The sequence below is a fragment of the Candidatus Chryseobacterium colombiense genome, assembly GCA_029203185.1.
In the GTDB taxonomy this organism is placed as follows: Bacteria; Bacteroidota; Bacteroidia; order Flavobacteriales; family Weeksellaceae; genus Chryseobacterium; species Chryseobacterium colombiense.
Window position 1 is genome coordinate 807,402 of record CP119310.1, and the last position, 57,671, is coordinate 865,072.

The 57,671-nt window shown below is 34.6% G+C and carries 54 protein-coding genes (2 of these 54 cut by a window edge); 34 read left to right on the forward strand and 20 right to left on the reverse strand.

Annotated features, from left to right (window positions below; translation table 11 throughout):
- From P0Y62_03375 to P0Y62_03385, 3 genes are all read left to right on the forward strand, one after another.
- On the forward strand, positions 1–530 hold the 3' portion of the coding sequence (locus P0Y62_03375; GenBank protein ID WEK70598.1) for an outer membrane beta-barrel protein. The gene continues 70 nt to the left of window position 1, outside the view; only the last 530 of its 600 coding nucleotides appear in the window; its start codon lies beyond the left edge, outside the window; the stop codon is at positions 528–530.
- A gap of 72 nt (positions 531–602) precedes the next feature.
- Positions 603–1,271 carry an outer membrane beta-barrel protein gene (locus tag P0Y62_03380; protein WEK70599.1) on the forward strand — a complete coding sequence of 223 codons (669 nt, stop codon included), beginning with the start codon at positions 603–605 and terminating at the stop codon, positions 1,269–1,271.
- Positions 1,272–1,308: 37 nt separating this feature from the next.
- On the forward strand, positions 1,309–1,944 hold the full coding sequence (locus P0Y62_03385) for an outer membrane beta-barrel protein (GenBank protein ID WEK70600.1): 636 nt from the start codon (positions 1,309–1,311) through the stop codon (positions 1,942–1,944).
- A gap of 80 nt (positions 1,945–2,024) precedes the next feature.
- Here P0Y62_03385 and ffh read toward each other — a convergent pair whose 3' ends face one another.
- Positions 2,025–3,386, reverse strand: coding sequence for a signal recognition particle protein (ffh, locus tag P0Y62_03390; GenBank protein WEK70601.1), 1,362 nt, complete (start codon positions 3,384–3,386; stop codon positions 2,025–2,027).
- Between the two features lie 219 nt (positions 3,387–3,605).
- Here ffh and P0Y62_03395 point away from each other — a divergent pair, with 219 nt between their 5' ends.
- From P0Y62_03395 to P0Y62_03450, 12 genes are all read left to right on the forward strand, one after another.
- Positions 3,606–3,983: a hypothetical protein gene (locus tag P0Y62_03395; protein ID WEK70602.1), complete on the forward strand. Its 378-nt coding sequence runs from the start codon at positions 3,606–3,608 to the stop codon at positions 3,981–3,983.
- 53 nt (positions 3,984–4,036) lie between these two features.
- Positions 4,037–5,140, forward strand: a complete 1,104-nt coding sequence (gene atpB, locus P0Y62_03400; protein WEK70603.1) for a F0F1 ATP synthase subunit A — start codon at positions 4,037–4,039, stop codon at positions 5,138–5,140.
- 43 nt (positions 5,141–5,183) lie between these two features.
- Positions 5,184–5,378 carry an ATP synthase F0 subunit C gene (gene atpE, locus P0Y62_03405; GenBank protein WEK70604.1) on the forward strand — a complete coding sequence of 65 codons (195 nt, stop codon included), beginning with the start codon at positions 5,184–5,186 and terminating at the stop codon, positions 5,376–5,378.
- 87 nt (positions 5,379–5,465) lie between these two features.
- Positions 5,466–5,963, forward strand: a complete 498-nt coding sequence (locus P0Y62_03410; protein ID WEK70605.1) for a F0F1 ATP synthase subunit B — start codon at positions 5,466–5,468, stop codon at positions 5,961–5,963.
- 2 nt (positions 5,964–5,965) lie between these two features.
- Positions 5,966–6,505, forward strand: a complete 540-nt coding sequence (gene atpH, locus P0Y62_03415) for an ATP synthase F1 subunit delta (protein ID WEK70606.1) — start codon at positions 5,966–5,968, stop codon at positions 6,503–6,505.
- Positions 6,506–6,515: 10 nt separating this feature from the next.
- A complete protein-coding gene (locus P0Y62_03420; GenBank protein WEK70607.1) occupies positions 6,516–7,058 on the forward strand; it encodes a hypothetical protein in 543 nt (180 codons plus the stop codon).
- Between the two features lie 32 nt (positions 7,059–7,090).
- Complete coding sequence (gene atpA, locus P0Y62_03425; GenBank protein ID WEK70608.1) at positions 7,091–8,668, forward strand: F0F1 ATP synthase subunit alpha; 1,578 nt, start codon at positions 7,091–7,093, stop codon at positions 8,666–8,668.
- Positions 8,669–8,754: 86 nt separating this feature from the next.
- Positions 8,755–9,615, forward strand: a complete 861-nt coding sequence (gene atpG, locus P0Y62_03430; GenBank protein ID WEK70609.1) for an ATP synthase F1 subunit gamma — start codon at positions 8,755–8,757, stop codon at positions 9,613–9,615.
- Between the two features lie 168 nt (positions 9,616–9,783).
- Positions 9,784–10,260, forward strand: coding sequence for a T9SS type A sorting domain-containing protein (locus P0Y62_03435; GenBank protein WEK70610.1), 477 nt, complete (start codon positions 9,784–9,786; stop codon positions 10,258–10,260).
- Positions 10,261–10,421: 161 nt separating this feature from the next.
- Positions 10,422–12,353, forward strand: coding sequence for a hypothetical protein (locus tag P0Y62_03440; protein ID WEK70611.1), 1,932 nt, complete (start codon positions 10,422–10,424; stop codon positions 12,351–12,353).
- Positions 12,354–12,586: 233 nt separating this feature from the next.
- Entirely contained in the window at positions 12,587–13,945 is a 1,359-nt protein-coding gene (locus tag P0Y62_03445; protein WEK70612.1) for a hemolysin family protein, read from the forward strand.
- An 11-nt stretch (positions 13,946–13,956) separates the two neighbouring features.
- Entirely contained in the window at positions 13,957–14,262 is a 306-nt protein-coding gene (locus tag P0Y62_03450; protein ID WEK70613.1) for an ATP-dependent Clp protease adaptor ClpS, read from the forward strand.
- Between the two features lie 63 nt (positions 14,263–14,325).
- Here the strand turns inward: P0Y62_03450 and P0Y62_03455 are convergent, their stop codons facing one another.
- From P0Y62_03455 to P0Y62_03485, 7 genes are all read right to left on the reverse strand, one after another.
- Positions 14,326–14,823 (reverse strand): hypothetical protein, encoded by a 498-nt coding sequence (locus P0Y62_03455; protein WEK70614.1) that lies wholly within the window; start codon positions 14,821–14,823, stop codon positions 14,326–14,328.
- Between the two features lie 2 nt (positions 14,824–14,825).
- Positions 14,826–16,181 (reverse strand): M20/M25/M40 family metallo-hydrolase, encoded by a 1,356-nt coding sequence (locus P0Y62_03460; protein WEK70615.1) that lies wholly within the window; start codon positions 16,179–16,181, stop codon positions 14,826–14,828.
- 1 nt (position 16,182) lies between these two features.
- The gene (locus P0Y62_03465; protein ID WEK70616.1) at positions 16,183–17,580 is read right to left on the reverse strand and encodes a M28 family peptidase; all 1,398 of its coding nucleotides are present in this window, start codon (positions 17,578–17,580) and stop codon (positions 16,183–16,185) included.
- Positions 17,581–17,634: 54 nt separating this feature from the next.
- On the reverse strand, positions 17,635–18,879 hold the full coding sequence (locus P0Y62_03470; protein WEK70617.1) for a DUF1015 domain-containing protein: 1,245 nt from the start codon (positions 18,877–18,879) through the stop codon (positions 17,635–17,637).
- Positions 18,880–18,887: 8 nt separating this feature from the next.
- Positions 18,888–19,847, reverse strand: coding sequence for a D-2-hydroxyacid dehydrogenase (locus P0Y62_03475; GenBank protein ID WEK70618.1), 960 nt, complete (start codon positions 19,845–19,847; stop codon positions 18,888–18,890).
- Positions 19,848–19,965: 118 nt separating this feature from the next.
- Positions 19,966–21,033 (reverse strand): 3-phosphoserine/phosphohydroxythreonine transaminase, encoded by a 1,068-nt coding sequence (gene serC, locus P0Y62_03480; GenBank protein ID WEK70619.1) that lies wholly within the window; start codon positions 21,031–21,033, stop codon positions 19,966–19,968.
- 117 nt (positions 21,034–21,150) lie between these two features.
- Complete coding sequence (locus P0Y62_03485) at positions 21,151–21,501, reverse strand: 4Fe-4S dicluster domain-containing protein (GenBank protein WEK70620.1); 351 nt, start codon at positions 21,499–21,501, stop codon at positions 21,151–21,153.
- 59 nt (positions 21,502–21,560) lie between these two features.
- Here P0Y62_03485 and P0Y62_03490 point away from each other — a divergent pair, with 59 nt between their 5' ends.
- From P0Y62_03490 to P0Y62_03500, 3 genes are read left to right on the forward strand one after another with little or no spacing between them, the layout of a single operon-like run.
- The gene (locus P0Y62_03490; GenBank protein WEK70621.1) at positions 21,561–22,589 is read left to right on the forward strand and encodes an acyl-CoA reductase; all 1,029 of its coding nucleotides are present in this window, start codon (positions 21,561–21,563) and stop codon (positions 22,587–22,589) included.
- Between the two features lie 37 nt (positions 22,590–22,626).
- Complete coding sequence (locus P0Y62_03495; protein WEK70622.1) at positions 22,627–23,073, forward strand: peptidylprolyl isomerase; 447 nt, start codon at positions 22,627–22,629, stop codon at positions 23,071–23,073.
- A 32-nt stretch (positions 23,074–23,105) separates the two neighbouring features.
- Positions 23,106–23,795 carry a Bax inhibitor-1 family protein gene (locus P0Y62_03500; protein ID WEK70623.1) on the forward strand — a complete coding sequence of 230 codons (690 nt, stop codon included), beginning with the start codon at positions 23,106–23,108 and terminating at the stop codon, positions 23,793–23,795.
- Positions 23,796–23,965: 170 nt separating this feature from the next.
- Here P0Y62_03500 and P0Y62_03505 read toward each other — a convergent pair whose 3' ends face one another.
- The 5 genes from P0Y62_03505 to P0Y62_03525 form a co-directional block, all read right to left on the reverse strand.
- Positions 23,966–24,214 (reverse strand): hypothetical protein, encoded by a 249-nt coding sequence (locus P0Y62_03505; GenBank protein ID WEK70624.1) that lies wholly within the window; start codon positions 24,212–24,214, stop codon positions 23,966–23,968.
- A 2-nt stretch (positions 24,215–24,216) separates the two neighbouring features.
- Positions 24,217–24,522 carry a thioredoxin family protein gene (locus P0Y62_03510; protein ID WEK70625.1) on the reverse strand — a complete coding sequence of 102 codons (306 nt, stop codon included), beginning with the start codon at positions 24,520–24,522 and terminating at the stop codon, positions 24,217–24,219.
- A gap of 126 nt (positions 24,523–24,648) precedes the next feature.
- Positions 24,649–25,281 carry a peroxiredoxin gene (locus tag P0Y62_03515; protein WEK70626.1) on the reverse strand — a complete coding sequence of 211 codons (633 nt, stop codon included), beginning with the start codon at positions 25,279–25,281 and terminating at the stop codon, positions 24,649–24,651.
- Between the two features lie 148 nt (positions 25,282–25,429).
- Entirely contained in the window at positions 25,430–28,369 is a 2,940-nt protein-coding gene (locus P0Y62_03520) for an insulinase family protein (GenBank protein WEK70627.1), read from the reverse strand.
- A 20-nt stretch (positions 28,370–28,389) separates the two neighbouring features.
- Complete coding sequence (locus P0Y62_03525) at positions 28,390–29,583, reverse strand: pyridoxal phosphate-dependent aminotransferase (GenBank protein ID WEK70628.1); 1,194 nt, start codon at positions 29,581–29,583, stop codon at positions 28,390–28,392.
- Positions 29,584–29,720: 137 nt separating this feature from the next.
- Between P0Y62_03525 and P0Y62_03530 the strand changes: the two genes are divergently transcribed.
- The 5 genes from P0Y62_03530 to P0Y62_03550 all read left to right on the forward strand — a co-directional run bounded on the left by P0Y62_03530 (position 29,721) and on the right by P0Y62_03550 (position 34,969).
- Positions 29,721–30,539, forward strand: a complete 819-nt coding sequence (locus P0Y62_03530) for a GLPGLI family protein (protein ID WEK70629.1) — start codon at positions 29,721–29,723, stop codon at positions 30,537–30,539.
- A gap of 116 nt (positions 30,540–30,655) precedes the next feature.
- Entirely contained in the window at positions 30,656–31,291 is a 636-nt protein-coding gene (rsmG, locus tag P0Y62_03535; protein ID WEK70630.1) for a 16S rRNA (guanine(527)-N(7))-methyltransferase RsmG, read from the forward strand.
- Positions 31,292–31,326: 35 nt separating this feature from the next.
- Positions 31,327–31,734 (forward strand): hypothetical protein, encoded by a 408-nt coding sequence (locus tag P0Y62_03540; GenBank protein ID WEK70631.1) that lies wholly within the window; start codon positions 31,327–31,329, stop codon positions 31,732–31,734.
- Between the two features lie 5 nt (positions 31,735–31,739).
- The gene (locus tag P0Y62_03545) at positions 31,740–32,279 is read left to right on the forward strand and encodes a DUF922 domain-containing protein (GenBank protein WEK70632.1); all 540 of its coding nucleotides are present in this window, start codon (positions 31,740–31,742) and stop codon (positions 32,277–32,279) included.
- Entirely contained in the window at positions 32,276–34,969 is a 2,694-nt protein-coding gene (locus tag P0Y62_03550; protein ID WEK70633.1) for a PD-(D/E)XK nuclease family protein, read from the forward strand. Before P0Y62_03545 ends, P0Y62_03550 begins: the two co-directional genes overlap by 4 nt.
- A gap of 209 nt (positions 34,970–35,178) precedes the next feature.
- Here the strand turns inward: P0Y62_03550 and P0Y62_03555 are convergent, their stop codons facing one another.
- The 3 genes from P0Y62_03555 to P0Y62_03565 form a co-directional block, all read right to left on the reverse strand.
- Complete coding sequence (locus P0Y62_03555) at positions 35,179–36,357, reverse strand: acyl-CoA dehydrogenase family protein (GenBank protein WEK70634.1); 1,179 nt, start codon at positions 36,355–36,357, stop codon at positions 35,179–35,181.
- Between the two features lie 110 nt (positions 36,358–36,467).
- Complete coding sequence (locus P0Y62_03560) at positions 36,468–37,262, reverse strand: NUDIX domain-containing protein (GenBank protein WEK70635.1); 795 nt, start codon at positions 37,260–37,262, stop codon at positions 36,468–36,470.
- A 16-nt stretch (positions 37,263–37,278) separates the two neighbouring features.
- Entirely contained in the window at positions 37,279–38,472 is a 1,194-nt protein-coding gene (locus P0Y62_03565; GenBank protein ID WEK70636.1) for an MFS transporter, read from the reverse strand.
- 177 nt (positions 38,473–38,649) lie between these two features.
- On the opposite strand from P0Y62_03565, the gene P0Y62_03570 reads away from it, so the two are divergent.
- The 7 genes from P0Y62_03570 (at position 38,650) to P0Y62_03600 (ending at position 50,211) form a co-directional block, all read left to right on the forward strand.
- Positions 38,650–41,559 (forward strand): TonB-dependent receptor, encoded by a 2,910-nt coding sequence (locus P0Y62_03570; protein WEK70637.1) that lies wholly within the window; start codon positions 38,650–38,652, stop codon positions 41,557–41,559.
- Between the two features lie 11 nt (positions 41,560–41,570).
- Complete coding sequence (locus P0Y62_03575; GenBank protein WEK70638.1) at positions 41,571–43,118, forward strand: RagB/SusD family nutrient uptake outer membrane protein; 1,548 nt, start codon at positions 41,571–41,573, stop codon at positions 43,116–43,118.
- An 11-nt stretch (positions 43,119–43,129) separates the two neighbouring features.
- Positions 43,130–43,984 carry a hypothetical protein gene (locus P0Y62_03580; GenBank protein ID WEK70639.1) on the forward strand — a complete coding sequence of 285 codons (855 nt, stop codon included), beginning with the start codon at positions 43,130–43,132 and terminating at the stop codon, positions 43,982–43,984.
- Between the two features lie 22 nt (positions 43,985–44,006).
- Positions 44,007–45,464, forward strand: a complete 1,458-nt coding sequence (locus tag P0Y62_03585; protein ID WEK70640.1) for a glycoside hydrolase family 30 beta sandwich domain-containing protein — start codon at positions 44,007–44,009, stop codon at positions 45,462–45,464.
- Positions 45,465–45,473: 9 nt separating this feature from the next.
- Positions 45,474–47,696 (forward strand): beta-glucosidase BglX, encoded by a 2,223-nt coding sequence (gene bglX, locus P0Y62_03590; protein ID WEK70641.1) that lies wholly within the window; start codon positions 45,474–45,476, stop codon positions 47,694–47,696.
- A gap of 178 nt (positions 47,697–47,874) precedes the next feature.
- Positions 47,875–48,678 carry a glycoside hydrolase family 16 protein gene (locus tag P0Y62_03595; GenBank protein WEK70642.1) on the forward strand — a complete coding sequence of 268 codons (804 nt, stop codon included), beginning with the start codon at positions 47,875–47,877 and terminating at the stop codon, positions 48,676–48,678.
- Between the two features lie 93 nt (positions 48,679–48,771).
- Complete coding sequence (locus tag P0Y62_03600) at positions 48,772–50,211, forward strand: glycoside hydrolase family 30 protein (protein ID WEK70643.1); 1,440 nt, start codon at positions 48,772–48,774, stop codon at positions 50,209–50,211.
- A 164-nt stretch (positions 50,212–50,375) separates the two neighbouring features.
- Here P0Y62_03600 and P0Y62_03605 read toward each other — a convergent pair whose 3' ends face one another.
- Positions 50,376–51,188, reverse strand: a complete 813-nt coding sequence (locus P0Y62_03605) for an SDR family oxidoreductase (protein WEK70644.1) — start codon at positions 51,186–51,188, stop codon at positions 50,376–50,378.
- Between the two features lie 120 nt (positions 51,189–51,308).
- Positions 51,309–51,608: a hypothetical protein gene (locus P0Y62_03610; GenBank protein WEK70645.1), complete on the reverse strand. Its 300-nt coding sequence runs from the start codon at positions 51,606–51,608 to the stop codon at positions 51,309–51,311.
- 141 nt (positions 51,609–51,749) lie between these two features.
- Between P0Y62_03610 and P0Y62_03615 the strand changes: the two genes are divergently transcribed.
- Together P0Y62_03615 and P0Y62_03620 are read left to right on the forward strand one after the other, a co-directional pair.
- Entirely contained in the window at positions 51,750–52,307 is a 558-nt protein-coding gene (locus tag P0Y62_03615; GenBank protein WEK70646.1) for a DNA-3-methyladenine glycosylase I, read from the forward strand.
- Between the two features lie 36 nt (positions 52,308–52,343).
- A complete protein-coding gene (locus tag P0Y62_03620) occupies positions 52,344–53,198 on the forward strand; it encodes a hypothetical protein (GenBank protein ID WEK70647.1) in 855 nt (284 codons plus the stop codon).
- Between the two features lie 40 nt (positions 53,199–53,238).
- On the opposite strand, the gene P0Y62_03625 is transcribed toward P0Y62_03620, so the two are convergent.
- Both P0Y62_03625 and P0Y62_03630 read right to left on the reverse strand, forming a co-directional pair.
- On the reverse strand, positions 53,239–53,739 hold the full coding sequence (locus P0Y62_03625) for a hypothetical protein (protein ID WEK70648.1): 501 nt from the start codon (positions 53,737–53,739) through the stop codon (positions 53,239–53,241).
- 83 nt (positions 53,740–53,822) lie between these two features.
- A complete protein-coding gene (locus P0Y62_03630; GenBank protein ID WEK70649.1) occupies positions 53,823–54,677 on the reverse strand; it encodes a nucleoside phosphorylase in 855 nt (284 codons plus the stop codon).
- A 258-nt stretch (positions 54,678–54,935) separates the two neighbouring features.
- Between P0Y62_03630 and P0Y62_03635 the strand changes: the two genes are divergently transcribed.
- Together P0Y62_03635 and P0Y62_03640 are read left to right on the forward strand one after the other, a co-directional pair.
- Positions 54,936–56,762: a cytochrome c peroxidase gene (locus tag P0Y62_03635; GenBank protein ID WEK70650.1), complete on the forward strand. Its 1,827-nt coding sequence runs from the start codon at positions 54,936–54,938 to the stop codon at positions 56,760–56,762.
- Between the two features lie 230 nt (positions 56,763–56,992).
- On the forward strand, positions 56,993–57,671 hold the 5' portion of the coding sequence (locus P0Y62_03640) for a DUF839 domain-containing protein (protein ID WEK70651.1). The gene runs 1,466 nt beyond the window's last position; the window shows 679 of its 2,145 coding nt (coding positions 1–679); its start codon is at positions 56,993–56,995; the stop codon falls past the right edge of the window.

A 57,671-nucleotide genomic window follows, 5' to 3' on the forward strand; every position in this document is an offset into this window, starting at 1 on the left:
CTACATATTTGTCAGGAACTTTAAACTTTGCTGCAAGCGAAGATAACAATACTAATGTTAAAACAAGTGATTTAAAATTAGTACCTACAGTAGGATATTTCGTTGGAACAAACTTAGCTGTTGGGGTTGGAGTAGGTTATGCTTCAAATGTTAGAAAAAATGAGGGTGCTACGCCAGAAACTAAATCTACAGTTTCAGCTGTTGTAGTAGAGCCTTTCGTAAGAAAATACTGGACTTTAGGTGATAAATTCTATTTCTTTGGTCAACTTTCTGTACCAATGGCTTTTGGTACTGATAAAAACGAAGTTTCAGGATTTGGTTCTACTAAAGAAAACTTCAATTCTTTTGGAGTGTCTGTTAAACCAGGTTTAGATTATTTCTTAAACAAAAACTGGACTCTTGAAGCTACTATTGGAGATTTTGGATACAGTAATTTCAAGTACAAAAACGCTAAAAGTGTAGATAACTATAATTTCGGTCTTGATTTAGCATCAGTTGGAATCGGAGTTAAATATGTTTTCGCTAAATAATTTAAGCCAAAAGCATTAAAAAATAAAAGTCCTAAGTTTTCTTAGGGCTTTTTCTCATTATAAACTTATAACATGAAAAAACTCATATTAGCGGGCGCTATTACGTTTTTTGGGCTTTCTAATGCCCAGATTAAAACAGGATCAGTATATGTTTCAGGACAGGTAAATTATTCTAAAGAAGAGAATAAACATACTAATACTACAATCCAAGACTTCAAAATAATACCTACAGTAGGAGTATTTGTAGCTAAAAACTTAGCTGTTGGAACAGGCTTAGGGTTTACTAACAAAAAGGAAGAAAATAACGAAATTTATAGCGGCGGCTCCTTTGCTACTATTGTTGACTATACGGGAAAGAAAAATGCTGTTGTAGTAGCTCCTTTCATAAGAAAATACTGGACTTTATCAGATAATTTATATATTTTTGGCCAGCTTGAAATTCCAATGGAATTTGGAAAAATGAGTCAGGATGCACTAGTAACTTATATGGATGGAATGTATGGATACACAGATTATCAAACATTCTCTATTGAAAAAAAATATACTTCAATCGGAGTGAATGTAAAACCAGGCTTAGATTATTTTTTTAATAAAAACTGGTCTATTGAAGCAACGATAGGAGAGTTTGGATACAAAAACTTCAAGTATAAAGAGGAAGGTGCTAAAGCTCTTAACAATTATAATTTTGGTTTAAACTTATCTTCAATCTCTTTTGGAGTGAAATATATTTTTGCAAAATAATAAAGAATAATAAACTATATTTTTTAAATTAAATACTATGAAAAAATTATTACTTGCGTGTGCAGTTGCACTTTTTGGTTTGTCAAATGCTCAGATGACTAAAGGAGACTGGGTAATCAGCGGAGCTACAGGATTGGGTTTTAATAATGTAACAACCACTATTAAAGCAGATGGAAATTCAGTAGACGGTCCAAAAGTCAACACTTTCTCAATTACTCCTTCTGCAGGATATTTTGTAATCGATAAATTAGCGGTAGGTGTTGACTTAGGTTTTGTAAGTGCTACAACAAAATATGACGGAACAAAAACAACTATGACTAGTTTTTCGGCTATGCCTACTGCAACTTATTACTTTGCAAATGATAGCAAACTTGTTCCTTTCTTAGGAGCTGGAATTGGTTATGCTTCTGTAAAAAACAAAGGAGAGATGGATATTTTAGGCGTTTCTACTGCTGATGAAACCACAACAGATGGTCTTGCATGGAAAGTGAAAGGAGGGGTGACTTATATGGCTACTCAGTCTTTAGGGATCAACCTGGGAGTTTCTTATGATCAGTTTTCAAATAAACAAACTTACAGCAATGTAGATGTAAAAACAAATACCAAAACTTTTGGTGTAAATGTAGGTTTCTCTTATTTCATCAAAGCTAAAGCTCAAAAAGGAGATAAATAATCAAACTTTTTTAGTTGAAGAAACAAAAAATCCGGCTCAATGTTGAGTCGGATTTTATATTTATTAGATGTTCTTAAGTTTTACTTTCCAAACATTCCACCCATTCCAGGCATATTTGGCATTTTGCTCATCATCTGCATCATTTGCTTTCCTTGAGGTCCCTGCATCATCTTCATCATTTTACCCATTTGATCGAATTGTTTCATCAACTGATTTACGTCTTCGATTTTTCTTCCTGCACCTTTTGCAATTCTGTTTTTTCTCTGAGTATTGATGATAGAAGGTTTTCTTCTTTCTTCAGGAGTCATCGAGTAGATGATTGCTTCGATATGTTTGAAAGCATCGTCACTGATTTCAACATCCTTAATTGCTTTTCCAACTCCTGGAATCATTCCCATCAAATCTTTCATGTTACCCATTTTCTTGATCTGATTGATCTGTTTTAAGAAATCATCAAAACCAAACTCGTTTTTAGCGATTTTCTTGTGGAGTTTTTTTGCTTCTTCTTCATCAAATTGTTCCTGAGCTCTTTCTACTAAGGAAACAACGTCTCCCATTCCCAGGATTCTGTCTGCCATCCTTTCCGGATAGAAAAGGTCTAAAGCTTCCATTTTCTCTCCTGTAGAGATGAATTTGATTGGTTTTTCAACTACCGAACGAATCGTTAAAGCGGCTCCACCACGGGTATCACCATCCAACTTCGTCAAAACAACCCCGTCAAAATTCAAAGCGTCATTGAATGCTTTTGCTGTATTTACAGCATCCTGACCCGTCATTGAGTCAACAACGAATAATGTCTCGTTTGGTTTTATAGTGGAATGAACTGTTTTGATTTCATTCATCATCTGCTCGTCAATTGCCAAACGCCCTGCTGTATCCACAATTACGATATCGTGGCCATTGGATTTCGCAAAATTAATGGCATTCTGAGAGATGCTTGAAGGATCCATAGAGCCTTCTTCTGTGAAAACAGGAACTCCGATTTGTCCTCCTAAAACTTTTAGCTGGTCAATCGCAGCCGGACGGTACACGTCACAAGCAACCAAAAGAGGTTTTTTATTTCTTTTTGTCTTTAAATAATTAGCTAATTTTCCCGAGAAAGTTGTCTTACCGGAACCCTGAAGACCTGCGATCAAAATTACGGATGGTTTTCCGGAAAGGTTGATCCCCTCCTGAGAACCTCCCATAAGATCTACCAATTCGTCATGAACGATCTTTGTCATCAATTGTCCCGGAGTAAGCGAAGTAAGAACATCTTGTCCTAAAGCTTTATCCTGAACTCTTTTTGTAAGATCTTTTGCAACTTTATAATTAACATCGGCATCTACCAATGCTCTACGAATTTCTTTTACGGTCTCCGCAACATTGATTTCCGTGATTTTTCCACGTCCTGAAATATTATGAAGCGCTTTGTCTAATTTATCCTGTAAACTATTAAACATATTGATTGTAAATTATAAGTGTGCAAAAATAAGGAATTTTTTAGTATATCAACCTGTATAACACGTAATATTATAGTAGGATATAAAATATTTTAGATGTTAAACATGTAATGATGAGATGATAAAAATCAAATCATGAAAAAATACAATAGAAAAAGTCTATTTTTGCGATAAACTAAAATTAGCCTAACTCATGTTAGGTGAAAATAATTTTTTATAATGAAAGCTAATCCAAATATTCTGGTTGCAGTATTATTCTTTTTAACGTTTCTCATCCATTTCTTTTTATGGAAATTTGTTTTTCATCTGGATGAAATTGTTATTGTGAAATTTTATTTATTCTTGAGCGTGATGTTCATGATGATGATTACATTGATTATTTTAATCAATAAAGTAGTACCTGAATTTTTAGGGTTGTCTGTTATTGGTTTGATTCTTTTAAAATTTGTTTTAATGTATTTAATTAGAAAGAAATTGAACTTTGAGACTATTCCGGGGTATAAATTTCATTTTATCATCCCCTATTTTGTCCTGACAACACTGCTTACCTACTACGCGATTAAGCTGATTAATCATGACAAAAAACAGGAAAATTAATTATTGAAACTAAAAAAAATATCATATTTTTGCACAACGAAAAAAACCTATCAATGTTTAAGAAATTCGCAGTTTTATTCTACAGTATTTTTGTATTAAACTTAGTGTCTGCACAGCACGGTGAAGCCACTGCTGAAGCAGGGTCTGCTACTACAGAGCTTTCAGAGAAAGACAAAGTAAGTAAAGAAAACAAAGAGTACATCGATCATCACTTGTTAGATGCACACGACTTTACATTGATGGTGGATAAAGATGGTCATCATATTGGTTTTCCACTTCCAGTTATTTTTTATGATAACGGATTCCACTCTTTTATGAGTAATAGTAAAGAAGGATTCATGCACGGAGAGGTGACTGAAGTTGATGGTTCTTATTATAAATTACACCATGAGAAAATTTTCAAAACTGATGCTTCTGGAACGTTGACACTTGGTGAAGATGGTTTTCCTACTAATGAGAGGCCTTTAGATCTTTCAATTACTAAGAGTGTACTTATTATCTTATTAACATCGATCTTTATGTTGCTGTTGTTCGCTGGGATTGCTAAATCATATAAAAAATCTGTTGTTCCTACAGGTGCTGCAAGATTTTTGGAGCCATTAATTATATTCGTAAGAGATGAAGTCGCTATTCCAAATATTGGACATAAATATAAAAGATTTATGGGTTACCTTTTAACCGTATTTTTCTTTATTTTATTCTTAAACGTGTTAGGATTAATGCCTTTCGGAATTAATGTTACAGGTAATATTACAATGACATTCTTCTTGGCTATCCTTACTTACTTGATTACAACATTCTCAGCTAATAAAGATTATTGGAAGCATATCTTCTGGATGCCTGGAGTTCCGGTTCCAATGAAGTTAATTATGTTGCCAATCGAATTGTTAGGAACAATTACTAAGCCTTTTGCATTGATGATTCGTCTTTTTGCGAACATGACTGCAGGTCACATCGTAGTAATGAGTTTGATCGGATTGATTTATGTATTTAAGAATTTTATTGCTGGTGTTGCGTTCCCATTCTTAACATTAGTAATATACTTATTGGAAGTATTAGTTGCTTTCTTACAAGCATATATCTTTACAATGTTATCGGCTTTATTCATTGGAATGGCAGTACAAGAGCACGAGCATGAACATCATGCAGCTCACTAATTAAAATTAAATATTAGAAACAAATTTTTTAAAATTATATATTATGGAAATCCCTAAAATTGTAGGTGCTGGTATCGTAGTACTAGGTGTAGGTATCGGTCTTGGTAAAATCGGAGCTGCTGCTCTTGAAGCTATCGCTAGACAACCTGAACAATCTGGAAAAATCCAAACAGCTATGCTTATCGCAGCTGCACTTGTTGAAGGTGTTGCGTTTGCTGCTCTATTCGCAGTAAACTAATCAAAACAAAAACCACTATCCGTAACGGTTGGTTACAGATAGTGGTTATTTAAGAAAAAAAGTAATAATTATTTATACATTTATATAATGGAATTAATTCATCAGTTTTCGTCGGGATTATTTATCATCCAGTCTGTTATTTTTCTAGCATTATTATTTTTGTTAGGTAAATTCGCTTGGAAACCTATCTTAAAATCTATCAATGATAGAGAGACTTCTATTGTTGACGCTCTTAATCAAGCTAAATTAGCTAGAAAAGAGATGGAAACTTTAAAAGAGGATAACGAAAGAATCATTCGTGAAGCTAAAATCGAAAGAGATGCGATCCTTAAAGAAGCTAGAGATATTAAAGATAGAATCGTAGCAGAAGCTAAAGATGCTGCTAAAGCTGAAGGAGATAAACTAATTGAATCTGCTAAACAGACTATCAATGCTGAGAAAAATGCTGCTATGGCAGATATTAAAACTCAAATTGGTACCATCTCTGTAAATATTGCAGAATCTATCCTTAAGCAAAAATTAGACAACAACGAAGCTCAGAATGAGTTGGTTCAAAATTATTTAAACAAATCAAATCTTAACTAAGAATGCTTACATCTAAAGTAGCTAAAAGATACGCACAGGGTTTGCTTGATTTTACAAACGAGACAAACCAGACAGCTGCTGTATTTTCAGAAATGAAAGATGTAGTAAAAGTAATGGCAGAGTCTAAAGATTTGAATAAATTCTTCCTTACTCCTTACATCGATTCTAAAAAGAAAATTGAAGTAGCATCAGAAATCTTTAAAGGTTTATCACAATCTTCTCAAAACCTGATTAAACTGGTTATTAAGCAAGGCCGTGAATCCCAATTAAAAAATATTGCTCAGGAGTTCATCAACAAAGTTGAAGATATCAACGGAGTACAGAGACTTACTCTTACTACGGCTACAGAAATTTCCAATGCTAATATTGAAGAAATCCTAAAATCAAGTAACCTTGTAAACACAAGTGCCAACTTCGATTTAAAAAGAATTATCAAGCCTGAAATTTTAGGTGGATATATTCTAAGAGTAGGAGATCAACAGATCGATGCATCAGTGAAGACTAAACTTAACCAAGTTAAAAAAGATTTTCAATTAAACTAACAACACAAAGATGAAAAAAGTTTTATTTGGTTTTGCATTGATAATAGCATCTTTAAGTTTTGGACAAAAAATTAAGATTAAAAAAGATATAGTATCAGTAGACGGAAAAGAATATGTGAAAGTTTCTAAAGACCCGGTAGCTGATGATTGTTACAACATCATGTCTTTAGACGGTAAAGATTTATTTTATTTAAAGTTCAATACTTATAAAGATCCTAAAGAGGTTGATTATAAGTATAATAAAATGGGTATTGTTAGTTACTTTGAAGTAATGTCTGCGGATCTTAATACGGTATATTTTGAAACTGATCTTACGCATTGTTTGATGGGATGTGAAAATACCGATAATTTTGTAAAGATGATTTATGGTGGTAGAGTTATAAAAGAAGACGGCTCTATAGATATGAACAGACTTGAGATTTTATCTAAAAAAGCAGGATTCGAGTACTCTAAAAAGAGAGACGAGATGGCAAACACTTCAAACGGAACTAATACGGTTATCATTCAAGAGTCAAAACCAAGAAACGGTTTCAATATCAGCGTAGGAAGATAAAAATTATTTAAAAAAAGAAAAACAACCATACAATGGCAGAAATAAATCCGGCAGAAGTATCTGCGATCTTAAAACAGCAATTGGCCAACTTCGATACTCAATCTAATGTTGAGGAAGTAGGTACAGTTTTAACCATCGGTGATGGTATCGCTCGTGTATACGGGTTAGAAAACGTACAATATGGAGAGTTGGTGAAATTTTCTAGTGATGTAGAAGGTATTGTACTAAACCTTGAAGAAGACAACGTAGGTGTTGCTCTACTAGGTGAAAGTAAATTAGTAAAAGAAGGAGATACAGTAACAAGAACAAACAGAATTTCTTCTATCAAAGTAGGAGAAGGGATGTTAGGAAGAGTAGTGGATACTCTTGGTAACCCTATCGATGGTAAAGGTCCTATTACTGGGGAATTATACGAAATGCCATTGGAAAGAAAAGCTCCTGGAGTTATCTACAGACAACCGGTAACTGAACCTTTACAGTCTGGTATCGTTGCTATTGATGCGATGATTCCTGTAGGAAGAGGTCAAAGAGAGCTTATCATTGGTGACAGACAGACTGGTAAAACCACTGTTGCGATCGATACCATCATCAACCAAAGAGAATTCTTTGACGCTGGTAAGCCTGTATATTGTATATATGTTGCGATCGGTCAGAAAGCTTCTACTGTAGCACAAATCGTTAAAACTCTTTCTGATAAAGGAGCTTTAGCATATACGGTAATCGTTGCAGCTAATGCATCAGATCCGGTTCCAATGCAGGTATATTCTGCAATGGCAGGTGCATCTATTGGTGAATTCTTCAGAGACACTGGTAGACCAGCTTTGATCGTTTATGATGATTTATCTAAACAAGCGGTTGCTTACCGTGAGCTTTCTCTACTATTGAGAAGACCGCCGGGACGTGAGGCTTATCCTGGAGACGTTTTCTATCTTCACTCAAGATTATTGGAAAGAGCTGCTAAAGTTATCGCTGATGATACAATTGCTAGCCAGATGAATGATTTACCTGAGTCTTTAAGACCAATCGTAAAAGGTGGTGGTTCATTAACTGCACTTCCAATCATTGAAACTCAGGCGGGTGACGTTTCTGCATATATCCCAACCAACGTAATCTCTATTACAGATGGACAGATCTTCTTGGAGTCTGATCTATTCAACTCAGGGGTTCGTCCAGCGATCAACGTAGGGATCTCTGTATCTAGAGTAGGAGGTAATGCTCAGATCAAATCAATGAAAAAAGTTTCTGGTACACTTAAGTTAGACCAGGCTCAATATAAAGAATTAGAAGCGTTTGCTAAATTCGGTTCAGACCTTGATGCTTCTACTTTAGCGGTAATTTCTAAAGGAGAAAGAAACGTAGAGATCCTTAAGCAGCCGGTAAATGCACCACTTCCTGTAGATAGTCAGGTAGCGATCGTATACGCTGGAACTGAAAACTTAATGAGAAACGTTCCATTGAACAAAATTAAAGAATTCCAACACGAGTATATCGAATTCCTAAGATCTAAGCACCCTGATACAATGGCTGCTATCAAAGCTGGAAAAATCGATAACGATATTACAGGAGTTCTTAAGCAGGCGGCTAATGATTTAGCTTCTAAATATAACTAAAAATTAGTTGATGGTTTTTGGTTGATAGTTGACAGAATTTTCTAAAACTAGCAACCAACAACCGACAACCAACAACTAACCCAAATATGGCAAACTTAAAAGAAATACGAGGTAGAATCAGTTCAATTTCATCTACGATGCAAATTACACGTGCAATGAAAATGGTTTCGGCAGCGAAGCTAAAGAAAGCGCAGGATGCTATCGTAATGTTGAGACCCTATTCTGAAAAACTTCAGGAGATCATCCAGAATGTAAATTCAAGTTCAGATCCTGATCAGGTTTCTATTTATGCTCAAAAAAGAGAGGTAAAAAGAGTTCTTTTCATTGCAGTAACTTCTAACAGAGGTTTGGCAGGTGCTTTTAACTCATCCATCGTAAAAGAGCTTAATAACCAATTTCAGAAAAATTCTCAGTATGAAATTGAGGTTCTTACCATTGGTAAAAAAGCTTTTGATGCGGTAAGAAGAAACAGAACCGTATTTTCTAACGAAAGTGCAGTATTTGACAATCTTACATTCGACAGAGTTGCTAACGTTACTGAAGGAGTGATGAAAAGCTTCAGAGATGGTAAGTTTGATGAAGTTTATTTGATTTACAATAAATTTGTAAATGCTGCAACACAAGAAGTAACTGCAGAACAGCTTCTTCCTATCTCAATGCCTGAAACAGAAAAATCAGAAGTGGAAACTGATTATATCTTTGAACCTAATAAAAATGAGATTTTAGATAATTTAATTCCAAAATCAATTAAAACTCAGGTGTTCAAAGCGGTTTTGGATTCTGTAGCCTCTGAGCACGGAGCGAGAATGACAGCAATGCATAAAGCAACAGATAATGCACAATCATTGAAAAATGATCTTGTTATTTTCTACAATAAGGCGAGACAAGCTGCTATTACAAACGAAATCCTTGAGATCGTTTCAGGAGCTGAAGCTTTAAAGAATTAATCAATGAAATAGAATTTATAATTTCTATAATACAGGAAGCATCGAATTTATTCGATGCTTTTTTTGTTTTCGGGAATCCACGACTGCAAAAATGGGTTTTTCACGATTGTTATTTTTTCACTTATAACGTAAATTTGCTGAATTAAAAACTGAAAAACTAACTTACCTATGAAAACAAAATTATACTTTTCGTTTTTATTGCTATTATTTTTCTGCTTAGGTTTCGCCCAGGAATCAGTAAATGCTTCTGGAGGGAGTATTACAAATGCTAGCAATACAGTTTCATATTCGATAGGTCAGCCTTTTTATCATCAGATAAATGGCGGAGGCATAATACTCATTGAAGGAGTTCAACAGCCTTATGAAATCATCACTTTGGGAACAAGCGAATATCCAGGTATAGAATTGGGCATGAAAGTTTATCCTAATCCAACTTCTTCCTTACTTTTTCTTAAAATAGAGGGAATGGATCTAAGGAATCTAAATTTCCAACTGTTTGATTCTTCAGGAAGAAATATTTTTCAAGATAAAATAAAACAGGTTGAAACCTCTATTGACCTTACTTCAAAGCCTTCTGGAGTTTATATTTTGAATGTACTTGATACTAAAAGAAGTATTAAAGTTTTTAAAATCATTAAAAACTAATTATCCATCCGTTAGAATACAATTTACAAGTCTTTCATTTCGAGATAAGGAGAAATCTATATCAATAGATTCTTCATTTCACATCGTTATTTCAGAATTATAAATTCACAAGTATTATAAAAAACGGAAAATCATTAAAAACTAATGCAAAAATAACAATCATGAAAAAGATCTCTCACTTAATGAAATCAGCCATATTGGTTTATTTCTTTTTATTATTTCAAAATTTTGAAGCACAATCACCTGAAAAAATGAGTTATCAGGCGGTAGTAAGAAACGCAAGCAATGCTTTAATAACTAATCAGGCTATTGGAGTAAGAATTAGTATTTTAAAAACGTCTCCGGCAGGTACAGAAATATATAAGGAAACTTTCTCTCCCAATCCACTTACCAGTTCTAGTGGTCTCTTAAGTTTAGAAATAGGTTCAGGAACACCTGTTACAGGTACTTTTTCTTCTATAGACTGGGCTTCAGGTCCTTATTTTGCTAAAATAGAAATTGACCCTGCAGGTGGAACCAATTATACCCTTATATCCAATTCTCAACTTTTAAGTGTTCCTTATGCGTTATTTGCTAAATCTACGTCAGGAATAAGTGGTACAGCCAATACACTATCAAAATTTACTTCTGCCAATGCCCTTGGTAATTCACAATTAACAGACGATGGAACAAGTGTTGGGGTGAATACGGGTACATTAAGTCCTAATATAAAATTTCAGGTGACAGCCGGATCAATTGGCAATACCATTAGAGGAACTTTAGTGGGGACTCCTTCTACTTCTATTGCTACTGCAGGTTCTGTATATGGAGAATCTACAACAGGAATTGGTGTGATCGGAGTGAGTGGATCTCAGAATGGAGTATATGGTTTGTCTACGGGAACTTTAGGAGGAACAGTTGGGGTAAGTACAGGAACAGGAAACGGAATCTGGGGGGTTGCCACAGGCGCAGGAGTCGCAGGCTTTTTTGACGGAGGAGCAACAGGGCGTGGAATTATCGTTTCCAATGGAGCTTCCGGAATCGGAACAAGTACTCCTACCGCAAGATTAGAAGTGAAACAGCCTGCAACACCTGTTACAGGGCTGGATGATAATGCAGCTATTGTGGCGTATTCTTACACCGCTGCGGCAGCATTAAAAGGAGGTATTAATGGTTCATACAACACATCCAACTATGGAACAGGGGTGCATGGTGTAGGGTATCAGGGAGTGAATTTAAGTGATGCCAATACTAATTTCAGTACAGGAAATCAGGATATCGGGGTTTATGGTTCTGCAAATACTGCCGGAATTGAAGGGGCTTCCATTAATGGAATCGGAGTTGTAGGGTATAATAAAAATTCATCTTTTGCTGCAACTACGGGTGGTGGTAATACATATGGTGTCTATGGATATGCTAATACAATTGGTGGGGCAACAGTACCAGCAACGCGTTACGGAGTCTATGGATATGCTACAGGAGCAACGACCAATTACGCAGGGTATTTCTCTGGAAATGTACAAATTACAGGATCTATTTCAAAAGGTAGTGGAACCTTTAAAATCGATCACCCTGTAGACCCTGAAAATAAATATCTATACCATAGTTTTGTTGAAAGTCCGGATATGATGAATATCTATAACGGAAATATTACCACGGATGACAATGGATATGCTACTGTAAAATTACCAGGGTATTTTGATGCCTTAAACAAAGACTTCCGTTACCAACTGACTGTTATCGGAACTTTTGCCAGTGCTATTGTTTCTCAGGAAATAAAAGATAATGCTTTTATGATAAGAACAGATAAACCTTCAGTAAAAGTAAGCTGGCAGGTAACAGGAATTAGAAAAGATAATTATGCCAATGCCCATCGGGTAATTCCTGAAGTTGATAAAGAGCCTGAAATGAGAGGAAAATATCTTCATCCTGTAGAAATGGGTAAATCTCCTCGTCTAGGAATTGATGAATATACCCGCCCTAAAGATGCATCTGAAATTAAAAAAGATAAAGATGTAAAAACAAATGAAAATAAAGAAAAAACAGCTTCAACACAGCAAAATAAAGAAGAAATAGCAGGGGCAACCCTTAAAAATCAAACAATAGAAAAATAACATAATTTCTTCATATTTAAAAAAGGATCGGCTATTCAAAATTTTATAGCCGGTCCTTTTATCAATTTAGAGTATTTCAGTTTCACAAAATAAAAATGAACGAATTATATAATTGGATTTCAGTGAGTAAGAAAATCATTTTAACCACTGTTTTTAAGGTTTATAGGAAAGACAGGGTTTTTAATAATATTATTTTGTATATCTTTGTATAATAAATTTATATTAATTTCTAAATGGATTCGGACATAGTCAGGCTTTTGTTGGCCTTATTACTTGTTTTACTTAATGGCTTTTTCGTAGCCGCAGAATTTTCAATTGTTAAAGTTCGTTATTCACAAATACAGCTAAAAGCCGCAGAAGGTAACTCTATGGCAAAGCAGGCAGAGCATATTATCAAGCATCTTGATGAGTATTTGTCTGCAACACAATTAGGAATCACATTGGCTTCCCTGGCTTTAGGTTGGGTAGGAGAAAGTGCATTACACCATATTGTAGAAAATATTTTTCATTCTTTTAATATCAATCTTAGTCAGTCATCCATTACTTCGGTTTCATTGATTATTAGTTTTGTATTGATTACCATTATGCATATTGTTTTTGGTGAGCTTATTCCTAAATCAATTGCCATCAGAAAATCTGAAGCTACTACAATGGCAACGGCTGTTCCTTTGAGAGTTTTTTATACGATTTTCAAACCGTTTATCTGGTTGATGAACTCCATGTCTAATGGTTTCTTAAGACTGATTAAAATTCATCCGGCTTCTGAGCAGGAAATCCATTCTACAGAAGAATTGCAGCTTTTGGTAAAACAAAGTGCAGACAGCGGTGAAATTGAGGAGGAAAACTATGAGATCATTAAAAATGCGTTCGATTTTACAGATCATTCTGCAAAACAGATCATGGTTCCGAGGCAGAATATTACGTCTATTGATTTTGAAGAAGATATCAATGAGATTATCAACAAAATTATGGATAGCGGATATTCCCGTATTCCGGTTTATGAGGATTCGATAGATAATGTTATTGGTATTTTATATACTAAAGAAATCATCAGGGAATTTGTAAAAAGAAAGGGAGAACTTAATCATGAAGATCTAAAGGAACTGATGCGTGATGCTTTCTTTGTGGTTGGAAGTAAAAAGATTTCGGATCTACTGAAAATTTTTCAACAGAAAAAGCAGCATTTGGCTATTGTAATTGATGAGTTTGGTGGAACCGAAGGAATTATTACGCTTGAAGATATTTTGGAAGAGCTCGTAGGTGAAATTCAGGATGAAGAGGATGATGAAGATAAGGTTGTTGATAAAATAGGAGAGAATATTTACTGGGTTAAGGCTACTCAGCCATTGGATGAAATCAACGAGTTTATACCTAAAAAATTACCTCTTTCAGAAGAAAGCGAATACAATACGTTGGCTGGATTTATTCTTCATGCATTAGAAGATATTCCGGAAGAAAATCAGGAATTTGACCTGGATTATTATCATTTCAAAATTCTGAAAATGAATAATAAGAGTGTGGAGCTTGTAGAATTGGTCTATGAACAACCCAATAACATCAATGAACTGGCAGATAAAATAGGTGAAGTTTAAAATTTATAAGTATGTTTTTTCATAACCATATAGAAGATTACGAAAATCCGAAGCGGCAGTACGAAGAAGAAGTTCTCGTATTGGATGATACGGATGAAGTATACAAACTTGTTTTACATAATGATGATGTACATACTTTTGATTATGTGATAGATTCACTGATCGAAATATGCAAACACACGTTGGAACAAGCTGAACAATGTACAATATTAGTTCATTTCAAGGGCAAATGTACGGTAAAAACAGGCTCAATGGATCTTTTGAAGCCTATGCATGAAAAATTACTTTCAAGAGAATTAACAAGCGAAATTGTGTAAGGATTTTTAATCTTTAATCGGTATAAAAACAAAATAGTTCAGAATTTCTGAACTATTTTATTTTTAATATTCATTTTCCGGTACTTTTTCAAACCAAGGTTTTGAGAAAATATTCCTATCCATCAGAGATTGTAATCTCTTACTTTGAATTTCCCCGGATTTTGAGTAAGGAAAAAGTTTTTGATTTTTAATTAAAAGCTTTTTGGGAGGTAAATTTCTACTTTGTCCACCTCCAGAAATTGAATTCATTGCTTGTTCTTCATTAGTTATCTTGTTTGATTTTCGGTCATTAGATAAAACCAACTCAATCTTATTTTGATTTTTTAGAGTATCTTTAATTTCATTTGTTGTTAAATGAATGTATTTTCCTTTTTCTACCCTCCATGTTCCAATATTCCAACTTGATGCAAGATCAAACCTCCATGAATATTCAAAAGTTTTATCTGAATTTAAAGTTAAAACTTCTCCAAATTCATTTTTATATTTTCCAAAAATTTTCTTTTGGGCATTAATTACTGTAAAATTGAATAGTAATATAACTAATACGGAGAATTTTTTCATTTTTACCAGTTCTTATCAATCATATAAATAAGCTGTGTCATTACCGTTGCACCAAGAAGCAGCTCTCTTCTGTTGACTTTTTCAAAAGTATCTTCTTCGGTATGATGAATGTCAAAATACCTTTGAGAATCCGGGACAAGTTCTGCGGCAGGGACTCCCATGTCCTTAAGAGGATAAATATCTGTTCCTGAATATTTATTTTCAAAATCATAGGCTCCGTAAGGCAGAAACAGGGTTTTCCAGCTTTGGATCAGCTTTCTTTTTGTTTCATCCATTTCCAGGGCAATCCCTCTCGGAGTAAATCCTCCAGCATCCGATTCTATGGCAAACAGATGTTTTTCATTGTTTTCTTTGGCTGCTTTTCCATATTGTATTCCTCCCTTTACGCCATTCTCTTCATTAGCGAAACAAACCACCCGTATCGTATGATTATTTGGAATTCCCAGCTTTTTGAATGTTCTCAACACTTCAATACTCTGAACGATTCCGGTTCCGTCATCATGGGCGCCTTCTCCGACGTCCCAGGAATCAAGGTGTCCGCCGACAACGATGACACTTTTGTCTTTTTTACCGGTAATTTCTCCAATAACGGAGTGGGAGAGCTTTTCGCCTTTCATTCCGCAGTTAGAGTTTAGTTTTGCGGTAACCTTTTGAGATTTTAAAAGATTTTCAAGTTCATCAGCTGTAGTATTTCCAATGGCAACTGCAGGAATTTTTTTATCGTCCTGATAACGCATTGCTCCGGTATGCGGAACATTATCAAAAGCCGAAGAAAGTGATCTGATAATGGCAAATTTTCCACCTTTTTTCGCGGTTAATGAAGCCGCTGTTGTTCTGTATTTTGATGCGTCACTATATCCTTTGAACGTTTCGATATAAGACTGACTAAATGGATAGTTGAAGAAAACAATTTTATCTTTTACCTTTTCCGGGGATAATTTTTCATACTCATCCATAGATTTTACCATGATAATTTCTCCGGATATGTCTTTTCCGCCCGTTCCTTCAGAATTTCCTAAAGAAAGCATTTTTAAGCTTTTCCATTTGCCTGCATCGGTTTTGATCTGCAAAGATTCTTTTCCTCTTTCCCAAACAGGAATCATAACTTCCTGTAACCAAACCTTATCAGCTCCTGAGTCTCTGAGTTGTTGCGCTGCCCATTGAACAGCCTTTTCATAAGCGGCAGAACCACTCAGACGGTGTCCTATATTTTTGGTTAAATTTCTAAGCTCGTTATAAGCTTTTCCGTTATTTAAAATTTCGGTTGAAATCTTGCTGAATTGTATTGAGTCTTCTTTGCTTTGTGCAATTAAGCATAAGTTTAGCAAGAGAGCAGTTGTTGTTATAATTTTTTTCATTTTACCAATTTTGATCGATCATAAGTACCATTTGTGTCATTACTATTGAGCCTAAAAGAAGCTCCCTTTTATTTACTTTATCATAAGTATCCTGAACAGAGTGGTGATAGTCGAAATATCTTTGCGTATCTACAATAAGTTCAGCAAGGGGAACATCCAGCTTTTTCAGGGGAGAAATATCCTGAATAGCATCCGTCTGGTCAAAGTCATATACTCCATAAGGAAGGAAATAATTTTTCCACTCAAAGATCTGTCTTCTTCTTTGCGGTGACATATCCAATGAGAACCCTCTGGGAGAATATCCACCTGCATCGGTTCCTAAAGCGAAGATGTGTTTCTCCTCTTTCTTTTTTACGTAAGAAGCATACATTTCCCTTCCTTGTCCGCCATTTTCACTGTTCGCGTATAAAACAACTCTTATCGTGTGGTTATTTTCGTAGCCAAGAGCTTTCAATGTCCTTAAAACTTCAATACATTGTACGACACCGGTACCGTCATCAATAGCACCTTCTCCAAAATCCCACGAATCCAGCTGAGCGCCTAAAAGAATAATTTTAGAATCTTTTTTACCGGGAATTTCTGCAATAACATTCGGATTAACAGTTTCGCCTTTCGATTCCGCAGTCATATTGATCTTTGCTGTAACTTTTTCCTTTTTCAACAGTTGTTCAAGCTCATCCGCGGTTTTTGTGCCGATGGACATCGCCGGAATTCTGATTTTATCATCTGGTTCGTAGTAAACCATTTTAGCATGGGGAATATCGTTATAAGCTGTAGTCAATGATCTTATGATTAAGGCTTTTGCTCCCGTTTTTGCAATCACAGAAGCCGAAATCAATTTTGATTTTGCCGTAATTAAATAAGAATCGCTGGTATTAACAATGGTTGGATCCAAAGGGAGGTTAACAAAAACAATTTTATCCTTTAACTGTCCTATAGATAAAGAATTAAGTTGGCCGGTTGTATTGATTAAAACAATATCTCCGGTGAGATCTTTTCCGCCTGTTCCCTCAGAATTTCCGAAAGAAAGCATCTTAATGCTTTTCCACTCTCCATTTGATGCTTTTATTTGCAGAGATTCTCTTCCTCTTATCCATATGGGAGCTTTTGCTTCCTGTTTCCAGATGGTTTCAACTCCGATTTCCTTAAACTGTTTTTCAGCCCAGTCTACAGCTTTTGTATATCCAGACGTCGCACTGAAACGAGGACCAATTCCTTTAGTAAGTTCACCAAGATTGTCATAGGCAGTTCCATTGATCATAACCTCGTCTGAGATTCTTTTGAATTCAGTATGATAGTTATATTTAGCCGGAGAAGCTGTTTTTTTGACCAGCTTCTTCTGAGAAAATAAAAATCCACTCAAAAAGAGTGGAAATATGATAAGTAATGATTTCTTCATTTTTATACTGACCTATTTCTTTTCAAAGTATAAAAATAAATAAAAATTTATGAATTAAGGCTTCATGTCATACATTAATAAAGCTGTTACCAATTTGGGTTCTATAAAGGTACATTTTGGCGGCATGCTCAACTTAAGATCTGAAATTTTGATCATGTCATTAAAGCTTACCGGATAGATTCCGAATCCGACTTTTCCTTCTCCATTGTCAATACTTTCTTTCAGTAATTTGATTCCTTCAAGATTGGATGTTCCTTTGATATATGAAATTTTATCTGAGCTGTCAGAATCTTCTATATGAAGGATATCTTTAATAATATATTTATCCAAAAGATGATGATCCAGGTTATCCAGAGACATTTCCTGGGAACGAAGATCATGCTTTACATGCAGAGAGTAGAATTTTCCATCCAGATACATAGAGATATGAAACTTCTGAGAAGGGTAGTATGGAGTCTCTTCTTTTTCGTGAATTAAAAAATATTTTTCAAGTTTTGACAGAAATTCTTCAGAACTCAAGCCATTCAGATCACTGATAATTCTATTATAATCGTGAATCTTTATGGATTGGTTGGAAACAATGAAACTGTATACAAAATTATAAGGTTCAGTCCCGTTATGTTTCTTATTTTTATCCTTTAGGCGTTTTGCATTTAGTGCGGTAGATCCTATTCTGTGGTGTCCGTCTGCAATGTAAAAAGAATCGATCTGATCAATAACTTCTTTAAATTGCTGTAATTTTAAACGGTTATCAATTCTCCAGATTTTATGACGGATTCCAATACTGTCTACATGGTTGAAGATAGGAACATTTTTCTCTTCGTGATTCATCAATAATTCTATTTTTGAATTGGAAGGATAGGTCAACAATACCGGCTCTGCCTGTAAGTTTACTTTTTCAAGATAATGAGCCAGTTTTTCTTTTTTCTGTGGAATTGTACTTTCGTGTCTTTTGATTTTTCCGCTCCAGAAATCTTCAATACTACTCAGACCTAAAAGTCCTCTGAATACCTGTTTATTCGGATATATTTGCTCATAAAGATAGTAAGCCGAGCTATCCTGTACAAGGACTTTCTCGTTAAGAAGCTCTTCAAAAGTAGTTCTTATTTTCCTTAAGTTCCTGTCGACATCTTTGGATTTACTTACAACATATGGCTTTATCATATTGATATAAGTATTTTCAACCTGTGCTTTTTCAGCAATTTCAGATTGGGTAAAATTGTCTAAAGGATGAGTAGGAAAAGTAGCTTCATAATCTTTATGAGGTCTTATTCCACGAAATGGTTTAAAAACAGGCATATTCTCTTTTATAGTTCGTTTTTTATCTTAATAATCTGTTCTGCAAGTTCCAGCCCTATTTTCTCTTGAGCATCTACTGTATTTCCTCCTACGTGAGGGGAGAGTGATAAAGCAGGATTCATCAATAGCGGTAATTCAGGATTGGGCTCGTTTTCGAAGACGTCCAAAGCCGCTCCTGCTACTTTGTTGGATTCAATGAAATCAATCAAAGCCACTTCATTGATAACACCGCCTCTTGCTGTATTTACAATATAAACGCCGTCTTTCATTTTTTCCAACTGCGGAGCGTCTATAATATATTCGTTCGTTTGTGGTGTATTGATGCTTATGAAATCTGCTTCCTTTAAGAAAGCATCCATATCATTGGTAGAAGTGATTTCAAATTTCACCGATTGTCCGTCGAAGAAATTTAACGTAAGGATTTCTGTTCTGGATTTTCTTGTTAATACCTTAACTTTCATTCCTAAAGAAATTCCTATTTTTACTACTTCCTGACCAATACTTCCAAAACCTATAACTCCCAGAGTTTTCCCCGAAAGCTCATGAGCATTGCTGAAAGACTTTTTCATCACATTGAAATGAGTATCTCCTTCCAATGGCATTAATCTGTTGGATTCATGAAGAAATCTTGCCAGAGAAAAGAAATGCCCGAAAACCAATTCTGCAACTGATTTTGAAGATGCAGTTGGTGTATTGATGATATATTTTCCTTTTTCAATAGCATATTCCACATCAATATTATCCATTCCTATGCCGCCTCTTCCGATAATCTTCAGATTCGGACACGCGTCGATAAGATCCTGCCTGACTTTCGTAGCACTTCTTACCAAAAGAACGTCTACATTGTTTTCGTTGATGAAATTGATCACATGGTCCTGAGCAACCCTGTTGTCCAATACTTCAATTCCTGCATCTTTCAATGCCTGTTCTCCTGCTTTCGAAATACCGTCGTTAGCTAAAACTTTCATGGTTTTTATTTTAATTTAAATATTCAAAAGGTGAATTATTAAAAATTTAAATAGTTGCGCAAATTAAGAAAATTTAAAATAACATCAATTGGTATTTAAATAATTGATTTTTAGTATTTTAATTATTTACAGATCTCATCACATCTACCAGAACTTGTACACTTTCAATAGGTAGAGCATTGTATAAACTAGCTCTGTATCCTCCTAAACTTCTATGACCGTTCAATCCGCTGATTCCAGCAGCTTTCCATGCAGCATCAAATTCCTCTTTTTTACTCTCATCTGTAATTTTAAAAGAAACATTCATCAATGAACGGTCTTCTTTTACACAGAACGTTTCAAATAAAGGATTGTTGTCGATTTCATCATATAAAAGTTTTGCTTTTGCTTCATTTCTCGCTTCAGCAGCAGCAATTCCTCCGTTGTTTTCCAGGTGTTGTAAGGTAAGCAAAGAAGCATACACAGGGAATACCGGCGGAGTATTATACATCGATTCTTTGGCGATATGCTGAGAATAATCAAGAATTGAGAACATATTTTCTCTTCCTGTCTTCCCTAAAATTTCTTTTTTAATCACAACTAAAGTTACTCCTGCAGGTCCCATATTTTTTTGAGCTCCGGCATAGATCAGATCAAATTTAGAGAAATCCAATTGTCTTGAGAAAATATCTGAACTCATGTCACAAACCATCAAAGTATCTACTTCAGGGAAAGATTTCATCTGAGTTCCATAGATGGTATTGTTTGAAGTACAGTGAAAATAATCGTATTCTGAACCTACCGTATAATTTTTCGGAATAAAAGAGTAGTTCTCTTCTTTTGAAGAACCTACAACGTCTACTGTTCCTACTTTTTTAGCTTCTTTAATAGCTCCTGCAGCCCATGTTCCGGTATCCAGATAAGCCGCTTTTCCGCCAACTTTCATCAAATTATAAGGAACCATAGCAAATTGCAGACTTGCACCGCCTCCTAAATATAAAACTTCGTAATCATCTCCCAAATTCATCAGCCTTTTTACGATGGCACGCGCTTCATCCATTACAGCAACGAAGTCTTTGCTTCTGTGCGAAATTTCAAGAAGTGATAATCCGATTCCATTGAAATCTAAAATCGCCTGTGCCGATTTTTCGAAAACTTCCTGAGGTAAGATACATGGTCCTGCGCTAAAGTTGTGCTTTTTGCTCATATTTTTATTTTTTGATTTTGTAAACGTTTGTGTTTACAGTTGTACTTTTAGTTTTACTTTGGATATTTGAGATATTTGGTAAAAAAAACCGTCTCATGATGTATGAGACGGTGTATGTTATTCACCGTGTAAGAATGCTTTTTTATTAAGCAATGCTTCTTCAGATTCTACATGATCCTCATCCGGAACACAGCAATCTACAGGGCAAACCGCTGCACACTGTGGCTCTTCGTGGAAGCCCTTACACTCTGTACATTTATCGGTTACAATGAAATAAACATCATCACTTACAGGCTCTTGTGGTGCATCTGCATCTACGGTAAGACCTGATGGTAATGTAACGGTACCTTTCAATTCGGTACCTTCGGAAGCTTTCCAGTCTACTGCTCCTTCATAAATTGCATTGTTTGGACATTCTGGTTCACAGGCACCGCAATTAATGCATTCATCAGTTATTTTAATAGCCATCGCTAATTTTTTTTAAATTTGCACAAAATTACAAAATATTCCCCAATTTAAACGTAATTATGAATATTGAAAATCAAGTTTTAGGACTTATTAAGCTTAGTGGATATCTAAAAGAGTTTTTATCAAAGAAATCAGAAGATTATAATGATTCTGATTTTGAATTATTGTTAAAGAAATCCGAAATTGAAAACCCTTGGTTTACGATTGAAAACCACAAATTCGCTTTGCAGCAATGGGCGGATATATTGACTGAAGAAAACATCAAAAACTGGCTTAAAGAATATACAGCCTCCAAAACCTCAAAAAGAGTAGGACTGATTCTTGCAGGAAATATTCCTTTGGTTGGATTTCACGATGTGATTTCCGTAGTATTGAGCAACCATATTCCTGTGATCAAATTATCATCAAAAGACAGATATATGATTCCGTTTTTATTACATAAGTGGAATGAATTTTCGGAAGGAAATGTTCAGTTCGAATTTGTTGAGAAACTGGAAAATTTCGATGCTGTAATTGCTACAGGAAGCAATAATACGGCAAGATATCTTGAGTATTACTTTAAAGACCGATTGAATATCATCCGAAAAAACAGAACATCTGTAGCGGTATTGAAAGGTGATGAAACAGATGAGGAATTACAGTTATTGGCTAAAGATATTTTCCAGTATTTCGGATTAGGATGCAGAAATGTGACTCGATTATTCATTCCACAGGATTTTGTGATCGACCGACTGTTTGAAAGCTTCTTAGGGTTTCAGGATATTATCAATCATAATAAATATGCCAATAATTATGATTACAACAGAGCTGTTTACCTATTAAATCAGGATAAATTCTGGGATAATAATTTTGTGATGCTGAAAGAGGATGATAAATTGTTCAGTTCGCTTTCTGTGATTAATTTCAGCAGATATTCTTCTTTGGAAGATGTGAAAAATTTCATTGCAGAAAATGAAGAAAATATTCAATGTATTGTGGCAAAAGATGAATTAGGATTGGATTCCGTTCTGTTTGGAGAGGCTCAAAACCCGGGACTGAACACTTATGCTGATAATGTGGATACAATGAAATTTTTAGAAGTTATTTAATTCTTTGTATCTTCATCACTTGAATCAACAAAATTATATGAAAAAAATAGTTCTTGTATTGGCTGTTTTCTGTATTCAGCTTGGGTTTGCACAAAAAGTGACCAGCCTGAAGATTGAAAATACCGGGCAAAAAGAAAAGCTTATAGAATTAAGTAAGAATCAAATTACTTCTTATAATAATAATTTTTTTAAATTTCTGGCTGCTTTAAAATCATCTGACCGCAAAGTGTCTGATGAACTGTTGTCTGCGAAAGCTAAAGAATTTGTAACTGATAAAGTATATCAAAAGCTTTCAACGGATATTCATTTCAATAAAAAGCTTGAAATATTCAAATCGGGATATAAACCTATGATTGACGGAAGTTCTTATCCGATGATTCAGTACAGGTATTCAGATGACAAATCACAAGTTCCGACGGAATTGGTAACCGTAGTGTTTGAAGAAAGCGGAAAGATTCTTGGGGTAAAACCTTTTAAGAAATAGATTGAATATTTAAATTAAATAAAACATTAACTATGATGACAGATGCATTAGTCGCTCATTCTTCAGAGATAGAAAAAGCGAATTTTTACAAAAAAACTTACCTGCACGTTGCTTTATCCATTCTTGCATTTATTGGGGTGGAAACGGTATTATTAAATGTAGTTCCTGTTGAACTTATTGCCATGATGTTCGGGCAGAAATACACTTGGTTATTAATTATCGGTGTTTTTTGGCTGGCTTCTATTTTGGCTAATAAGTGGTCTTTATCCCAAAGCAGATCAACCCAATATTTAGGATTAGGATTTTATATTGTACTGGAAGCTGTAATTTTTCTTCCTCTGCTTTATATGGCAGTAGGTTATTCAGGAGGAGGAACCGTCATTTTTCAGGCGGCAATGCTTACTATTGCGATGTTTGCAGGATTATCTTTGGTAGCTTTTACTTCTAAAAAAGATTTTTCTTTTTTAAGAAACATCATTATTATCGGAGGTTTCCTTTCATTGGGATTAATTGTTGCCGGAGCAATTTTCGGATTCAATTTAGGGCTTTGGTTTTCTGTAGGAATGGTAGTTTTGGCTTCTGCAAGTATTTTGTATGAAACAAGTAAACTGAAAAATGTATACACAACCAATCAGTATGTAGGAGCTTCTTTACAGCTTTTTGCATCTATTATGTTGTTGTTCTGGTATATTCTTAGAATTTTGATGAGCAGAAGAAGCTAGTTGAAGTGATGAGTTATGAATTATAAGTTACTAACTTTATAATTCATTTTTATAAACCCAAAAAATCCTGATGTCTTTTCATCGGGATTTTTTATTGAAAAAATATAGGGAAACTCCGCGCGAAGTTTGTGTCTTTTAATGATTGAAATGTCTAAATCTTTCAATCTGGTTTACTTGTCAATAGATCCTAAAACCTTTTGAGCAAACGAGTTTAAAGCGTCCTTTTCACTCATACCGTTCTGTACGTTGGCGTGGACTTCCAAAGCTCCGCAGATATTTGTAATTAATTCTCCTGCAACGTTTAAATCCTCTTCGCTTGTTCCTCTGAACTCGCAGAAACTTTCCAGAACTTCTAATGTTTTTTCTAGGTTTTCAGGAGTCTGATTCTGATAAAACTGTCTGATTACGGGTAACTTCATAATTACAATTCGTTAAATAAGTTAATTAAACTTTCTGCCTGATTAGACTGTACCTGGTTGACCAATTCACCGTTTCTGAAAATAGCGAAAGTGGGTAGGTTATCAACTTTAGCCAGTTTTCGGCTTTCGGGTAATTTTTCAGCGTCTACATAAAGGAAAGGGATGCTGTCGTTTTCAGAAGCAAGTTTTTTGAATTTCGGCTTCATAATTCTGCAGTTTCCGCACCATGTAGCTCCGTACTGTACAACAACCTTTTCGTTATCGTTTACAATATTCTGTAGCGTATCTTCTGTTAATTCTGTATACATAATTTTAATTTGAAAATTTAGAAATTGGATAATTTGAAAATGCTAATAAATAGAAAATGAGATAATTTTTAAGTAATCAATGCGATTAATCTTCAAATTATCTCATTTTCAAATTAACACATTGTATTAGTTCTTAGCCAAATACTCAGCAGTAGAAGTTCTGTCAGCTTTCATCGCTTCTTTTCCTTCTTCCCAGTTTGCAGGGCAAACTTCACCATGCTTCTGAACGTGAGTATAAGCATCGATTAATCTTAAATATTCTTTTACGTTTCTTCCCAGAGGCATATCATTTACAGACTCGTGGAAAATTTTTCCAGTTTCGTCGATAAGATACGTTGCTCTGTATGTAACGTTAGAACCAGTGAAAACTTCTTCACCTTCTTCATTGTATTCGAAATCCTGATCTACAATTCCTAAAATGTTTGCCAGTTGTCTGTGAGTATCAGCCAAAAGCGGATAAGTAACTCCTTCAATACCTCCGTTGTCTTTTGAAACGTTAAGCCAAGCGAAGTGTACTTCGTTGGTGTCACAAGAAGCACCGATTACTTTAGTGTTTCTTTTTTCGAACTCTCCTAAAGCTTCTTGGAAAGCATGAAGCTCAGTCGGGCAAACGAAAGTAAAATCTTTCGGGTACCAGAACAAAAGAACTTTTTGTTGGTTTTCCGTAGCTTCCTGGAATACGTTGATTTTAAGATCATCACCCATTTCAGACATTGCATCTACTGTTACATTCGGGAATTTTTTTCCTACTAAAGACATAATTTTCTCGTTTTTATATTTAAATTTTCTGTTGCAAATATATCAATATTTCATCTATCGAACAAATTGATTTCGATAAATAAAATCTATAATTGTTTTTGATTGATTATAAAGAAAAAAGCCCTGATTTCAGAGCTTTCATTCATATTTAGTAACCGAATATTTCGGTTAAACTTAGTTTTTTTACTTCACCCAGCTTCTTCATATCAGCTTCGTTTACTTTGTCCTGAGAGGCCACAATACAATAGGTATAGTTTTTACCTTTCATTTCATTGTCATGGAAACTGTTGATATCTGTAAAAGAAAGTTTTGGAGCTTGCTCGTACACATTTTTTCTCACGTCAATATTGTTTCCAAGCTTTTGAGCTCTGAGGTAAGAGAAAATGATTCCGTCCTGGGTAATTCTTTCAGAAGCAATCGATTTTCTTAATCCGCTTTTGGCTGTTTCAAATAGCTGTTCAGATTTTGGAAGTGTCGTTAGAAGCTCATTCATGGCAGTGGTGGATTCATTGAATTTATCAGCCTGAGTTCCTACATAGGCCAAAACCATATTTTTATCTTCTTTTTTACTTGGCGAAGCAAAATAAGAATAAGTAGAATAAGCGAGCGCTTTAGATTCTCTAATCGTTTGGAAAACAATAGATCCCATTCCGCCACCAAAGTAATTATTGAATAAATTAACCGTTGGAGTTTCAGCAGCACTGTACTGATCTGCATTTCTTACCCAGAAAATTTCAGATTGTACCATATCATAATGGGCAAACAAAACTTTGTTCTTATCTGTAGGAACCTGTACAAATGTTTTTGTTTTTGCGAGTTCCTTAAGATCCTTAGGAAGAGTATGAATAGGCTTTAAAGAGGCTAAAAGATCACTCCCTGATTTCGGACCGTAGTACAATACTTTATGCTTATAATTAAATAAATCATGAAGAACGTTAATAAGATCTTCAGCTTTTAAGGCATCTAATTCAGCATCACTTAGTACATTATTAAATGGATTTTGAGCTCCATACTGTGCGTAGTTTCTCAATCCAGCCATGATGGTACCTTTGTTTTGCTTTGCATTGGCTCTGGCTTTTTTCAGTCTTGTTTTGTACGCATCTAAAGCAACCTGATCGGCCTGACAATTTTTAATAAGATCCTCAAAAAGAGAAGCTGTTTTATCAAAATTTTCATTAAGTCCTTCCAGTGTAACATAGGTCTCTTCATTACCCGCACTTACATTAAAGCTTGAAGCCAATTTGTAAAACTCTTTGCTAATGGTTTCAGAAGATTTGTTTTTAGTACCCAAATACTGAAGATATTCTGCAGCCAGCGGAAGGATTTTATTATTCCATTTTCCTGAATCAAAGTGGTAGTATAATCTGAATAAAGCATTATCTGTATTTTTAACAGACAATACATCAATATTTCCTAATTTATTTTTAGTGATATCTTTATCATAATTCAGCCATACCGGAGAAATTGCATTCTCATGCATTTCATCGATTTTTTTAAGGAATGGGGACTGGTCTTCTCTGTTGACAGAAACAGGAGTGATAGTTGGCTTATCAACTTTTACAATACTTTTGTCTTCTCCTTTTCTTTTATAGATCGCAACATAATTGTTGGCCTGCAAATATTTTGCAGCAAAATCCATAATATCTTTTTTAGTAAGCTTGGAGATTTCGTCTACATATTCCAGAGAAACTTTATGGTCGATATCGGAAGTGAATTCATCCATTAGAATACTGGCTCGGGAAGAATATTTTTCATCCTTCTGAATGATATTTTTCTTCTCGTTATTCACGATGGATTCAATAAGATCGTCTGAGAATTCCCCTTTTCTTAATTTATCGATCTCCTGAAGCAAAAGACTTCTCACTTCATCCAAAGATTGACCTTCTGTAGGTCTTCCCTGTAATAAAAGAACAGAATAGTCTTTCAATACATACGGAAAGGCATAAGCTGCTAATAATTTTTGTTTTTTTACAAGATCTAAATCAATTAAACCCGCTTGTCCGTTAGTAAGCATGTTACCTACCAAATTAAGAAGTCTTGCATCTTTAGTAGTTGCTCCCGGAAATCTGAAACCAAGCATTACGTTTTCAGGATTAGGTCCTACAACTTCCTTTACAATAGGAGAGGTGATTGGTTTTTCCTGTCCGATTTTATATTCAGGAATCGATTTAGTCTTCATATAAGAGAAAGCTTTATCGATTTTAGCGATCACTTCATCCGGGTTGAAATCTCCGGACATAATGATTCCCATGTTGTTGGGAACATAATACGTGTTGAAATATTCACGGATTGCTTTAAGAGAAGGGTTTTTAAGATGTTCTATGGTTCCTATGGTAGTCTGCTTTCCGTAATTGTTATTTGGGAAAAGACTGGCAAACATCATATCGTATACTTTATCTCCGTCATCGTCTAAAGATCTGTTTTTCTCTTCATATACTGCTTCCAGTTCAGTATGGAAAAGTCTCAGAACAGGCTGTCTGAATCTTTCTGATTGTACAGCAAGAAATTTATCCACCACATTAGAAGGAACATCTTCTGTGTAAACTGTTTGTTCAAACGACGTAAAAGCATTGGTTCCGTCAGCTCCCATTCCGGCCATCATTTTATCATACTCATTCGCAATGGCAAATTTTGCTGCTTCTCCGGAAACTCTGTCTATTTCTTTATAGATTTCTTTTCTCTTATTTTCATCTTTTGTCGAATTATACTTTTCATACAGGGCATCGATCTGGTCCAGAATCGGCTTTTCTTTTGCCCAGTCTTTTGAACCGAATTTATCCGTCCCTTTAAAAAGCATATGCTCTAAATAATGAGCAAGACCTGTATGATCAGCGGGATCTGTTTTACTCCCCGCTTTTGTAGCAATATAGGTCTGTATCCTGGGATCTTTATTGGTAGGACTCAGGATCACCGTAAGTCCGTTTTTCAATTTATAATATCTGGCTGCAGTGGGATCATTGGTAACATATTTATAAGTATATCCGTTTGATGTGGCTTCTTTCCACTGAAAATCCTGTCCGTAAGCATAGCCGACGAAACTTGCTGCGGCAATACTGGTTACAATACTGATTTTTTTAAAAAAGTTCATTTTGTATTTTTTGATTTGGTTTAATTGAATTGGTCTAATAAGTTTTTAATACGTTTCATGGCCTCTCTCAACTCTTCCTCAGAAGCTGCATAAGAAAATCGGATACATTCCGGACTCCCGAAAGAAACACCACCTACGCATCCTACGTGAGCGTTTTCTAAAATAAACATAGCAAAATCATCGGAATCCTTGATTTCAGTACCATTCAGCGTTTTTCCTATATAATGAGAAATATCCGGGAAGAAATAAAAAGCAGCTTTAGGAAGTAACACTTTGAATCCTGGAATTTCCTTCATTAAATCATATACAAGATCTCTTCTTTTTTTGAAAGCGTCAATCATATATCTGTATTCTGAAGGATCTGTCAGTAAAGCTGTAATTGAAGCTCTTTGAGCTACTGTATTGGCGCCGCTAGTCATCTGTCCCTGTACTTTTTCACAAGCTTTAGCCAACCATTCAGGGCATGCAGAATAACCGATTCTCCAGCCGGTCATCGCGAAAGCCTTAGACATTCCATTGATTACGGCTGTCTGCTCATAAACTTCTGGAAACTGTGCGATAGAAGTTGTTTTGGTTTCGTAGTTGATGAATTCGTAGATCTCATCAGAAATTACAGTGACGTGAGGATATTTGGCAATCACTTTTGCTAAAGATTTCAGCTCGTCATAAGTGTAATAGCCACCTGAAGGATTACAAGGCGAACTGAATAAGACAGCTTTTGTTTTATCTGTGATCGCTTCTTCCAACTGTTCGGCTGTAATTTTGAAATCCGTAACATATGAAGTAGGAAGCATTACAGAATTTCCACCCATCATTTTTACCATTTCATCGTAGCTTACCCAGTACGGATTAGGCAATATGACTTCATCTCCATCATTAAGAATGGCTGCCAAAACATTTAAAATAGCCTGTTTAGCGCCATTGGAAACACAAATCTGTGAAGGTTTATATTCTATATGATTGTCTCTTTTAAGTTTGTGAGCAATCGCTTCACGAAGTTCTAAAAATCCCGGAACAGGAGAGTAGTGGCTGTAGTTTTCATTAATGGCATCAAATGCAGCCTGCTTTATATTGTCGGGAACATCAAAATCCGGTTCTCCTAATGTTAAACTGATTACATTTATGCCGCTGGCTTTCATTTCTCTGGCCTTGTTAGACATTACAAAAGTCTGTGAGTAACCTAACCTGTTTACTCTATCTGAAAGTTTAGTCATGAATTTTTTTGAATTTTAACAAATATATATAATAAAATTCTCTCGGGAAATAGAAATAAGCCAGGATTGATTTTTTTTGAATTTTAATCATTAGATTTGGAGATGTTTGTAAGTACCAAACGATAAAAAACAATTGAATGTATAAAATTTTATTTTTATTAATGATTTCTTTCTGCTCAGCTCAGAACTATCGTTTTGTGTACGAGTATAAAATGAAACCTGATCGTAAAATAGATTCCCTTGTAACGGATTATATGAATCTGGATTCGGACGGAAAAAGATCTTATTTTTATAATGCTGCGAAATATGAAAGAGATTCGGCTTATAACAGTACAAAAAATACTGCAGTGTTATACAATGGTAAAAAGTATGACCAGAATCTTGGGTATATCGTAGAAAAGGACTATGCTCAAAAAAGTATAAAATTCTATGATAAATATAAAACAGCCAATCTCTTGGTAATTGAAGATGAGCCTCAAAAATGGAATATTGAAAAGGAGTTTTTAAAAATCAACAATATCAATTGCCAAAAAGCAACTGCGAACTATAAAGGAAGAGTTTGGGAAGCCTGGTTCAGCAAAGAATATCCTATCAATGACGGGCCTTATAAATTCATAGGACTTCCGGGACTTATTGTAAGTCTCAAAGACAATGAAGGGAATCATATTTTTAATTTAATACAGATCAAAAAAATTAAGACGGTTTTTGCCTTTCTTCCGAAAAACAACAAGGAAATGAACTGGAAAGACTACAGGAAAACCATCATGACCTACACACCCAATCTTGCCGATGATATAGAGGCTATGAGTGTTGATAAAAATGTAGGTGCAATGAATATTCACTTTAAAGATGGGTATGTAGCGAAATTTGATCTTAAAGAATTGAAAAGTGGCAATCCGGACGATGAAATTGCCAAAAAGCTTCGCAGGGCCAATAACCCGATTGAAAAAGAATGAAAATAAATGAAAAGGCCGTCTGTTGATGGTCTTTTTTTATGAAATAGGGCCAGAAGAAATTTAAATATTTGACTAAAGCCAATAAAAACTTATTTTTGCAGATTATAATAATTGATATGTCTACATCGTTAGTATTAAAATATTTTCCTGATCTTACTGAGACGCAGATTGAACAGTTTTCTAAACTGGAAGATCTCTATAATGAATGGAACGAAAAAATCAACGTGATCTCCAGAAAAGATACGGAATCATTATATGAAAAACATATTTTACACTCTTTAGGGATTGCCAAGGTGATGGAATTTGCGCCGGGTACAAAAGTACTGGATATTGGGACAGGAGGTGGTTTCCCGGGGATTCCTCTTGCGATATTGTTTCCGGACTCAGAATTTACACTGATTGATTCCATCGGAAAAAAAATAAGTGTTGTCAATGCAGTTGCAGAAGGTGTTGGATTGAAAAACGTAACGGCTATACACGGAAGAGCTGAAAAGCTGAAAGAGAAATTTCATTTTGTAGTAAGCAGAGCGGTTACCCAAATGCCGGAATTCTTGAGATGGCTTAAAGGAAAATTTGAAAAAGAACAGTTCAACGCAAAGCATAATGGTGTTCTTTATTTAAAAGGAGGTGATCTTGCGGAAGAACTTGCAGGACTGAAATGTGAGATATTTAGTCTTAAAAATTATTTTGAAGGAGAGTTTTTTGATACAAAAAAAGTAGTCTATCTTTCAAAAGGCAATTTTAATTCATAAATTTATACTTCTAAATCAAAATTAATAAACTGGCTATGAAAAAGTTTTTAAATATTGGTGTTTCTGTGGTGATGTTAGGATTAATTTTGACATCATGTAATGATGATAATGATTATCAGACTGTAGAAGGAGTAGAAAAAGTAAAAATTGATAGTGTAAAGATTATCAATGACACAATGGATGTTTTTACCATTCAGAGTATTAAGACTTATTCTGCATATCAATCTAACTGTGAAGGTTTTTATGGTTATGATTATATTCATGATGATAATGTGACAAGATCAGTTACAGCCTATAAATTTAAAACAGACGGAGCTTGTCAACCATCAACTAAAACACTTGCAAGCCAAATTAATTTCAATCCTCAACAAAAAGGAACCTATACCTTTAAATTCTGGAACGGAGGAAATACGTGGATTACGAAAAAAATTGTAGTTGAATAAATATAATGCTGAAATTTGTTGTTTTAATTTGTTTTTCATTTTCAGTTCAGGTATTCAGCCAGAAAATAACCTGGAAAGAAGATATTAAATTAAAATGGGATAATTTTCAAAGTACTGTTAACCGCAAAAGCAATCCTGACGTGGTTGCTTATACCCATTGCGGATGGGAATATTCAGTGGTGAAATCCAGTAATCCGAAAGCAGCGATTGAATTTAATGTAGAGACGATATTTAACGAAGACAAATCATGGAAAGACACAAAAAGAATCAATGACTATGTGCTTTTACATGAACAAAAACACTTTGATATTGCGGAAATATTTGCCAGAAAATTAAGAAAAGAAGTCAAAGAAAAAATCAGGACTTCTTTGGATTTCGATAAATACTTTAAAGGGATTTATCAGACGGTATCAAACGATTATAAGAACTTTCAGATTACCTACGATAAAGTTACCGAACACGGTATTAATAAAGAGAAACAGGCAGAATACAACGAATTAATATCTTCAGAATTAGAAAATTTAAAAAACTTTAAAACCACTTGAAGTTCCTCAATAAAATCATTCACGAATTATTAGCTCAGAGTTCTGACCTTTCTGAGTTTAATATCGTGTTGCCTGGAAAACGTCCCATCGTTTTTATCAGAAGAATATTAGAGGAAAATAATTATTCAGGTTTTTTACCCAACTTTTTTACGGTAGAAGAGCTTATCAATCAAATTGCTGACAAACAACTTATTCAGGGGATTTCTCTGTGGCTTTTTGCTTTTGATGTCTATAAAAGTCTTAATCTTATTCCAAGAGACAATTTTTCGGATTTTTTGAAATGGTTTCCGACTTTACAGAAGGACTGGGATGATATCCTAAAGTTCTCGGACGGTGATCAGGCTGTTTTGCAGTATATGTTTGACGAAGAAAGGATTAAAGACTGGGCACAGAATCTGGGTGAAGATGATGATGTTCCTAGAAAAAAATTCCTCAATTTCTGGAAGAATATGAATGTTTTCCTCCCGGTTTTGAAACAGAAATTACAAGAAAAAAACTGGGCGACTTCAGGAATGATCCACGAAACGGCAAAAGCCGAAATTGATGCTTTTGCTAAAAATACGAAAGAAAAGTTTGTGTTTTGCGGGTTCAATGCCTTTACTCCTGTCGAAGAGAAGCTGGTAAGAAGCCTCTTACAATGGAACAAAGGGCAATGCTTCTTTCAGGCCGATCATTATTATTTTGATGATGAAAGGCAGGAAGCCGGAAAATTTTTACGAAACCATAAAACATGGAAAGAGTTCAATGATCACAGAGCTTTTAACTGGATCGAAGATGATTTTAATCAACCAAAAAATATAAAAGTATATGAAGTTTCAGGAAATATTACCCAAACCAAGGTATTGCCTGAAATTTTTAAGGAAATAGAAAATAAAACCTATTCCAATACCGCAGTCGTTCTGTTGGACGAAAATTTGCTTCCTGCAAGCCTGGATGTCATGCATGGAGTTCAGAATCTGAATATTACGATGGGATTTCCTTTAAAAAACCTGTCATTTTCCAATGCTGTAAAACAACTTTTTTACTTACAAAAACAACTTGAAAAAAACAAGTCTTCTTACTACTACCGTGATGTTTTTCCCATTCTTGAAGAACTTCCGAAATCTGTCGAAGACGAATTGATTATTAATCAGTTCAAAGCGAAAATAGAAGAGCGGAATATTGTTTATATATCAAGAAAACTATTGCAGGAACTGTTAGGAGAATTGTCATATTACAATTTGCTTCAGAAAGCAGATTCTACAGCTGTTTATCTGGATTCCCTTATTGATTTCTGTAAGCAGGTAAAATGGCTGGAAATAGATGATATTCAATACGAAAACGTATCTCACTTTGAGAATTCTTTTAGGATTATAAAAAACCAGTTGAGTCCGTATGATTTTGAAATCACGATGGAAACACTGGAGATTTTAATTAATCAGCACATCAATTCTGAGAGTATAGATTTCCAGGGAGAACCGTTAAGAGGACTTCAGATCATGGGACTTCTGGAAACCCGTTTATTGAATTTTGAGAATGTGATTCTTCTTTCTGTCAATGAAGGGAAACTGCCGCTCGGAAACTCTCAGAACACCTATATTCCGTTTGATATCAGAAAGTTTTTTGATCTTCATACCTTTTTAGAGAATGATAGTATTTATGCGTATCATTTCTATCGTTTAATTCAGGATGCTCAGAATGTACATTTATTGTTTAATGCCTTAAGTTCGGGAGTGAATTCAGGAGAAAAGAGCAGGTTTATCACTCAGATCGAAATGGAGAGTTCTCATAAGATTGAATACTTGATCATAGAGAATTCATCTGAACCGATTATTACCGAACCAATTGAATTTACTAAAACACCTATCGTTCTGGAACGGCTTGAAAAATGGAAAGAAAAAGTTTCTGCTTCTCACCTCACAAGTTATCTGTATAATCCGGTTGATTTCTATCTTTCCAAGATTTTGAACACTTCCGAAAATGATGAAATTGAAGAAGAATTATCGGTTAAAAATTATGGAAATCTGGTGCATTATACCCTTCAAGAAGTATATGAGGTTTTAAAAGGTAAAGTGTTAAAAGAAAATGATTTAAAAGATTCAATTAAACAAATAGATAAATATATTGAAATTGCTATTGATAAGCTAAAACATCAACCGGAATTCTATGAAAAAGGAATGAATTTCATTCACAAAGCTATTGCTAAAAAAGTGATTGAAAGCATTCTGAATTACGATCTTGATTTAGTTAAAAACGGAAATAAACTTGAAATTCTTGATATTGAAAAACGGTTTGAAAATGTAGATTTTTATCTCGATGAATCAGAGAAAATCTCGTTTTTCGGATTTATTGACCGTATCGACCGATTAAACGGAACGCTGAGAATTATCGATTATAAAACAGCCAAAATTAAAAATCTGATCGTAAAAATTGATCAGGATAATGCTAGTGAATATTTTCATAACAGCGACCGGAAACAGGCATTGCAGCTGTGTATTTATCAATATGTTGTACAGAATCTTCCTGAGTTTTGGGGACTTCCGATAGAAACCGGGATTTGGAGTTTTGCCGAAGCTAAAAAAGGAGTCGTTTCCTTACAGTTTGAAAAAGGAGATATTGATGATGCAATGAAATCTATAAAAAGTTTGATTGAAGAAATTCTGAATCCGAATATTAATTTTGTTGAGGAAATTAAAAGCTATTCAAATTAGCCTTTCTTTCGGTACACTATAAAAAACTGTTTGTCATTCTGAATATAAACCGAAGGGTTTACGAACGCAGTTCAGAAGTGGAGTGAAGAATCTTTATCCTTTTTGCAGAGATTCCTCCTCTGTCGGAATGACAGCGTGTATAAAATTAACAATAAAAAAGCCTTAGAGAAATTTCTAAGGCTTTTTTATTTCATAGATTTCTCTAGGTTCTAGAAAGCGTTAATTCCTGTAATATCTAGTCCTGTAATCAACAAGTGAACATCATGTGTTCCTTCGTAAGTAATGACAGACTCAAGGTTTGCAGCGTGTCTCATCATCGGGAATTCTCCCATAATTCCCATTCCTCCAAGGATCTGACGAGATTCTCTTGCAATATCAATAGCCATTTTTACATTGTTTCTTTTGGCCATAGAAATCTGAGCAGGAGTTGCTTTATGAGCATTTTTAAGGTTTCCTAACTGCAGACAAAGCAATTGAGCTTTCGTAATTTCAGTTAAGAATTCAGCCAGCTTTTTCTGTTGCAGCTGGTAAGATCCGATTGGTTTTCCGAATTGTTTTCTTTCTTTCGAATACTGAACAGCTGTACAATAGCAGTCAATTGCAGCTCCGATTACTCCCCAGGAAATTCCATATCTTGCTGAATTCAGACAAGATAAAGGTCCTTTCAATCCTGTGACTCCCGGAAGTAAATTTTCCTTTGGAACTTTCACATCATTGAAAACCAGTTCACCTGTTTTTGAAGCTCTCAAACTCCATTTATTATGCGTTTCCGGAGTGGTGAAACCTTCCATTCCTCTTTCAACGATCAATCCCTGAACTTTCCCTTCTTCATTTTTAGCCCAGACTACAGCAATATCGCAAAGCGGAGAGTTGGTGATCCACATTTTAGCACCATTTAAAAGATAATGATCTCCCATATCTTTAAAATAGGTTTCCATAGAACCTGGATCTGAACCGTGATTAGGCTCAGTTAACCCAAAAGAACCGATCATTTCTCCGGATGCCAGTTTGGGAAGGTATTTCTTTTTTTGTTCTTCAGAACCGAATTCATTGATCGGGAACATGACTAAAGAACTCTGTACAGAAGCGGCAGAACGTACAGCAGAATCTCCTCTTTCCAGTTCCTGCATAATCAAACCGTAAGAAATCTGATCAAGCCCTGAACCTCCATACTCAACCGGAATATAAGGACCCAATGCTCCAGCTTTTCCCAATTCTCTCATTAAGCCGGGAATATCTGTATGATTTTGTGCAGCATGATCAATCTGTGGCATTACAAAACTCTCTACCCATTCTCTTATCGATTGGCGTATAAGTTTGTGTTCTTCGGTAAGTAAAGCATCTATTCCATAGTAATCAGGAATGGATGTAAGAGGATAATATGACATTGTAATTTAATTTTTCTAAAAATAATACTTTTCACTATTCCAGAGAAATTTTTTTTAATGCCTTATGATAATTGATTTTTTTGACCTAATTTGAATCAAAATTTACTGAATTACTCATCATCTTCTTTATCATTTGAAATAGGATACTGATTGGCTGAATTATGAACCTTACTTTTGAATTTGTACAGATAAGGAGCTTTGTTTGCAGAGCCATCATACAATTTTTCGAGCCTGTCAAGGATGTTAAGGCTCAGTATTTTACGCTGAAAATTGTTCCTTCTGAATTTTTCCCCTAAAATGGTTTCATAGAGAGACTGCAAGTCTTTCATGGTAAATTTCTCAGGAAGCAAGTTACTGGCTGCAACTTCAGTATTGATGTTCATTCTAAGATATTCAAGACCCGTTTCTATAATCCTGTCGTGGTCAAATGCCATCTGAGGGAGTTTATTCACTTCAAACCATTCACAGGTTTCGTTAAAAGCATCCGGGAAAGTATTAGCAAGGGAAAAGTCAATCAAACTGCAATATCCCACTGTAATGAATCTTTGAAAAATCCAGTGATCTTTAGGAATTTCGATGCCTTTATTCTGAAGCAAAATCTGATGTACATTATTTTCAGTACGGTCAATTCTTCCAAAAGTGTGAAACTGTTTCAGGAAAATGTCTTTAAGATGTGTTCTTTCATATAAAACACGTGCTGCAGCTTCTCTCAGATCTTCATCATTAAATACAAATCCGCCCGGAAGTGACCACAGATTGAGATCATGATACTTCAGTAGCAATACTTTCAGGATATTATTATGAAAACCAAATATGGTGCAATCTACAGATACATGAGCCACAAAGTCTTTTGTATCAATAAGTTCCTGAAGGTTTTGTTTGTTTTTTGTGTCTTTGATTTTCATGGTAGTAAAAATAAAATTATTTTTCTAATGTTTTTCTACTGATACTAAAATACAGTAAACTTATTGAAATTAAAACGAGTACAGCAAATAAAATATAGACTGAATAATAGTTTAGCAGTTGGTTGTTGAATAAGATTGACATCATAATAGAACTGACAGAGCTTCCTAAAGATGAAAAAATAACGACTAAGGAAGTAAAAATATTCACTTTCTCCTTATCAACACGGGTAATCATTTTTGAATTGATAACAGGGTAGAGCGGTGATAAAAAGAGGCCGATAACAGGAAATAAAAACAATAATATTTTTGAATTTCCCTCGCCTAGAAACTGAATGCCAATAATGATTAACAATACTGAAACAATCAGTATAAGGCATAAAATATAATACTTTGACAAAGTAAATCTATGGATAATATTGGATGTAATCATTCTTCCTGCATAAGAGAAAAGAGCCAGAAAAGATGAAGCCTGAAGTGCAAAAAATGAATTGACTTTCAAATGGTTTTTATAAAATGAAGGTAGCCAGGAATTAAAACTCTGTTCAACAAAAACGATTGAAAACAGAACGAACAAAAAGGTAAGAATGAAAGGACTAACAAACGTTGAAAGCTCTTTAATAAGATTTTCCTTATTTTTTTTTATCGGTTCGGAAATTTCAAGTCTTGAAAATAGAAAAATAGTGATGGCTGATAAAACAGAAATCATTACAAATCCAAATTTCCAAAATTGAGAGAACTGACTTGAGATGAGCCATCCAAATCCTGTGTTTACTACAAAAATACCAATCATAAACGAAGCTTCTACGCTATTCATGGTTTTTGCCAAGGATTTTTCATCAGAAATATTGTTACGAATCACTCCGAATACACATATTTTACCGATGGCAAAACAGGTTCCGATAATGGCAAACCAAAGCTTATAAAACCAGAATACCTCTACAAAAGGTAAAATAAGCGAACAAATTCCTACAATGCTTAATGCCAAAATCAATGATTTTTTTGTTCCGAATTTGCTGATAAAGTTAACGGCGAAAAGTGAAATAAGAGCAACCGGAATATCTTTAAATGACTCCAGAAATCCCAGCTTATCATACGTGATTTTCGCCTCGGAAAGCTGTAAAATCACAATGCCCATGCAGTTTAAAACCATCGAGAAAATCAGGAAAGTTAGTTTTAAGGGAAGGGATATTTTTGAGAGCTTGGTCGTCATTTTAGGGATTTATTTTGTTCTGTTTTATAAAAATTCAAGGTTTATTTTAAGAAAAATTATGCCTTTGAAGTCCCAAAAATAAACGAAATATTAAAATAGTTATTAATAAAATGTTAATTATTTAAAAAAAAATATATTTTTATTGTCTCAATTTGAGAATTAAAAAACTAACTGTATATGAATGTAAAAATATCAAGAAGTTTAGGGCTGGTTGCAGTACTGTATTTTACTGCTAACTTCAGTGCTCAAAACACCAAGAAAGACACTCTTCCCAAAGAGCAGAAAATTGAGGAAGTAGTAATGATCGGTTATGGTACTCAGAAGAAGAGTAATGTGACGGGTGCAATCTCCAGTATTAAAGCCAGTGATATTGAAAATGCTCCTGCAGCGGGAAGACCAGAACAGGTACTTCAGGGTAGAGCTGCTGGTGTCAGTGTAATTTCAAATTCTGGGCAACCGGGTAGTGCTCCTACCGTTCGTGTGCGTGGTATTACAAGTTTTGGTGCAGGAAGCAATGATCCGCTTTGGGTAGTAGACGGAATTGTAGTAGATAATATCGGATGGCTGAGTCAGTCTGATATTGAAGGAATGGAAATCTTAAAAGATGGAGCTTCTGCTGCAATTTATGGTGTTTCTGCTGCAAAAGGAGTAGTTCTTATCACCACTAAAAAAGGATCAAAAGGAAGAATGAATCTTTCATATAATGGTTTCTTTGGCGTAGGAAGTGCGGCTAGAAAATTAAATTTACTAAATGCAACGCAGTATGCAACGATTATGAATGAAGCCAATGCTAATGATGGAAAAGCTGCGATGTTTCCCAATCCTGGTGCTTTAGGAGCGGGAACGGACTGGCAAAAACAAATTTTCAATACAGCGCAAAGACAGTCTCATGAATTTAGCATCAGTGGAGGAAATGATAAGTCTACATTTTTTACTTCATTCGGATATTATGATCAGGAAGGTATTGTAATGAGAGATATTTCAAATTACAAAAGACTTAATGCAAGATTCAATTCAACCCATAAAGTTTTTGAGTTCTTAACGATAGGACAAACTTTTGCATATACTCACGTAAAAGCGCAAGGAATAAATGATAATAATGAGTTTGGAGGGCCTTTGAGCTCTGCCATTAATTTAGATCCTACAACACCTGTTGTTGTTGATAATATTTCTAGTCAGCCTTTTCCGAGTGATTATACAAACAATGCCAATATTATAAGAGATCCCAATGGGAACCCATATGGAATTTCGCATTACGTAAGTAAAGAGATGACAAATCCTTTGGCATTTCAGGAAACTCAAAGAGGAAGATACAGATGGTCTGATGATATTATTGCAAATGTTTTTGGAGACTGGAAAATTGATAAAAACTTCAATTTTAAATCAAGTATGAATGGAAAGCTTTCTTATTGGGGAAATCAGGCTTTTACACCAAAATCATATTTAAGTTCTGCTAATTCTAACTCTACAAATAATTTATTTAGAGAAATTCAAAGAAAATTTGAATGGAATACAGAGAATACGCTTACATACCATAATAAGTTTGGTTTACATAATTTAAACGTTTTATTAGGTCAAGGATATTATGAGTATAATATTTCTTACGGACAAAATACAACATATAAAAATCTTCCGACAAATAACTGGCAAGAAGCATCGTTCAATTTTGATATTGCGCCATCTGATAAAACATCAAATGCATGGGATGGAAAACAAACACACAAAGCTTCTTATTTTGCTAGAGTAGTATATGATTATGATAATAGATATCTTTTTACAGGTACAATCCGTAGAGACGGATCCTCTAAGTTCGGGCGAAATAACCATTGGGGAAACTTTCCGGCAATGTCTTTAGGTTGGAACGTTTCTAATGAAAATTTCTGGCCTGAAAATAATGTTGTAAATAGCTTTAAATTAAGAGGAGGATATGGTGTTTTAGGTAATGATGCCATTGCAGATTTCCAGTTTGCAAACTTCTTGGTGGCTGGAAGCAACTATACTTTTGGGGATAACATCATCCACGTTGGATATGCACCAAGTACTTTGGAAAACCCTGATCTAAAATGGGAAAGAACATCACAATTCAATATTGCTGCAGATCTTAAGATTTTAAGAAATTTCGATTTGAGTGTAGATGTTTACAGAAAGAAAAGTACCGATATATTAAGACAGGTTGAAGTTCCTGGATATTTAGGGTTGATTAATAATCCATGGAGAAATATTGGGGATATGAATAATGACGGAGTAGAGGTAACTCTTGGATACAAAAAGAATTGGGGGGATTTTGGGATTTCAGCAAATGGTAATTTTGCCTATTTGAAAAATGAAATTACCCGATTAGAAGGAGGTAAAGAATATGTAAATTTTGCTTCATTCCAAACTCTTGGTACAGTTTCCAGACTGCAGGTTGGACAATCTTATGGTTCTTTCTACGGATATCAAAATCTTGGTATTTTCCAGAACCAGGCAGAAATTGATGCCTATAGAAATTCTAGTGGAGGGTTGGTTCAAGCAAATGCTAAACCAGGTGACTTTAAAAGATTAGATGCAAACGGAGATGGGAAGATCGATGAAAATGACTATGTAAATCTTGGTAATTCAGTGCCAAAATATACGTTTGGGTTTACTCTAAATATGAATTATAAGAATTTTGATGTGATGGTATTTGCACAAGGACAAGCCGGCAATAAGATTTTCCAGGGATTAAGAAGACTTGATATTCCTGAAGCTAACTATCAGACTGCTATTCTTGACCGTTGGACAGGTGAAGGTACATCAAATACTATTGCAAGACTTACAAAAGATGATCCTAATCAAAACTATACCAGAATGTCTGATTATTATCTTCAAAAAGGAGATTATCTACGTTTAAAATTGGTTCAGATAGGATATACTCTTTCTAAAGATGTGGCAAAAACTATCGGAGCTTCTAAAATAAGATTTTATGTAACAGGAGAAAACCTTGTAACCTTTACAAAATATACAGGTTACGATCCTGAAATTGCAGGTGGTGATACATTTGGTATTGACAGAGCTTACTACCCACAAGCAAGAACTTTCCTTTTTGGTGCTAATGTTCAATTTTAATTAAAAGAAAAATGAAAAATAAGAGATTTATATATAAAAGTGTTTCTGTTTTAATGCTTGCAGGAATTGGTTTGGGAGCTGTTTCTTGTAATAACAGTAATCTTGAAGATGTTCAGAATACAGGAACTTTCGATTCAAGCAACTATTTTCAGAATGAAGAACAAGCGTATTCTGGTCTTGTTGCCACCTATGATATGCTTAGAAAATATTCAGGAGGTTTTGAAAATATGGTGACATTTTTTAACGGAGCTTCGGATGATTTTTATTCAGGAGGAGGAAACTCTTCTGATGGTGCGGGAATTCAGGGATTTTCAAATTATTCTATAAATTCTGTCATTATGCCTGCTAGTTATTGGAAGGATTATTATCAAGGAATTGCAAAAGCGAATTTATTATTAGACAGAATTCCTAATGCAAATATGAGTGACCAAACCAGAAAAAGATTTATTGCGGAAGCTAAAGTTTTGAGATCATTATATTATTTTGAATTACTCAGGATGTTTAAAAATATCCCGATGGTTTTAAAACCTATTTTGGTTACAGACGACTATTATAATATTCCTCAAGCAAAACCCGAAGATGTTTATGCTCAAATAGAAGGTGATATTGTTTCAGCAATTAATGACCTTCCTATGACTATTTCTTTTTCCAATAAAGCTGAATTGGGAAGAATTACACAAGGCTCAGCTCGTGCTATTTTAGGAAAAATTTATCTTTATGATAAAAAATATACTCTGGCTGCTGCTGAATTTGCTCAGGTAAATGGAACTCCTGGAGGAACTAGTCAGTATGGTTATAAATTGGTACCTAAATTTGCAGATCTTTGGGTAATTGATAATAAATTTACTTCAGAATCGATTTTAGAGGTAATGCATACTAACGGGAGTAATGCAGATTGGGGGTTCTGGGGAACAGGAAAAGACGAAGGAAATTCTGTTAATCAAATGGTTGGTATTATTTCTTACGGGAAAGTAGATACTTCACCTGTTGTAAATACAGCTCCAAGTATTCATAAAGGTTGGGGCTTCAATCCAGCAACAGATGATTTATTTACATTCATGCAGGGAGATCCTCGCTTAGATGCCACAATTTTTAATGCTAAAGCTTTAGTACAGCAAAATAAAATTACATATTCTGCAGGTTTTAAGGACACTGGATATTTCTTAAACAAATATTTACCTCGAACAGAAGACGAAACGACTTTACCTGGAGTTGTTGAACTTAACTTCCGTCAAAATTACATTGCCATCAGATTAGCAGATACCTATTTGATGGAAGCTGAAGCATTAGGGGGATCGGGCGCAAGAGCACAACAGTTATTGGATGCTGTAAGGTCAAGAGTTGGATTAACTTCAGTTCCGGTTTCTATGCAGGCAATTAAAGACGAAAGAAGAAGAGAGCTTGCAGGTGAAGGTCACAGATGGTTCGATTTGGTAAGATGGGGTGATGCTCCTGCAAAATTAGGTTCAAGAGGATTTACGGCAGGCAAAAACGAAATACTTCCGATTCCTTTTAATGAACTTACAAATACAGCTTTAAAACAAAACCCTAACTATTAATAAAATTAAAAATGATAACCAAATATTTAAATAAAGGACTTTTGCTAGGGTCTGCGTTTTTTTTCTTAGCAAGCTGTTCACCGGATAGTATTGATGGGGAAGGAAATGGTATTTCGCAGGGAACTTTAGATGCCTCATTTAAAGTTACTAAAACATCTGAAAATCATTATTTATTAAAAAGAAATTATAATAATTATATAAATTCAAGTTGGAATATTGATGATGATGGTTTTAATAATGGAAAAGGTGAGGAAAATCTTTTTCTTCCAGATGCAGGAACTTATGTTATTCAGCATAATGCAATTGGTATTGGAGGAGTTGTAGGTGGTACTGCAAGTGAAACAGTCGTTGTGCCAACCTCAGATCCGATTTCTGGTAATATGATTTTAGGAGGAAGATTCGATACTCCAGATGAAGTTGCGAAATGGTCAATTCATAAAATCAGTACTTCAGGGGCTCAATGGGTTTTTGCTAACGGTAAAGCTACTATTGTTGCCAGTGGAAGTAATCAACAAGGTATTTATCAGGCTGTAAATGTAGTGGCGGGACAGAAATATTCAATTGATATGGTTGCTTCTTCAGATACACCTTTGGTAAATACATGGTTTGAAGTATATGTTTTAAATACAGCTCCGGTAACAGGAAATGATATTAGTGGAACTGTTTATAGAAATATCAATACTTGGGACGGTTGTGGAACGAGTAAATTTAAAGGAAAAGTTTCATCTATAGGATGCAATACTTCTAAAAATGGTGGAATATATACAGCTACAACAACAGGAACTGTTTATCTGGAAATTAAATGCGGAGGAGGAACTGTTAATAGTTTAAGTATTGATAAAGTAGAATTCCGTAGAACTCAATAATCTTCACGAAAATTAAATTGATATGATTTCACAATATTCATATAGTTTCGTACTTAGAGGTGCTGCACTTTGCGGTGTAGCACTTCTTTCTTTTTTTAACTGCAGTAGTGCTGATGTAACGGGAAATGTTGATAGTTCAGGAGGAAACGGAGACGCCTCTGGAGATCCAGTACAAGTTTGGTTAACAAAAGGAGATCAGTCGGTGAAACTACAGCAACAAAGTACAGCTTATTTTTCAGGAACTTCAAATACAGGAACGACAATAGAAGTAGATGCTTCACAGGTTTTCCAGAATATAGATGGATTTGGATATACACTTACAGGTGGAAGTGTTCAGGTAATCAATCAGCTGAATACAACCAAAAAGCAGGAGTTATTAAATGATCTATTCGGTAGTTCAGGAATTGGAGTGAGCTACCTAAGAATCAGCATTGGAGCTTCAGATTTGAACAGCGAGGTTTTTTCTTATGATGATCTTCCGGCGGGACAGACAGATCCTACGCTTTCTCAATTTAGTATCGTGAAAGACCAGGCAGTGATTCAGATGCTAAAAGACATTTTGATGATTAATCCCAATATTAAAATTTTGGCAACGCCTTGGTCACCTCCGGTTTGGATGAAAGATAATGGGAACAGTACAGGAGGAAGTCTAAAACCTGAATTTTATGGAACATATGCTCAATATTTTGTAAAATATATTCAGACAATGCAGGCTCAAGGAATTAAAATTGATGCCATTACTCCTCAAAACGAACCACTACATCCCGGGAATAATCCAAGTATGTATATGACTCCCGGAGATCAGGCAGCGTTTATTAAGAATAATCTGGGACCGGCTTTCCAGGCGGCAAACATTACCACAAAAATCATTGCTTACGATCACAATTGTGACAATCCGGCTTATCCTTTGGCGGTTTTAAATGATGCTGCAGCAAACCCTTATGTAGACGGTTCTGCGTTCCATTTATATGCGGGAGACATTTCTGCATTGAGTACCGTTCACAATTTATTTCCCAATAAAAATGTATATTTTACTGAGCAATGGACGAGTTCTACAGGAAGTTTCTCAGGAGATTTGGACTGGCATATAAAAAACGTTATTATTGGTTCAATGAGAAACTGGAGTAAGACAGCACTGGAATGGAATGTAGCAAACGATGCCTCGTTTGGACCTCATACACCGGGTGGCTGTACACAATGTAAAGGAGCAATTACCATTAATAGTGCGACAGCATATGACAAAAATGTGGCTTATTATATTATTGCCCATGCTTCCAAATTTGTCCCTGCAAATTCTCAGAGAATTGCTTCTACGCAACCAGATAACCTTTCAACGGTAGCTTTTAAAACACCTGCCGGAAAAACGGTTTTGATTGTTCAGAATAGTAATTCGACGGATAAAACATTCAATATTAAATACAACCAGAAAACAGCTTCTGTAAAGATTGCAGGAAGTTCCGTTGCAACCTATATTTTTTAAAATAAAATCATGAAGAGAATTTATTTCTTATTAGCATTTACAGCATTTGGATTCAATATTTTCGGACAAAAGACAATTGACCAGAAAGTTACTGAGCTGTTGTCTAAAATGACACTGGAAGAAAAAGTAGGGCAGTTGGTTCAATATAGTGGTTTCGAATATGCAACTGGTCCTCAGAATTCTAATTCTGCAAGTGTTTTGAATGAAATAAAACAGGGAAAAGTCGGCTCCATGCTTAATGTGGCAGGAGCAGAAGAAACCAGAAAATTTCAGCAGCTCGCTTTGCAATCAAGGTTGAGAATTCCTTTATTGTTTGGTCAGGATGTTATTCATGGATACAGAACCACATTTCCGGTAAATCTGGGACAGGCGGCAAGCTGGGATTTAGGATTAATTGAAAAATCAGAGAGAATTGCAGCAACCGAAGCTTCCGCTTATGGAATTCACTGGACTTTTGCGCCAATGGTAGATATTGCAAGAGATCCGAGATGGGGAAGAGTAATGGAAGGCTCTGGTGAAGATACGTATTTGGGAACTCAGATCGGTTTGGCAAGAGTAAGGGGCTTTCAGGGAAAGGGACTTGGAAATCTTGACGCTATCATGGCCTGTGCAAAACATTTCGCAGCGTACGGAGCAGCAGTTGGCGGAAGAGACTACAATTCTGTAGATATGAGCTTAAGGCAACTGAACGAAACCTATTTACCACCTTTCAAAGCAGCTGCAGAAGCAGGTGTGGCTACTTTTATGAACTCTTTTAATGATATTAACGGAATTCCGGCAACAGCCAACAAATATATTCTGAGAGATTTATTAAAAGGCAAATGGAACTATAAAGGATTCGTAGTTTCAGATTGGGGCAGCATTGGTGAAATGGTTCCTCACGGATATGCAAAAGACAATAAAGAAGCCGCGGAGAAAGCAATTCTTGCAGGAAGTGATATGGATATGGAAAGCCGTGCTTATATGGCCGAACTTCCAAAGTTGGTGCAGGAGGGAAAAGTAGATCCGAAATTTATTGATGAGGCGGCAAGAAGAATTCTGATCAAAAAGTTTGAAATGGGATTATTTGATGATCCTTACAGATTTAGTGATGAAAAGAGGCAAAAAGAACAGTTAAATAATCAGGAAAACAGGAAATTCGGAAGAGAATTTGGTTCAAAAAGTATTGTATTACTTAAAAACCAAAACAATATTTTACCTCTTTCAAGGTCTACCAAAACGATTGCGTTGATCGGTCCTTTCGGAAAAGAAACTTCTGCTAATCACGGATTCTGGTCAATTGCTTTCAAAGACGATAACCAGAGAATTATTACTCAGTTTGATGGAATTAAAAACCAATTAGACAAAAATTCTACCTTATTATATGCAAAAGGAGCTAATGTTGATGATCAGGACAAATCGATGTTTGCAGAGGCTGTAGAAACAGCAAAAAAAGCAGACGTGGTGATCATGACTTTAGGTGAAGGTCCGGCAATGAGCGGGGAAGCGAAAAGCAGAAGCAATATTCATTTTTCTGGGGTTCAGGAAGATCTGTTAAAAGAAATTGCAAAAGCTGGGAAACCTATTGTGTTAATGATCAATGCAGGACGACCACTGGTTTTTGATTGGGCCGCAGATCATATTCCGGCGATTATGTATACATGGTGGTTGGGAACGGAAGCAGGAAATTCAATCGCGGATGTTCTTTTCGGAACAGTAAATCCGGGAGGAAAACTTCCAATGACATTCCCTAGAACAGAAGGACAAATTCCTGTTTATTATAATCACTATAATACGGGAAGACCGGCGAAAAACAATACGGATAGGAATTATGTTTCTGCCTATATCGATTTGGATAATGATCCGAAATTTCCGTTCGGTTTTGGGTTGAGCTATACTCAATTTAAATATTCTGATATGAACTTAAGCTCAATTAATCTTAAAGGAAATCAGACTTTAAAAATCAGTGTCAACGTTGCCAATACAGGAAAATATGATGGCGAAGAAGTGGTACAATTATACATCAGAGATTTATTTGGGAAAGTAGTAAGACCTGTAAAAGAACTAAAAAGCTTCCAGAAAGTTTTTATTAAAAAAGGAGAAAGTAAGACGGTTACTTTTAATCTGACTCCCGAAAATCTGAAATTCTACGATGATGACCTGAATTTCGATTGGGAATCCGGTGAATTCGATATCATGATCGGGACAGATTCTCAAAATGTACAGACAAAAAGAATTAATTGGTCAAAATAATAATAAAAGTTTAGATCTAAGAGCGGGATAAAACCCGCTTTTGGCGGCAGAAAACATAAAAATTAAACTGTAGATTTGTCATTCTGAAAGTGGAGAAACGAATTGAAGAATCTATTTTAATTCATAATAGAGATTCTTCTTTATCAGAGTGACAAAATCAAATTTTAATTTTAAAATCATGAGAGTAAAATATATTTTTCATTTAATTGTAGGAGGAACCCTGATCTTTTCATCATTGAATTGCACTTCAAATAAGCCTGATTCCAAAAGAAAACTGATCTGGAATGATGAATTTAATTATAAAGGATTACCAGATTCTTCCAAATGGAATTATGATGTGGGAGGGCATGGTTTTGGAAATGAAGAATCTCAGTTTTATACGAAAGACCGTCTGGAAAATGCAAGGGTAGAAAAAGGGAATTTAATCATAGAAGCACGAAAAGAAAACTGGGAAGAAAGCAAATATACTTCGGCAAGATTGCTTACAAAAGGAAAATTTGCCTTTCAGTACGGAACTGTTGAAGTAAGAGCTAAACTTCCTAAAGGTCGTGGAACCTGGCCCGCCATATGGATGCTGAGTGAAGACTTAAAAAAGTGGCCCAATGACGGGGAAATAGACATTATGGAACATGTAGGATATAATCAGGGATTTATACATGCTTCCGTACATACAAAAAATTATAACCATGTAAAGGCCAACCAAAAAACGGATACGTTACAGGTAAAAGACGCCAGTGAAAAGTTTCATGTTTATAAAGCGGACTGGACTCCTGATAAAATTGATTTTTATATTGATGATAAGAAGTTCTTTTCTTATGAAAATGAAACTAAAACATATGAAACTTGGCCTTTTGATAAACCTTACTTTATCATTCTGAATCTCGCAGTTGGAGGATTATGGGGCGGAATAAAAGGTATTGATGACAGTATTTTTCCTCAGAAATATTATATAGACTATGTAAGAGTCTACCAAAATAAATAATTATACATAAAGAAATTTTCCTCCTTTGGAGGATGGTAGAAATTCAAAATAATTTTTGACGCGGTGGTTAAATGTAAAACGAAGAAGAAATAAATGAAAAAGCTAATTGTAAGTTGCTTTGTCATTGGAATAGCTTTCAATGCAAATGCACAACATTACTGGAAAAAAAATGCGGGTAAAACAGCCAGGGTATACCTTACCGATTCTAAGACCAATGAAAAAATGGCAGATAAAGGAACGGTTAAATTTGAAAAATTCGGACAGCCTAAAGAAACGGATGCCTGTATTTTTGTAGATCCGGATTTTAAATACCAGAAGCTGATAGGAATAGGAGGAGCCATTACAGATGCTGCCGCAGAAACCTTTTATAAAATGCCTCAGAATAAGCAAAAGGAAATCCTTGAAGCCTATTACGGAAAAAATGGATTAGGATATACTGTTGTCCGTACCAATATGAACTCTTGTGACTTCTCAAGCGATTCCTATACCTATGTTCAGGATAATGATACCTCTTTAAAAACATTCAATGTAGCACATGATGAAAAGTATAAAATTCCCATGATTAAAGAAGCTCAGAAAGCAATCGGGAAAGATTTTACCTTTTACTTTTCACCTTGGAGTCCACCGGCCTGGATGAAATCCAATCAAAGCTTATATAAAGGAGGAAGGTTAGAAAATCAGTATTATCAAACCTGGGCAGATTATTATGTAAAATTCATTAAAGAATACGAAAAAAGAGGAATCAATATTTGGGGACTGACTGTTCAGAATGAACCTATGGCAACACAGAGTTGGGAATCCTGTATTTATACAGCTGATGAAGAAGGAGAGTTTCTGAAGAATAATTTAGGTCCAACCCTATGGAAAAACGGATATAAAGTTAAGAAAGTAATGATTTGGGATCATAACAGGGATTTAATCTATCAGAGAGCCACTACTACCTTAGGAGATCCGGAAACAGCAAAATATGCATCAGGAATTGGTTATCACTGGTACGAAACATGGAATAATAAGACCCAGCTTTTTGATAATTTGGCAGAAACACAAAGAGCTTTTCCTGATAAGTTTCTAGCTTTTACAGAAGGCTGTAAAGAACAGTTTGATCTTTCTAAAATCTATGATGTAAAATTGGGAGAATTATACGGTAGAAATATGATTAATGATTTCAATAAAGGAACAGCTCTATGGACAGACTGGAACGTACTTCTTGATGAAACCGGAGGACCAAATCATGTAGGGAATTTCTGCTTTGCCCCGATTATTGCCAATACCAAAACAGGAGAGGTTCATTATACCTATGAATACTATTATGTAGGGCATGTTTCAAAATTCATTAAGCCCAATGCGCAGAGAATTGGAAGCTCTTCTAATAGGGTAGCTTTAACGTCAACTACTTTTATGAATGAAAACGGACAATTGGTTACCGTAATCATGAATGATACGGACAATGATATCGATGCCAATTTATGGATCCAAGGAATGGCTGCCAAACTTGCTGCACCTGCACATTCTATACAGACCGTAATTTTATAGATACTTCATATTAACATTTTTAATAAGTTTCGGCGGAGCCTTTGGCTCCGCCGAAACAATTTATAGATCTGATTATTATTAATTCAATCAATTTCAAATTAACGAAAAAACCCATGTTTTAAACACGGGTTTATATATTAAAAAGCTTTAAAAGCTAAAATAAATTAATTTTCAGCATCATATTTACTGATTACTTTCTGAGTCACTCCAGAACTGCTGAATCCTCCATCATGGAAAAGATTTTGCATTGTTACTTTTTTAGTAAGATCTGAGAAAAGCGTAACACAATAATCTGCACATTCAAGAGCCGTAGCATTTCCTAGTGGAGACATATCTTCAGCATATCCCAAAAATCCTCCGAAACCTTTTACTCCACTTCCTGCAGTAGTCATTGTTGGAGACTGAGAAACAGTATTTACACGTACTTTTCTTTCTCCCCAATAGTTTCCGAATGTTCTTGCGATGCTTTCAAGATAAGCTTTATTATCAGACATATCGTTATAGTCCGGGAATGTTCTTTGTGCTGCAATATAGGTAAGCGCCAAAATACTTCCCCATTCATTCATACAGTCTTTTTCCCAAGCCACACGCATTACTTTATGGAAAGAAACAGCGGAAATATCCCAGCCTTTTTCCAACCAGTCATAATTCATTTCTGTATAATGTTTTCCTTTTCTCACGTTGATAGACATTCCGATAGAGTGAAGGATAAAGTCGATTTTCCCAAATTTTGCTATTGCAGCGTCAAAAAGTTTTTCAAGATCTTCAACAGAAGTAGCATCTGCACCAATTACTTCAGACCCGGTTTTTTCAGCTAAACCGTTAAGCTCACCCATTCTCAAAGCGATAGGAGCATTAGACAAGATAAACTCAGCACCTTCTTCATGACATCTTTCTGCAACTTTCCATGCGATTGATTGTTCATTAAGGGCTCCAAAAATAATTCCCTTTTTGCCTTTAAGTAAACCGTATGACATAATTTTTTAATGTTTATTTACCTACAAATGTAGCAATAATTTGTGTTTAGAACATAATAAAAACGAAGCCTTCTGTAAAAAAGGCTCCGTTTTCTTGAAAATATTTATATAACTGAAATTCTAATTTGTTTTCTTATTCCATTCTGCTTTTACATCCTCTGCAGCATCTTTGGTTTTTTCCCATGCATCATTGGCTTTATCTTTAATATCATCCCACGCATCGGATACATTATTTTTTACCCTGTCAAGCCAGTCTTCATGTTTTGCCTCTTCATCATTGGCTCTTTTCTCGTTGATGTAATCTTTTGCTTTGTCTGCCAATTCTTCAACTTTCCATTTCACATTATCTGCTGCATTTTTTAAAGAATTTTCTGTGTTGTTTACTGCATTTTCAGCTTTGTTATACTCTGAATTGTTCATAATATTAATATTTATAGTGTTTGTTGTTATGAAATAAACAATAACCATTCCTAAAGTTCTAGCACGATGTTAAATTTTTCATAAACTTTTGTTATCTTTTTACAATCAATATTTATCTTTAGGTTAAATAAATAAACAAGCATGGAGAAAATACGTTGCGGATGGTGTGAAAAAGACGATCTGTATAGAAAATACCACGATGAAGAATGGGGAAAACCAATATATGATGATGAAACAATTTTTGAATTTTTAATTCTGGAAAGCTTTCAGGCAGGATTGAGCTGGTATACCATTCTTACAAAAAGGGAAAACTTCAGAAAAGCTTTTGATGATTTTGATTATAAAAAGATTGCTGTTTATTCTGATGAAAAAGTAGAAGAACTGATGCAGAATGCTGGCATTATAAGAAACAGATTAAAAGTGTTGGCTACCATTAATAATGCACAGAAATTTCAGGAGGTTCAAAAAGAATTTGGAAGCTTTTCAAAATATATCTGGAGCTTTGTAAACGGTAAACCCATTGATAACAATCCTAAAACGTTAAAAGATGTTCCTGCTACAACAGAGATTTCAGATGCCTTATCCAAAGATCTTAAAAAAAGAGGATTTAAGTTTATGGGTTCTACGGTTGTGTATGCTCATATGCAGGCAACAGGAATGGTGAATGATCATGTGGAAGATTGTTTTCTGAGAGAATAAAATATAGTATTTTTGAGATCATTAGCGTTTATCAATATGAAGAAAATCTATTTATTATTAATTTTCCTTTTTATTTTTTCTATTAAAGCACAAAAAAACAGAAATGAAAGTGATTTTATTCCCGTAGAAATCACTCGTGAAAATGGTGAAATTGAAAATGTTCTTATGAAAGGAATTTATTTCCCTAAAACCAAACGTTTTCAGGGAATGGTAGCACAATCTAATACCAAACATTCCATTTATTCAACCGACATCGTTTTTGAATATAAAACTTCATCAGAATCTGAAGTAAAGAAAATTGCTTTTAACGAAGTGAAAAAAATTAAGGTTAAAGATAAATATGAGGATGAAATTCTTGGTTATGAAAAGTTAAAAATTCTGGAGCTGGACTCTAAAATGAATTTGGTTCATAAAAACTATGTAGCTATGTTGCCAATTTTACACGAAGGAAAAATAAATATTTATGGATATGACCATTATCTATGCTATAATAAAAACGAAAGCAGTTGCAGTTACAACACTACATTATTGTATTTAAAAAGAGAAAATGATCCATATGCTATAATGCCTTTTGACTTGGACAGAGTCGGAATACTTAATTTCAGAGAAGTTGATGAGAGGTTTGTTGCAGGTTTTAGGCAAGCTGGTGGTAAATGTACCCATTTTTCGCAGTATTTGGATCAGCTTTATAAAAAATTAGATACGGAAGGTTTTTATACAACATTTAGGCAGGGATATCCGGAGTATATGAAAAAAATAAGAGAGACAGCAAAAAATGATAATCTAAAGGGGAAGGATAAAAAAGATTTTATTGTAAAAGGCAAACATGATTTTATTCTAAATTATTATATAAACATTATAGGAGAATATGAGAAAAACTGCCCATATTAACAAAAAAGGATTGCAAAACGCAATCCTTTTTTAATTAGTTTCACGTTGTAAAAATCTTTTTTAAATTTTTATAATATTCATTTACTTCTAAAAATTGATTTTCTCTTTCTATAATAAATTCACCTCTTATTTCCTCATTGTTTTTTAGAATAATTCTGTAATAATTATTATTTCCTGAATGATATTTTCTTCCTGTATTATCATAAGACGCTTTGTCCTTATTAAAACCACGGTAATAACTGGCATCAATATTAATATATTTAATTTCAGAAAAATGAATTTCCCTATTTAAAACAGATATAACTTTATCTTTTAAATATAGTTTTCCGATTACTTTTCCTGACAATGGTTCGAATTCATAAGAGTGGTAGATTACTAAACCAATAATATATAAAATAATGGGAATTAAAAGATATTGAGAATCAATTTTAAAAATCTGGAGTACTGAGAAAATGAAGATAAAAATAAGTAAGGAATAAGTTGGAAAACTTATGTTTTTCCACCATCTTTTGTCCTTTTGATAGACTTTTAATTCAATCATATAAACTGAAACCGAAATAATGAAAAATTGAGTTTGAGAGTTTATTGAAATAAGTAATTCTGCAAACTCTCAAACTCTTTAGCTTATTTAATAATTCTCTCCAGTACCCATTCAATCAGGTTCTTTTCAGAAGCATGATGGTCTGCAGAGAATTCTCCTCGTCTTCTGTTGGCAATTACGTTATTTACGGTGATCGCTTTATGCCCTAAAAGTTTAGACAATGCATAGATGGCAGAAGTTTCCATTTCAAAATTGGTAACTCCAAGATCATTTAACGTTTCCAAAAACTTGTCATCAACAGCTTTTAAACGAAGCTGTCTTCCTTGTGGCGCATAAAATCCAGGGAAAGTAGCGGTATTTCCGTGATATTTTGCATCCTTATAAAGTTCCCCCAATTCTTCTGCCCAATTAGCGAAATAAAGCATCGGCTTGATTTTTGGGTATGGAAACTGCTCCAGGAAATTTTTAGAAAATTCATTTTCAAACTCATAATCCTGATAAAAATGCATTAACCCGTCCAATCCGACAACATTTTGAGTAACTAGCATATTATCAACCTGAACATCCGGATTTACACTTCCGCAGGTTCCCATTCTGAATAATTGCAGTGAAGAATGTTCGGCTTTAAACTCTTTGTTCTTAAGGTCAATATTTACCAAAGCATCCAGCTCGTTCATCACAATGTCAATATTCTCAGTCCCGATTCCGGTTGACATTACTGTGATTCTTTCACCTCTTAAAGTTCCTGTATGAGTATAAAATTCTCTTTTATTTTTCTTAATTTCTACTTTGTCAAAATATTTTGAAACCTTTGCCACACGATCCGGATCTCCAACAAGGATAATCTTTTCAGCAATGTCTTCAGGTAAAAGATTTAGGTGATAAACACTTCCATCATCGTTCAGAACCAACTCTGAAGCTGCAAGTTTATTTAGCATACATATATTTTTTATAGTTTAAACCGTAATTTGAATCAATTTTAAAATCCTTCCCCAAATATCTTCTCATCATTATTTTAAAACCAGTGTCGATAGAGAAACCGACCGCTCAAGTATAATGAATTTGATTTCGGGGTTTAAAATTAATAAAAATTCTTTTACAAGGAGGTTATTTAAATGACCTAAAATATAAATATTAGTTAATCCAAAATTAAAATTGTCGTAATCTGCAGGCAATAGCTTTGCGGCTAAAAATTCATGAGATCCTATCCGCTGCTTATTGTGATTCTTTTAATCGGTTTTGCAATCATGTCATTCAATCCTGAATATAAAGGAATCGAAACCGAAAATACTGTCATCAATAAAGGATTAGCTGATTTTAAAACAAAACTTGAACAGCTAAAGTCAGATGCCTATCAGTTTTCTGAGGATAAAATCTCACTGGAAGACCTTCAAAAATCATTAAAAGCGACAAGAAATTCTTTTAAAGAAATTGAATTTTATGTTGCTTATCATTATCCTGAATTTACAAAATCCAAGCTCAATGCAGCTCCTTTATTCCATATTGAAGCAGCAGGAACAAAGTCTTATACTCTTCCTCCTGAAGGATTACAGGTTTTGGATGAGTTAATATTCTCTGATGAAGCAGGAGAACAAAAAGAAGAAATAAAAACAATTACCAACTTCTTGTATAATACATATGCAGGTTTTTACTTAAACTCAGTTAAAAATGGCTTGAGTAAAGGAAATAACAGAACATTACCCTTAAGAATTGAGCTGATCAGAATTTATAGTCTGGGTGTTACAGGATTTGATACCCCGGGTTCACTTAATACCTCTGAAGAAACGGCTCATGCTTTTATCGGTATAAAAAAATATGTGAACGATGATTTGTACTTTAAAAACTTTAACATTCAGAAAGCAAATTCAATTCTTACAGAAGGTATAGAATATCTTTCTAAGAATAATAATTTTGAAACTTTTGACAGAATAGAATTTTACAAAAAATATATTCAGCCTTTATATGAAGAATTTGGAAAATGGGATGGAAGAAGTGATGATCTTAAAGAGTTTTCAGGATGGAATGTCAGTAATAAAAACTTATTCAGCAGCGATTTTTTAGATCCTTATTTTTATACGCTGTTAAAAAAAGAAGAGGATAATGCTGATCTGAGAAAGCTGGGAAAAGAAATTTTTTATGATCAAAACTTAAGCAGCAATGGAAAAATGAGTTGTGCGACCTGTCATTTACCTGAAAATGCATTCACAGATTTAAAAGTGAAATCTCCAAGCAACGTAGAAGGAAAAACCGTGCTGAGAAATTCACCGTCATTATACAATGCTGTTTTTGCCAAAAGATTTTTTTATGATTTAAGAGCTTTCTATCTTGAACAGCAGGCTGAACATGTCATTTATAATGAAGATGAATTCAATACGAGCTATGAAAGCATCATTCAAAAATTAAAAACAAAAAAAGAATACAGACAAGCCTTTAAAGCAGCTTTAAAAAACGGAGAAGTGAGTAAAGAAAACTTTTCTAAAGCGCTGAGTTCTTACGTAGCATCTTTATATTCTTATGAAAGCGATTTTGATAAGTTTATGAGAAACGAAAAGAATATTTCTTCCGATGCCCAAAAAGGATTCAACCTATTCATGGGAAAAGCTAATTGCGCTACCTGTCATTTTGCCCCGAATTTCTCGGGCTTGGTTCCGCCGTTTTTTAATGAAAATGAGTCTGAAGTTTTAGGAATCACACAAAAGCCAATTAGCCATAAACCCTTTGAACTTGATACAGATAAAGGAAGGATAAACAGCCCTGTAAAAAAAGAAAACTCATGGATTTATGAAAACTCTTTTAAAACAGTTACCGTAAGAAATATTGCCTTAACAAAACCCTATTTTCATAACGGAGCTTTTAATACTTTGGAAGAAGTTTTAGACTTTTATAATGAAGGAGGAGGGGAAGGTCTTGGACTGAAAATTAAGAATCAGACTTTGGCTCCCGATAAGTTAAATTTAACCCCCACGGAAATAAAACAAATCATTGCTTTTCTGAATTCTTTAACGGATGTAAGTAAAAAATAAAAGTCAGTTATCAGTTTCTATTATAGTAAACAGCCTGTATTTTAATTCTAAATGCAGGTTGTTTTTATTTTAAAACTCACAATGTGTAGACTTAATTAACACTCTGTTAACTTGATTAACATTAGGTTTTCGATTAATTAATATTTAACAAGGCTGATTTAAAGTCCTATTAATAGAGGCTTCGAAGCAATAAAATAGCTTTGCAGTGTCTAAAAAATCGAAATTTAAAAATGAAAAGAAAATTACTAACAGTTGCAGTTCTTGCATTGATGACAAGTTCTGTGTTTCATGCACAGACTTTTGTCTTTAACAAAAATTCCGCTTGGAAATACAATGACGCCAATACAGCATTGGCAGATCAGTGGAAAGACACCAATTTTGACATTTCTACCTGGTCACAGGGAAATGGACCTCTTGGATATGGTGATCCTGTAACGACTACAATTAACAGTGGTCTTATTACTGCCTATTTTGCAAAAGATTTTACAGTAAATCTGAATGATCTTTCTGATACAATGGAACTGGGAGTGATGAGAGATGACGGAATCGTTGTTTATCTGAACGGCCAGGAAGTAGTGAGAGATAATATGCCGACCGGAGCCATTACGTTCAGTACATTATCCAGTACAACTATTGACGGAGCAGCAGAAAGTGTATATAATATATTTTCTATTCCAAAATCAAAATTCGTGAACGGAAACAACAGAATCTCTGTTGAATTACACAACAGAGGAGCAACGAGTTCTGATTTAAGAATAGATGCTTATCTAAAAACTGTTGTATCAACAACAACTCCGGTGCCATGTAATGCGAATCATATCAGCTGCTTTACGTCTATTGTTCCTACAGCTCAAACCAATAAATTGATTATTCCTGTAGAGCATAATTATCAGTTGATTTTAAAAGAAG

Bases quoted from the DNA above. Each gene is read 5' to 3' on its own strand.
- P0Y62_03380 (WEK70599.1), top strand. From the start codon at position 603: ATGAAAAAACTCATATTAGCGGGCGCTATTACGTTTTTTGGGCTTTCT.
- P0Y62_03385 (WEK70600.1), top strand. From the start codon at position 1,309: ATGAAAAAATTATTACTTGCGTGTGCAGTTGCACTTTTTGGTTTGTCA.
- ffh (WEK70601.1), bottom strand. From the start codon at position 3,386: ATGTTTAATAGTTTACAGGATAAATTAGACAAAGCGCTTCATAATATT.
- P0Y62_03395 (WEK70602.1), top strand. From the start codon at position 3,606: ATGAAAGCTAATCCAAATATTCTGGTTGCAGTATTATTCTTTTTAACG.
- atpB (WEK70603.1), top strand. From the start codon at position 4,037: ATGTTTAAGAAATTCGCAGTTTTATTCTACAGTATTTTTGTATTAAAC.
- atpE (WEK70604.1), top strand. From the start codon at position 5,184: ATGGAAATCCCTAAAATTGTAGGTGCTGGTATCGTAGTACTAGGTGTA.
- P0Y62_03410 (WEK70605.1), top strand. From the start codon at position 5,466: ATGGAATTAATTCATCAGTTTTCGTCGGGATTATTTATCATCCAGTCT.
- atpH (WEK70606.1), top strand. From the start codon at position 5,966: ATGCTTACATCTAAAGTAGCTAAAAGATACGCACAGGGTTTGCTTGAT.
- P0Y62_03420 (WEK70607.1), top strand. From the start codon at position 6,516: ATGAAAAAAGTTTTATTTGGTTTTGCATTGATAATAGCATCTTTAAGT.
- atpA (WEK70608.1), top strand. From the start codon at position 7,091: ATGGCAGAAATAAATCCGGCAGAAGTATCTGCGATCTTAAAACAGCAA.
- atpG (WEK70609.1), top strand. From the start codon at position 8,755: ATGGCAAACTTAAAAGAAATACGAGGTAGAATCAGTTCAATTTCATCT.
- P0Y62_03435 (WEK70610.1), top strand. From the start codon at position 9,784: ATGAAAACAAAATTATACTTTTCGTTTTTATTGCTATTATTTTTCTGC.
- P0Y62_03440 (WEK70611.1), top strand. From the start codon at position 10,422: ATGAAAAAGATCTCTCACTTAATGAAATCAGCCATATTGGTTTATTTC.
- P0Y62_03445 (WEK70612.1), top strand. From the start codon at position 12,587: ATGGATTCGGACATAGTCAGGCTTTTGTTGGCCTTATTACTTGTTTTA.
- P0Y62_03450 (WEK70613.1), top strand. From the start codon at position 13,957: ATGTTTTTTCATAACCATATAGAAGATTACGAAAATCCGAAGCGGCAG.
- P0Y62_03455 (WEK70614.1), bottom strand. From the start codon at position 14,823: ATGAAAAAATTCTCCGTATTAGTTATATTACTATTCAATTTTACAGTA.
- P0Y62_03460 (WEK70615.1), bottom strand. From the start codon at position 16,181: ATGAAAAAAATTATAACAACAACTGCTCTCTTGCTAAACTTATGCTTA.
- P0Y62_03465 (WEK70616.1), bottom strand. From the start codon at position 17,580: ATGAAGAAATCATTACTTATCATATTTCCACTCTTTTTGAGTGGATTT.
- P0Y62_03470 (WEK70617.1), bottom strand. From the start codon at position 18,879: ATGCCTGTTTTTAAACCATTTCGTGGAATAAGACCTCATAAAGATTAT.
- P0Y62_03475 (WEK70618.1), bottom strand. From the start codon at position 19,847: ATGAAAGTTTTAGCTAACGACGGTATTTCGAAAGCAGGAGAACAGGCA.
- serC (WEK70619.1), bottom strand. From the start codon at position 21,033: ATGAGCAAAAAGCACAACTTTAGCGCAGGACCATGTATCTTACCTCAG.
- P0Y62_03485 (WEK70620.1), bottom strand. From the start codon at position 21,501: ATGGCTATTAAAATAACTGATGAATGCATTAATTGCGGTGCCTGTGAA.
- P0Y62_03490 (WEK70621.1), top strand. From the start codon at position 21,561: ATGAATATTGAAAATCAAGTTTTAGGACTTATTAAGCTTAGTGGATAT.
- P0Y62_03495 (WEK70622.1), top strand. From the start codon at position 22,627: ATGAAAAAAATAGTTCTTGTATTGGCTGTTTTCTGTATTCAGCTTGGG.
- P0Y62_03500 (WEK70623.1), top strand. From the start codon at position 23,106: ATGATGACAGATGCATTAGTCGCTCATTCTTCAGAGATAGAAAAAGCG.
- P0Y62_03505 (WEK70624.1), bottom strand. From the start codon at position 24,214: ATGAAGTTACCCGTAATCAGACAGTTTTATCAGAATCAGACTCCTGAA.
- P0Y62_03510 (WEK70625.1), bottom strand. From the start codon at position 24,522: ATGTATACAGAATTAACAGAAGATACGCTACAGAATATTGTAAACGAT.
- P0Y62_03515 (WEK70626.1), bottom strand. From the start codon at position 25,281: ATGTCTTTAGTAGGAAAAAAATTCCCGAATGTAACAGTAGATGCAATG.
- P0Y62_03520 (WEK70627.1), bottom strand. From the start codon at position 28,369: ATGAACTTTTTTAAAAAAATCAGTATTGTAACCAGTATTGCCGCAGCA.
- P0Y62_03525 (WEK70628.1), bottom strand. From the start codon at position 29,583: ATGACTAAACTTTCAGATAGAGTAAACAGGTTAGGTTACTCACAGACT.
- P0Y62_03530 (WEK70629.1), top strand. From the start codon at position 29,721: ATGTATAAAATTTTATTTTTATTAATGATTTCTTTCTGCTCAGCTCAG.
- rsmG (WEK70630.1), top strand. From the start codon at position 30,656: ATGTCTACATCGTTAGTATTAAAATATTTTCCTGATCTTACTGAGACG.
- P0Y62_03540 (WEK70631.1), top strand. From the start codon at position 31,327: ATGAAAAAGTTTTTAAATATTGGTGTTTCTGTGGTGATGTTAGGATTA.
- P0Y62_03545 (WEK70632.1), top strand. From the start codon at position 31,740: ATGCTGAAATTTGTTGTTTTAATTTGTTTTTCATTTTCAGTTCAGGTA.
- P0Y62_03555 (WEK70634.1), bottom strand. From the start codon at position 36,357: ATGTCATATTATCCTCTTACATCCATTCCTGATTACTATGGAATAGAT.
- P0Y62_03560 (WEK70635.1), bottom strand. From the start codon at position 37,262: ATGAAAATCAAAGACACAAAAAACAAACAAAACCTTCAGGAACTTATT.
- P0Y62_03565 (WEK70636.1), bottom strand. From the start codon at position 38,472: ATGACGACCAAGCTCTCAAAAATATCCCTTCCCTTAAAACTAACTTTC.
- P0Y62_03570 (WEK70637.1), top strand. From the start codon at position 38,650: ATGAATGTAAAAATATCAAGAAGTTTAGGGCTGGTTGCAGTACTGTAT.
- P0Y62_03575 (WEK70638.1), top strand. From the start codon at position 41,571: ATGAAAAATAAGAGATTTATATATAAAAGTGTTTCTGTTTTAATGCTT.
- P0Y62_03580 (WEK70639.1), top strand. From the start codon at position 43,130: ATGATAACCAAATATTTAAATAAAGGACTTTTGCTAGGGTCTGCGTTT.
- P0Y62_03585 (WEK70640.1), top strand. From the start codon at position 44,007: ATGATTTCACAATATTCATATAGTTTCGTACTTAGAGGTGCTGCACTT.
- bglX (WEK70641.1), top strand. From the start codon at position 45,474: ATGAAGAGAATTTATTTCTTATTAGCATTTACAGCATTTGGATTCAAT.
- P0Y62_03595 (WEK70642.1), top strand. From the start codon at position 47,875: ATGAGAGTAAAATATATTTTTCATTTAATTGTAGGAGGAACCCTGATC.
- P0Y62_03600 (WEK70643.1), top strand. From the start codon at position 48,772: ATGAAAAAGCTAATTGTAAGTTGCTTTGTCATTGGAATAGCTTTCAAT.
- P0Y62_03605 (WEK70644.1), bottom strand. From the start codon at position 51,188: ATGTCATACGGTTTACTTAAAGGCAAAAAGGGAATTATTTTTGGAGCC.
- P0Y62_03610 (WEK70645.1), bottom strand. From the start codon at position 51,608: ATGAACAATTCAGAGTATAACAAAGCTGAAAATGCAGTAAACAACACA.
- P0Y62_03615 (WEK70646.1), top strand. From the start codon at position 51,750: ATGGAGAAAATACGTTGCGGATGGTGTGAAAAAGACGATCTGTATAGA.
- P0Y62_03620 (WEK70647.1), top strand. From the start codon at position 52,344: ATGAAGAAAATCTATTTATTATTAATTTTCCTTTTTATTTTTTCTATT.
- P0Y62_03625 (WEK70648.1), bottom strand. From the start codon at position 53,739: ATGATTGAATTAAAAGTCTATCAAAAGGACAAAAGATGGTGGAAAAAC.
- P0Y62_03630 (WEK70649.1), bottom strand. From the start codon at position 54,677: ATGCTAAATAAACTTGCAGCTTCAGAGTTGGTTCTGAACGATGATGGA.
- P0Y62_03635 (WEK70650.1), top strand. From the start codon at position 54,936: ATGAGATCCTATCCGCTGCTTATTGTGATTCTTTTAATCGGTTTTGCA.